Below are 57,671 nucleotides of genomic sequence, written 5' to 3'. Positions count from 1 at the left end.
CGGATTTTTCAATGAAAAGATTTACTTATCGTAACAATAAGAACCGCATATTTTCAACGGTTTCGCCATGTATACTTTAAATTGTCATTTCGTGCCATAATCGCTGAATCCGTTGAAATACTGTCATGTCAGCCGATCCGGACCATGGAAGCTGAATTTGACTTTTCATACATGAAAGTGTATAGTCGCTTATAGATAAGAGGTATTGAATTAGAAACAGGTTTTCGACCGCGTTTTCGGGATATGTGCTTTATGCATAAATAGAAAAGGGGTTTCATGGAAGTTGGCACAGTGAATGGGGATCTGAATGTATCGCTCATTGCCAATGCCGGGCTGCTGATGGAATACTGCGGAACGAAAATCATGATAGACGGAATCTACGGGAGTCAGGGGCATCCGTTCAGTAATCTGAGCGGAAATCAATGGAGCAGGATGCTCCGTGGGAAGGCTCCTTATGACGGGGTTGACTACCTGATGTTCACCCACGATCACCCGGATCATTTTTCCCGGGAGATGACGCTGCGGTATCTCAGGGAGCGGCGTGTGAAAGGGATTTTTCTCCCGTCGGAAGGCATCGTCGGGTCGGTGCTGGAACATTATCTGGAAGAGAACGGCATTTCTTGTGTTGAATTGTCGAAATTTACCAATAATGCACACTATGGAATTGAACCTGCCGTATCGGTGCAGGCACTGCGGACCAGACATCTGGACCGGAAATTCAGAAATGTGGCAAACTACTGTTATCTCATTACGTTCGGACAGAAGAATGTCCTGATCACGGCGGATGTGGATTATGTCAGCGAGAACTTTCTCCGGCTGCGTGATGTGCCGCTCCGGGGGGTATTCATCAACCCGCTGTTTTTCAACGAGATGCGGGGCGGACATTTTTTCCGGGGTACGCTGGAGGCGGAGGAATACATTATTTACCATCTCCCCTACGAAGGGGATGACCGAATGGGCATGCGGCGCATGACGGAACGGAATCTGGAGCAGTGGAACAGGGATCCCCGGAAGGGGAAAGCGACAGCACTGTCGGAGCCGGGACAGAGGATCGTCCTCTGAGGATTTTTTGTCCGGCGGGCAGGCAGGAAAACAGGTCATATCAGACATTCCGGGAAGCCGGAAGAGAGAGCTGAGACGATATACAGGAGTGATTACAGGAGGTTTGAATTATGGCGAAGGACAACGACATCCTGGAGCTGGCTGACGGCGGTACCCTCACGAGAGTGGTTGCGGTCAGACTGAGACCGGGCACAGATGTGCTGCTGGGGCTGGAAGAGGCCTGCAAGCGTGCGAACATCAGCAACGGCGTCATCCTCACGGGGATGGGCAGCCTGAACGGCGTGAAATACTGCAACCCGATTGAGCTGGAGGATTCCCCGTCCGGTTACGGATACGGCGCTCCGCTGGAACTGGTGGGTGTTATCGAACTCACCGGCATGAGCGGAATCATCTGCCACGATGCGGAGGGCAACACGAATCTGCATGTCCATGTGGATCTGAGTGATCGCCACGGCGGCGGCCACGGCGGACACCTGGTGGAAGGCACGAAGGTGCTGCTGACCACAGACGTGATCATCGCTGAGATTGGGGGCAAAGTGAACATGGGACGTGCGTTCGACAAGGAACTGGGCGTGCCAATCTTCAATCCGACGCAGATCGAGGTATAGCGCCGGAAACAGAAATCAAGGCAATTACAGGCCGGCGGGATCAATATCCGGACCGCATCAGGCGGAAGACGGAGGGCTGCATCGGGCAGCTTCGGGGTCAGTCCCGGACCGGACTGTTTGCAGATAACACTTCATGTAATTCTTTTTAAGAAAGGTGTGAAAGAATTTGGCTAAGAAAACGTATTCAAAGGAACAGGCTCTGGATTTCTACCGCACAATGGTCAGAATCAGATCCTTCGAGGAGCATGCGGCAGACTGCTTCATGAAAGGCATGCTGGCAGGCAACATTCATCTGAGTATCGGTCAGGAAGCTGCAGAAGCAGGCGCTTTCGCAGCGATTGGCAAGAATGACTATTTCTGCACCACACACAGGGGCCACGGTCACGCGATCGCCCGGGGCGCTGATCCGAAGAAGGCTATGGCCGAACTGTTCGGAAAGGCAACCGGCTACTGCAAGGGCAAGGGCGGTTCCATGCACATTACTGATATCGAAGGTCTGGGTGCGCTGGGCGCAAACGGTATCGTCGGCGCCGGTCAGGGTATCTCCGCCGGTTCTGCTTTCGCATCCAAGTATCTGAATGACGGAGCGGTCACCGTCGGCTGCTTCGGTGATTCTTCCACGAACCAGGGTATTTTCCATGAATGTCTGAACATGGCTGCCACCTGGAAGCTGCCGCTGGTATGGTTCGTGGAGAACAACAGCTACGGTGTATCCACGGATATTCACAGAGTGACGAACACCGAGACGATCTCCGAGAGAGCGAAGGCATACAATGCGCAGGGCGAAACGGTAGACGGCACCGATGTATTCGCAGTCTATGAGGCAATGCAGGAAGCCATGGAATGGGCTCGTTCCGGAAAGGGACCGTACCTGCTGGAGGCCAGAGTTTACAGATATCAGGGTCACTACTGCGGTGATCCGGCGAACTATCGTCCGAAGGAATACATGGAAGAAGCCATGAAGCATGATCCGATCGAAAAGCTGGGGAAGAAGCTGATCGAAGAATACGGCATGACCCAGGAAGAACTGGATCAGATCCATGCAGATGCGGATGCGGAAATGGATGAAGCAGTTAAGTACGCAGACGAATCCCCGTATCCGGATACTGATACGCTCTTAACGGATGTATATGCGGATGATAATGAAAGGTGTGTGGCAAGATAATGAAGAAGTTAACATACAGTAAGGCCATTCGTGAAGCGGCCATCGAGGAAATGAACCGCGACGACAAGGTATTCCTGATGGGTGAAGACGTCGGTGTCATGGGCAACACTTTCGGATGCTTCATCGGACTCCGGGACATGTTCGGTGCCCGTCGTGTCATTGATACGCCGATCTCCGAAGAGGGTTTCACCAGCATGTGCGTTGCTGCGGCGATGAGAGGACTTCGTCCGGTAGCGGAGCTGATGTATAACGATTTCATCACGGTCTGCGGCGACCCGATTTTCAACCAGGCGGCGAAGACCAGATATATGACGGGCGGACAGGTGAAGGTACCTATGGTACTTCGTCTGCCGATGGGTTCCGGCAGAAGAAACGCCGGTCACCATTCTCAGTCTCTGGAAGCGCTGTTCTGCCACTTCCCGGGCCTGAAGGTTGTGGCTCCGGGATGCCCGGCAGATGCAAAGGGTCTGCTGAAGGCGGCCATCAGAGATGATGACCCGGTCATGATCATGGAACACAAGCTGCTCTATGCGAAGAAAGGTGAAGTTCCGGAGGACGAGGATTACATCGTACCGCTGGGCAAGGCGAATGTGACCAGAGAAGGAACGGATATCACGGTCATCACATGGTCCAGAGAAGCCAGATTCGCAGAAGAAGCGGCGGACAAGCTGGCGGCAGAGGGCATCAGCACCGAGGTGCTGGACCTGCGTTCCCTGGTTCCGCTGGATTGGGACGCAATTGTGAAGTCTGTATCCAAGACACATAATGTTGTCATCGTTTCCGAAGAGACGAAGAGAGGCAGCTATGCAGGTGAGATCTCAGCCCAGATCAACGAGGATCTGTATGATGAGCTGGATGCACCGGTACTGCGTGTCTGTGCGCCGAACATCGTTTCTCCGTTCAGCCCTGTACTGGAAGACCTCAACTTCGCACAGCCGGATGATATCGTCCAGGCAGTGAAGAAGGTCCTGAACAAGTAATGAAGGAGGGTATGAAAGAATGGCAACAGAAATCTTAATGCCTCAGCTGGGCCTGACTATGGAAGAAGGAACCGTAGACGAATGGGTCAAGCACGAGGGTGACGAAGTAAAGAAGGGCGATGTCGTGCTGAAGATCACGACAGACAAGCTTTCGAATGATATCGAAGCGGAAGAAGACGGCGTTCTGCTGAAGATCGTCGCACAGGAAGGCGAAGATGTTCCGGTGAAGGGTATTCTCGGATACATCGGCCAGGCAGGGGAAACGGTGGATGCACCGGCAGCAGATGCGGCTCCAGCAGCGGCACCGGCGGCGGAAGCTGCAGCGCCTGCACCTGCGGCAGCGGCTCCTGCACCTGCGGCAGCACCAGCAGGCGGAAGAGTCCGGATTTCCCATCTGGCGAAGAAGATCGCAGAAGCGAACGGCGTGGATTACACCGGTCTCACCGGTTCCGGAACGAACGGCCGGATCGTGAAGGCGGACATCGAAGCTGCGATGGCGAAGGCGGCAGCGGCTCCAGCAGCGGCAGCAGCTCCGGCACCTGCGGCAGCACCGGCTCCGGAGACGGTGGACGGCATCGAACTGCAGGACGGCGACGAAGTGAAGAAGATGTCCGGTATGATGCGGACAATTGCGAAGAGAATGACCCAGTCTGCCCAGGAGATCCCGACGGTTACCCATGTGATGAAGGTGGACGTGACCGACATGCTGGCATTCCGCAAGAAGCTGAATGCAGAGTACGGCGCAGCCCATGGCATCAAGTTCTCCGTCAACGATCTGGTACTGAAGGCAGTGGCCAAGGCGCTGAGAGAGCATCCGGAAGCACGGGTCAGCTACGCCGGAAAGAATTACATCCAGAGAGCTCACGTGAATATCGGTATGGCTGTATCCACGGATGACGGCGGCCTGATCACACCGGTCATCAAGGATGCGGACAAGATGACGCTGACAGAGGTATCCAAGGCTTCCAAGGACCTGGCTTCCAGAGCCCGGAGCGGCGAGCTGACAGCAGAAGAATATCACGGATCCACATTCAACATCTCCAACCTGGGTATGTTCGGCGTGGAATCCTTCAGCCCGATTATTAACCAGCCGGATTCCGGTATCCTCGGTGTCTGCGCAACGGAAGACGAACTTCAGATGGATGAGGAAGGCAAGATTGAAAAGCGTCAGGTAATGCGGATCTGCTACACTCATGACCACAGAGTAATCAACGGCGCAGAGGCAGTGAAGTTCGAGAAGGCAATCAAGGATATCCTTGAGGATCCTATGTCGATTCTGCTGTAACCGAAGGAGGAATAATCAGAATGGCAACAGAAGTTAAGATGCCTCAGCTGGGCCTGACGATGGAGGAAGGTACCGTCGATGAATGGGTCAAGCATGAGGGAGATGAAGTAAAGAAGGGTGACGTCATCTGCAAGATCGCCACAGACAAACTGACCAACGATCTGGAAGCGGAGGAAGACGGCGTTCTGCTGAAAATTGTAGCAGAAGAAGGCGAAGATATTCCGGTACAGGGTGTCATCGCATATATCGGCGCACCGGGAGAGAAGATTGATGCACCGGCGGCAGCTCCAGCGGCACCGGCGGCCCCTGCGGCTCCTGCGGCAAAGAAATCCGACGTGGAAACGGTCGGCATCATCGGCGGCGGCCCGGGCGGATACACCTGTGCTGTGAGACTGGCCCAGCTGGGTGCGAAGGTTACGGTCATTGAAAAGTCGAAGATGGGCGGAACCTGCGTCAATATCGGATGCATCCCGACGAAGGTTCTGGTACACAGCGGCGATGTGGCAGCGTCCTTCAAGCAGATGGATGACATCGGTGTCGTAGGTGAGTTCAAGGGCGTGAACTGGGACAAGGTTCAGGCGAAGAGAGAATACATCGTCAACAGAATGAGCGGCGGTGTTTCGGCGCTGATGAAGGCGAACAAGGTCAAGGTCATCAAGGGCACGGCTGAGTTCGTGGACAAGAAGACGGTGAAGGTGACGAAGGAAGACGGAACCACAGAGAACATGTCTTTCGACGCAACGGTCATCGCTACCGGTTCGAAGAATTTCGCTCCGCCGATTCCGGGACTGGACACGGAAGGTGTCATTGATTCCACCGGAGCGCTGTCTCTGAAGACACAGCCGAAGTCCATGATCATTGTGGGCGGCGGCGTCATCGGTGTGGAATTCGCTACGGCATATCAGGAGATGGGCACGCAGATCACGATTCTGGAAGGTCTGCCGCGCATTCTGGGACCATGTGACGGGGAACTGGCACAGCAGCTGGAGAAGATCATGACGAAGGATCAGGGTATGGATATCCATCTGGAGTGCATGGTGCAGAAGATCGAGAAGACCGCCGGCGGCGTGAAGGTTACCGTGGATCACAAGGGTGCCACCGAAACCTATGAAGCGGAGAAAGTCCTGATTGCCATCGGCAGAAGAACGAACATCGACGGACTGAACATCGATGCGGCAGGCATCGCCAACGACAGAGGACGCATCACAGTCAATGACAGACAGGAAACCAATGTGCCGGGTATCTGGGCCATCGGTGACTGTGTTGGAAAGACGATGCTGGCCCACACGGCCATGTCCATGGGCGAGGTCGCTGCAGAGAATATCATGGGCGGCGACTCCCATTACGGCGGCGTGGAACCTTCTGCGGTATACTCCAATCCGGAATTTGCCGGCGTCGGTCTGACCGAGGAGCAGGTGAAGGAGAAGGGCATTCCGTACCATGTGGGCACATTCCCGCTGACGGCCAATGCCAAGGCGCTGATCGAAAACGGCGGCCTGGGTACCATGAAGTTCATTGTAGATGACAAGTACGGCGAAATCCTCGGATTCCACGTACTGGGTGCCAGAGCATCCGATCTGGTTGCAGAAGCAGCCATTGCCATGGATATGGAAGGAACGATCGATGATGTTATTGCGACGATCCATTCCCATCCGACGATCTATGAAGCCGTACGGGATACAGCCTGTGTGGCGGAAGACAGACCGATGAACATGCCTCCTTCAAAGAAGAAGAGAAAGTAATTCCGTCTGACAACAAGTTAATATGCAGAGTGCCCCGAGCCAGACAATGACCCGGGTACTCTGCACCAATTATCGGATTGTGATTCGTGACGATTTCATTTCTCCCGGACAGGAATATTAACATAGACTTTACTGCAATGCAGTGAAAAAGGTAGATAAAAATTCTGATTGTAGTATAATTATCTGTGTAATGTGACGAGCCGGTGAAGAAGACGTTATCAGAATATGAAGTCGTACCATCGTCACGGGTGATAATTTGGAATTTTCCGAGCGAGGCGCTGTGCGCCGTAACCGGAAAGGGGGTCAATTTCATGTACAATGCGTACAAAAAGTTCATGAAGGGCTGGGGTATGCTGGAGAAGGTCATCACAGTAATTCTGATGGTCGCAGTTACTGCCCTGACGTTCGGCAATGTACTTTCCCGGTACATCCTGCCGACCGCATAGTCTTTCACAGAAGAGGTTGTAATTAATCTCTTCGCTATCATGTCCATGATGGGCGCCGCAATGCTGGCAAGCAAGGACGGCGGACTCGTCAGTATGGCGCTGCTGAATACAGCACTTAATGACAAGGGAAAGAGAATCCTGAACCTGCTGGACGTAGTGATCGGCGTTATTTTCTTCATTCTTATCTTCCATTATGGTCTGCAGAGAACAGAGATGCTGTACACAACGAATAAGCTCACAGACGTTCTGCGTATGAAAGAATGGTACTTCACCGCAGGCGCACTGGTTTTCTCCAGTATCTGTTTCTTCCTGCATTATTTTGAATTCGCACTCGATCAGATTCATGCACTGATTCATGGTGAACCAGAGGAGGTGGACAAGTAATGGTTAATGCTGTTCTGTTTGGTTCATTCATCATCATGCTGATTCTGAATGTGCCGATTGCTGTCGCACTGGGACTTTCGGCAGCGCTGACACTGCTGTATGCGGGAGTACCGCTCTCCATTATTGCAATCAATATTTATTCCGGGCAGGCGAAGTTCCTGCTGCTGGCTATTCCGTTCTTCGTTCTGGCCGGTAATATCATGGCGAAAGCCGGTATTTCCGACAGACTGATTGAATTCGCAGATGCCTGCGTAGGACACAAGAAAGGCGGAATCGCCATCGTATCCGTCATTGTAGCATGCTTCTTCGGTGCGCTGTCCGGTTCCGGTCCGGCTACTGTTGCGGCGCTGGGCTCCATCCTGGTTCCGGCTATGGTGGACAAGGACGGATTCAAGCCGAATTTCGCCACCACACTGCTGGCGGCTGCGTCTTCCATCGCCATCGTTATTCCGCCGTCTATCGCTTTCATCGTATACTCCTCCATTACAGGAGCTGCGGTAGGAGACCTGTTCATGGCCGGTATCATCCCGGGCATCCTGATGGGTGTTGCGCTGGTTGTTCTGATCAAGATGGAATGTAAGTCGGCTCATATCGAGGCACACAGAGCGAAGTCCAGCTGGGGTGCCAGAGGCAAGTCCTTCGTGAAGGCTTTCTGGGCATTCCTGATGCCGGTCATTATCCTGGGCGGCATCTACGGCGGCATTTTCACTCCGACAGAAGCGGCAGCGGTATCCGCTGTATACGGACTCATCGTCGGTCTGTTCATCTACAGAGAGGTCAAGCCGTCCAATCTGTGGTCGATCTTCGTTGATTCCGTCACAACATCCGGTTCTGTCATGATCATCATCGGATGCGCATCCCTGTTCTCCTATGTCTGCACGACCCAGGGAATTGCGGCCTCCGCACAGGGACTGCTGGGCGCCATGCCGAACAAGTATGTGTTCCTGCTGGTGATCAACATCATCTTCCTGATTGCGGGATGCTTCGTTGATGCGAACTCTGCGATGTACATCTTCATCCCGATCATGTTCCCGGTTGCACAGGCCATGGGCATCGACCTGGTTCAATTCGGTGTCATCGCCACCGTCAACCTGGCAATCGGTCAGGTTACACCGCCGGTAGGTGTCAACCTGTTCGTGGCATCCGGACTCCGGATCCCGGGAAGACCGAATGTATCCGTAACGGAGATGGTTCGCCCGGCGCTGAAGTGCTGCGCAGTTCTGATCATCGCTCTGCTGCTGATCACATACATCCCGGCGCTGTCCATCGGTATTCTGGGTAAATAATTGACAGCCTGAAGCGGCAGGCATATAATATTAGATAATTCAGATTAATCAAGGTGCAGAAAATGATATCGCGTCAATTATAACTGGTATTTATGGAGGGGAAAAATGAAAAAGACATTGAAAGTACTTGCAGTTGTGCTTTGCCTCACAGTATCCGTTGCGATGCTCGCAGCATGCGGCGGCGGATCGACGAAGAAATCATCCGGCGGCGGAAGCTCCAAAGCCACGACACTGAAGGTTGCGTTCTCCGCTGGTGACACATCCACATGGGCTACGGCTCTGAAGAAGTTCGCTAAGGACGTTGAGAAGGACACAGACGGTAAGGTTAAGATTCAGCTTTATGCTTCCGACCAGCTGACCAACGGTGACCAGGTTGCCGGTATTCAGGCGGTTATCGACGGAACGACAGACATGTCCTTCCATTCGAACATCATCTGGTCCGGACTGGACGAGCAGTTCGCAGTTGTTTCCCTGCCGTTCCTGTTCGACAGCACAGCCTCTGCTGACAAGGCTCTTGCCGGCAAGGGCGGAGATGCTCTGAAGAGCGCTCTGGAGAAGCAGGGCGTTGTCCTCCTGGGCGTTGGTGAAAACGGTTTCAGACACGTGACGAACTCCAAGAGAGAGATCAAGACTCCGGCAGACATGAAGGGTCTGAAGATCCGTGTTGCAGGATCCACAGTACTGATGGATGCTTACAAGGCTTGGGGCGCTGACTACACGAAGGCGAACTGGTCCGAAGTTTACACAGGACTGCAGACAGGAACATATGACGGACAGGAGAACCCGCTGCCGACAGCTGATTCTTCCTCCATCCAGGAAGTACAGAAGTACTGCACATACTGGACCGGTTCCTATGACTGCCTGTTCCTCACAATGAACAAGGCGAAGTGGGACAGCTTCGACAAGGATACACAGGATATCCTCTCCAAGGATGCTGAGGCAGCCTGCACATACCAGAAGAAGCTGAACCGTTCCGAAGACAAGAAGGTTATGACTAAGTGGGAGAAGAAGGGCATCAAGTTCCACAAGACAACAGATGCTGAGATGAACCAGTTCAAGAAGCTGTCCGATCCTACATGGTCTGCTTTCGAGAAGAGACTGGTCAAGGGCGGAATGAAGCAGGCAGATGCTGACAGCCTGCTGTCCGCATTCGGCGCGAAGTAGTTCCGAGATCAGAAACACTGAATCATTTACCAACTGATTATGATGCAAGACGCGATATTTCTTGCCGCATTATAGGGATCCCCGGCTCGGGAAGCTGAGCTCACGGGCCGGGGATCCGGAAAAGAGAAAGAGAGGACCTGCGCTTAGGCGCGGGTCCTCTCTTTCTTGCGATTACTGCTGCTTCACATCCACCTCACCGAACAGGCTGAGGGAGCCGAAAATGCTCTGGAGACGTTCGTCATCCAGAATCACGATTTTCTTGTATTCCGGCCGGAGAATTTCGTCCCGGGCCAGCGCATTGATGATCCGGTTCACCGACACCCGGTTGACGCCGGTGATGGCGGCAATCTGCTCGTTGGTATGACTGATAACCGGCCCGTTCAGCATATAATTGGAATGCAGGAAATAGGCGATCCGTTTCCGGTTGTCCCGGAAATGGGAGCAGGCGATATAGTCACTCAGGGTGGTGATACGCATCACCAGATGCTGGATGATCAGATCCTTGGACAGATCTTCGGATTCGAAAATATCCCAGAATTTTTTCTTCGGCAGCAGGTACACAGTGCATTCCGTAATCGCCTGTACACTGATGATGACGGGAAACACGTCCCGCTTCAGCAGAGATTCACTGCCGATCATATTGTTTTCTCCCAGATAGAACAGCGTGAGCGCATCCCCGTCACTGTTGGTCACCACCGTTCGGGCCTGTCCGGAGGTGATGAAGCCGATGTACTGCGCCTGCTCCGCCTTCATGAAGATAAAATTGTCCTTTTCGTACGTTCGCCGGATGCCGTGGGTCTCGAAAATCTTCCGCAGCACCTGCCAGGATTCATCAATTACCATGTTCTGTCCCATTGTTCACCCCTGTCTTTTCGGTCTGTACCGGCTATCTTACCCGCTTATTATATCATGAGAATGTATAACAGACTACATTTCAGCCGCCGGACAGGCGGTGCATTTCGAGGCCAGATCCAGGAAGAAACGATGTATTTTTGTATATTTTCATAAATAACAGAATAACTGTATAATTTGTTACGAAGTGTCCGGATTTCAATGCATTAGAATAACAGACAAGGCGAGGGGCGGGAGGCTCTCGGACCCGATGAAGGAAAGGCAGGAGAGAGGATAGTATGACGGAATATATGAAAGGCTTGGTGAAAGAAGAGGCCGCTCCGGGCCCCTTCCGGTGGCGGGAAGATCTGCCGGTGCCGGCACCCGGTCCGGACGAGGTATTGATCCGGGTTCACGTGGCAGCACTCTGCGGAACGGATCTGCACATCATGGAATGGGACGAATGGACCCGGAACTGGGCGAAAGCGCCGTTTATTCCGGGGCATGAGATCTGCGGTGAGATTGTGGCCCTGGGGAGAGATGTGACGCAGCGGAAGGTGGGGGACCGGGTTTCCTGTGAATCCCATATTGCCTGCCACCACTGTGCGGCGTGCGCAAGCGGCATGGAACAAATCTGTGAGAATCTCCGGCTGTTCGGAGTGTCGCAGGACGGCGGTTTTGCGGAATATGCGAAAGTCCGCTGGGATGTGACTTATGTCATTGAAGATTCTTCCATTCCGGATGAAACGGCGGTACTGTTCGAACCGATGGGGGCCGGTGTTCACGGTGTGGAGAAAGCGGAAGTGGCCGGAAAGAATGTGCTGATCAGCGGGTGCGGACCGATCGGACTCACCGCCGTGGCCACTGCGAAAACTTTCGGAGCGCAGCAGATCATCGTCTGCGATCTGATCGATGAGAAACTGGCCATCGCAGAGAAAATGGGGGCGGATGTGACCCTGAACGCCGGCCGGGAAGATGTAGCAGAGGCTGTGCGCCGGATGACCGGCGGACGGGGGGCGGATGCGGCAATCGACATCACCGGTTCCCAGCAGGCGATCACTGCGGCGGTGAAGGCACTGCGAAGCGGCGGACGGTTCGTGGGTGTGGGCCTTCCTACCCGGGAGATCCATCTGGATCTGGCCAACGACGTTTTCTACCGGGAGGTGGAAGTCACCGGGATATCCGGGCGGCTGATCTGGAAAACCTGGGATGATTTCGCGAAAGTCATGGCCGGCCCGTATTTCCGGTCTGAATATGTTCTGGGCGGGAAATACCCGATGCGGGACATTGACAGGGCGGTGGAAGCAGTCCGGAGCGGGGTGCCGGGAAAGATGCTGCTGTACCCGGATGTGCCGCCGGCAGAAGCGTAAGGAACCACAGGAGAAGGCACCGCAGCGCAGGAAATCGAAAAACAGGAAACCGAATCGTAAGGAACCGAATAATAAACCTATGATGATATGAGGAGGATACTATGAGCTATTCCAATGAATTTCTGACGGACATCTATCAGAAACTGATGGAAACCAGAATGCTGGAAACCAGACTGGTGGAGTTGTATGCGGAGGGCAGAATTCCGGGCCATATCCACAGCGGTGTGGGGCAGGAAGCGTCCTATGTGGGTGTGCTGGCGAACAAGGGGGAAGGAGACTGGATCCGCCCGTCCCACCGTCCGCCTTCGACCGTAGTGATTGCGGGTACACCGCTAAAGGAGTTCTGGGCGGAAATCCTGGCGAAGAAGACAGGCAATGCCGGCGGGAAAGGCGGCATCCTTCATGTAGGTGACTATGATCATCACATTCTGGGCATGTCCGGCATCCTGGGATCCGATGCAGGTGTTGCGGTGGGTGCGGCCCTGACCCAGAAACTGAAGAAGACGAACGACATCGTGGTATATTTTGTCGGTGACGGAGCCTCCAACCGGGGACCTGTGGCAGAAGCCATGGCCCTGGCATCCTGCTGGGAAGTGCCGGTGCTGTTCTGCTGCGAAAACAACGGGTTCGCCATCTCCACGCCGTTCGAGTATTCCTACCGGACCCCTCATGCGCTGGCAGATAAGGCGGAAGGGTACGCCATGCCGTCGAAAACCGTGGACGGCACGGATGTGCTGGCGGTGTACGAAACGGCAAAGGAAATGTTCGACTACGTCCGTTCTACCGGAAAGCCGGCGGTGCTGGAGATGCGGGACTACCGGTTCCGGGGGCACTTCGAAGGAGATCAGTGCGCCTACCGGGATCAGGACGTAACGGCTCAGAAAATGACGGAAGAGGACGGCGTGAAGAATTTTGAGGAAAAGCTTCTGGCGGCAGGCGTTCTGACCCGGGAGGAGATGGATGCCAGGAAGGCGGCGTTCGCCGAAAAGCTGGAGGCGATTATCGCAGAAGCGGAAGCAGCGCCGGAGCCGACGCCGGAGGATATTTACGAAAACCTTTACGTATAATCGAAGCAGGAGGAAACGATGAAATATACATATGGAAATGCCATTACCGCGGCCCTGCGGGAAGAGATGCAGAGAGATGAGAATGTGCTGATCTGGGGAGAAGACGTGGCGGAATTCGGGAATATCTTCGGACTCACCCGGGGCCTGCTGGAAGAATTCGGACCGGACCGGGTCCGGAACACCCCGATTGTGGAGACAGCCATCATCGGTGCGGCCATCGGCGCCGCAGAGACCGGACTCCGGCCGGTGGCGGAGCTGATGTACTCCGACTTCACCATGCCGGCATTCACGGAAATTTTCCACCTGGTTTCCAAGTGGAGATATATGCACGGCCCGAAATACCGGCTGCCGCTGGTGATCCGGAACGCATCCGGCGCCTCCAACGGCGCAGCAGAGGAACATTCCAACACGGTGGAGTCCCTGTTCATGCATGCGCCGGGTCTGACCATCATCACCCCGTCCTGTGCCTATGATGCGAAGGGTCTGCTGAAATCAGCGATCCGCAGTGACGATCCGGTTCTGTTCTGTGAGCCGAAGCTCCTCTACCAGCAGAAGCAGGAAATCGATCAGGAGGTCTTCGAGAGTGACTATACCATTCCGATCGGTCTGGCAGATGTGAAGCGGGAAGGCACCGACGTCACGCTGATCGCCGTGGGCCTCATGGTTCCCCGGGCACTGGAGGCGGCGGAGATCCTGGCGGAAGAGGGCATCTCGGTGGAAGTGATTGACCCGCGCACCATTGCGCCGCTGGACAAAAAAACCATCTATCAGTCGATCGCCAAGACCCACCTCTGCGCCATTGTGGAGGAAAGTAACAAGACGGCGGGCATCGGCGCCGAGTATGCCGCCACATTCCAGAAGGAAATGTACGATGAGCTGGACGGACCGGTGGAGCGGATCGCCGCCCTGGATGTGCCAATGCCGTATAACATGGCGCTGGAGCGGTATGTCATCCCGGATGCGGGAAACATCTGTGAAACAATCCGGAGTATGGTGAAGTAACGGGAAGGAGAAGCGCACATGAGTGTAGAAGTAGTCATGCCGAGAGCGGGACTCACCATGGTGGAGGGGACCATCAGCGAATGGAAGGTTCCGGAGGGGGCGTCGGTCAAGAAGGGCGATGTCCTGATGGAGTATGAGAATGAAAAGAATATGATTGAATATGAGGCGCTGGACAGCGGCATCATTCACATGGTGGCGAAGGAAGGGGACACCGTGAAGGTAGGCGGGCTGATCGCATACCTCGCCCAGGATCAGACGGAGTACGAGCAGATCGCTTCTGCCGGCGCCGGTGCGTCTTCCGCAGTGGATTCAGCTCCGGCGGAGGAGCCGGCATCGAAGCCGGAAGCGGCCCCTGGGCCGGCCGCTGCCCCGGGCTCCACTTCTGCTCCGGCGAAGCGGTCCGGGAGAGTGTCTGCAACAGGCCTTGCAAAGAAGATGGCGAAAGAGGCCGGCATCGACATCCTGGACGTCACACCGACCGGAGCGGACGGCATCCGGGTCCGGGCCAGGGATGTGGAGGCCTATCTGGCGGCGCCTCGCCCTGCGGCAGGATGTGCGGATTCTGCGGAAAGCGTCATCACCGAGATTCCTTGGAAGGGCGTCCGGGCCGCCATTGCGAAGAATATGTATAATAGCGTGCAGCAGACCGCCCAGTGCACCATGGCCTGCGAAGTCAACGCCACGAAGCTGCTGACTCTCCGGGAATCCCTGAAGCAGGACCAGGAGATGCTGGGGGTGAAGATTACGGTCAACGACCTGCTGTGCAAGATGCTGGGGAAGGTCATGCTGAAGCATCCGATGGCCAACGCAACCTTTGACGGCAGCACGCTGTATGAACACAGCCACGTGGATCTGTCCGTGGCGGTGGCCACGGAAGACGGCCTCATGGTGCCGGTGGTGAAGCACATCGATACGATGACGCTGACGGAAATCAGCCGTAAGGTAAAGGATCTGGCAGAGCGGGCCAAGACGAAATCCCTCCTGCCGGATGAGTCTTCCGGTGCATCCCTGACGATCACTAACGTAGGCATGTTCCCGATTCACATGGCGACGCCGATCCTCAATCCGCCCCAGGTGCTGATCGTGGGCGTGGGACAGCCGGTGCAGAAGCCGGTGGTACAGGAAGACGGCACCATCGGTGTGGGATCCATGATGAATATTTTCGTCACCGTGGATCACCGGGTCATCGACGGTATGATGACGGGAAGGCTGCTGGCGGATATCAAGGCCTATATCGAGCATCCGGAGATGATCCTGGCGTAACAGGAAGGAGAATGAGAGCATGAAAATAGCGATTGTAGGCGGCGGCCCGGGCGGATATATCGCAGCGATCCGGGCGGCGCAGCTGGGAGCGGAAGTGACGCTGATCGAGCGGGGCCGGCTGGGAGGCACCTGCCTGAATGTGGGATGTATTCCGACGAAGTGCCTTCTGCACAGCGCAGAACTCATGGAAATGATCCTGGAGCAGGGGCCGGAAATCGGCGTGGAAGTGCCGGAAGTCAAGGTTAACTTTCCACAGATCATTGCCCACAAGAATGAAGTGTCCGACCGGCTGGTCGGCGGTGTGGCGGGACTGATGAAGGCGAACCGGGTGAAGACGGTGACGGGGGAGGCCTGCTTCACGGCGCCCCGGAAACTTACGGTTACCCGGGAAGACGGAACGAAGGAAACCGTGACGGCGGATGCGGTCATTCTGGCCACAGGTTCAGTGAATGCAGCACCGCCGATTCCGGGACTGGCGGAGAATCCGGACTGTATCGATTCCACCGGGGCCCTGTCCCTGGAGAAACTGCCGGAGACCATGGTTGTTGTGGGCGGCGGCGTCATCGGCGTGGAACTGGCCTGCGCCTATGCCGGATTCGGCACAAAGGTGAAAGTAGTGGAGGCCATGGATCACATACTGCCGATGCTGGACGGGGATCTGACCAAGGTGGGACTTGCTCATATGAAAAAGATGGGCATCGAATTTCATCTTTCCACACCGGTCCGGTCCTTCGAAAAGACGGAGAACGGTGTGCGGGTGAACTGTGAGCGGAACGGAGAGCCTGTCGCCTTTGAAGCTGAGAAAGTCCTGGTGGCCATCGGCAGAAAGCCGAACACCGGATCGCTCAATCTGGATGCTGGAGGTGTGAAGCACGAGCGGGGGGCCATTTTGGTCAACGACCGGATGGAAACCAATGTGCCCGGCGTCTACGCCATCGGCGACTGCGTGAAAGGTTACGCCCAGCTGGCGCATACGGCTTCCGCCATGGGCGAGGTGGCTGCAGAGAACATCATGGGACAGGAAGCCCACTATGACGAGCGGACCAACCCGACCTGTGTTTATATGGAGCCGGAGGCCGCATCGGTGGGGCTGACCGAGGAGCAGGCAAAGGCAAAGGGGATTGATTACAAAGTCGGAACCTTCCCGATGGCCGCCAACGGAAAAGCCCTGATCCTGAATGGCGGCGAGGGGCTGGTGAAAATCATCGCCGGAGCGAAGTACGGTGAGGTGCTGGGCATGCACATCATCGGGCCCCGGGCTACGGACCTGATTGTGGAAGGAGCCCTGGCCATCGACCTGGAGGCGACGGTGGATGAACTGGTGGAGACGATCCACTCTCATCCGACGGTCAGCGAAACCATGCGGGAAGCGGCGCTGGACGTGATGGGGCGCACCCTGAATATGCCGCCGAAACGCAGATAAGCAGCAGATACGCAGCAGATAAGCGGAATGCGATCGAATTGCGGGACGTGAAACGGAGAAACGAGAAATCCGTTTTGCGTCCGGCTTTTTTTAATACCTTGAAAGATCCCGGTAGACGGATTCTGAAAGAATCTGAAAATCGGTTGACAAATGACGATGGATGCATTATTGTACTAAGTACTTAATACAACAACACAGGGAAGACAACGAACTTCAAGAGGAGGAATGGATATGGCATGGGAATTCAAAGACGGGATTCCGATCTATCGTCAGCTGGTACGGAGGCTGGAGATCAGCATCGCAGCCGGAGAGTACCAGTCCGGAGAGAAGATGCCGTCGGTGCGGGATCTGGCAATGGAGGCCGGCGTGAATCCGAATACAATGCAGCGTGCGCTGGCGGAACTGGAAGCCGGCGGTCTGCTGCACAGCGAACGGACCGCCGGACGGTTCATCACCTGGGACGAGGATATTCTCACGAAACTCAGGCGGGATCTGGCGGCCGGATACGTGGAGGATTTGTTTCGGAATCTGGGACGGCTCGGAATGAGCACGGCAGAAATCTTTGATACCGTAAGGCGCTGGGCGGAGCAGACGGAAGCGAAGGCGGAAGCTCTGGCGTCATCGGCGGAAGCCGGCCGGCGTCCTGAGGTGGAGACGGCGGACGCAGAAAGGAGCGGGAAATGAGCCTGTTGGAATGTAAGGGATTGACAAAAATCTACAGTGGGAATAATGCTCTGAACGGTGTGGATCTGAATCTGGAGAAGGGGCAGATCGTCGGTCTCCTGGGACCGAACGGCAGCGGGAAGACGACGTTGATCAAGCTGACTGCCGGCCTTCTGGTTCCCACCGCAGGAGAGGTGCTGGTGGACGGCATGAAACCGGGACCGGAAACCAAGGCGGAAGTCGCATACCTTCCGGACCGGGATTTCCTGCCGGACTATATGAATGTCATCCAGCTCCTGAATTTCTATGAAGATTTCTTCGCAGATTTCGACCGGCCCAGGGCCCAGGAAATGCTGGCGGATCTGAATATCCCGCCGAAGCAGAAATACGGGAAAATGTCCAAGGGGACCAGGGAGAAGGTCCAGCTGATTCTGACCATGAGCCGCAGAGCCCGGGTCTATCTGCTGGATGAACCGATCGCCGGTGTAGATCCGGCGGCAAGAGATTTCATCCTGAAAACCATCATCAGTAATTATTCAGAGGATGCGCTGGTGTTGATTTCTACCCACCTGATTGCAGATATTGAGACGGTGCTGGATGATATCGTGTTTCTGCAGAATGGCCAGGTGGTGCTGCACAAGTCCGCAGATGAAATCCGGGAACAGGACGGCAAGAGCGTGGATGGATTATTCCGGGAGGTATTCAGATGTTGAGAAAATTAATGAAATATGATTTCAAGACCATGGGCCGCATTCTGGTGCCGGCATATCTGGTCATGCTGGCCCTGTCCGTACTGTTCGGATTATCCCTCGGTGGAAATCATTCTTACGGACTGGTTGGTAATATGGTAACTTCGCAGGGGTACCGCAGAACGATGGTGACTACGCTGGGCTTCATCTTCGGAGCCTCCTGCTTCGCAGGTGGCCTGATCACACTGATCATGATTATTCAGAGCTTCTACCGGAATCTGCTGGGAGCGCCGGGACATCTCATGTTCGCCCTGCCGGTGAAAGTCCGGACCCATGTGACGGCGAAGGGCATATCCGCCACGATCTGGGTGATACTGGGATGTCTGACGGGACTGCTGTCTCTGGTCCTCCTGAGCACGGCGGCCTTCGGTCCTCATTATTTTGGCCAACTCCTCATGAGATTCTGGCCCGGCATTGCGGAGCAGCTGGGCAGCCAGAAAGAAGAGGTTCTCTATGTGCTGCAGATCATCCTGGTCTTGATACTGGGGGCAGCGGCAGAAGTGATGCGGATCTATGCGTCGATTTCCATCGGCCACCTCTGGAGTAATCACCGGGTTTTCGGTGCGGTGCTGGCGTATATCGGTTTCGGTGTCATCGGCACGCTCCTGGTCAATCTGATTAATCTCAATGCGGCCCAGTTAGACATCTTCTTGAACCGGATCTTCCTGTATTCCGGTGCTTATGCGGGACACATGGCGCTCCTGTACTTTGCGCTCTTTGAACTGGTGGTTGCGGTGATCTACTGGGTCATCACTTCCGTGATTCTGTCCCGCCGTCTGAATCTGGCATAGGGGCGGCGGTCGCCCGACGTGAGTCCGGTCGCCCGACGTGAGTCCGGTCGGTTAGCGGGGCGGCGTTCGTCCCGCAGGGTGCGAAATCTCAGCTTTTTCGGATTTCGCACCTGTTTCCCGCCGTTTCAGCCGTAAATCATGGACGACATGATTTGGCATGGTGCGGAAACAGAAAAATGGCTGTTTTCGCACCCGGTGGCCGGAAGATGCAGTTCTGGGAAGGTGGTTATATTACTCATATCGATCCCCTTGCATGTGATTATTAACTTTTACTTCCATTCTCCTGGCGGATATTTTTTTCGCAGAATATCCGGTCGGGAGATGAGTTATTTTTTGTATGACCTGTCCGAGCTGTATATAATCGGACCATAGGTCCGGGTGCGGATTTTCGGTTTTCTCCAGAATCGCACCATCAGATGCAGCCGGAATAAATTACTCGAGATTATCTTTCATTTTCGCACCCTTCCGAACGCAAAAAAAGTGCGGAATCGCCCTAAATGCCCGATTCCGCACTTTCATGGCCGGATTGTATACGATTCTGGCCGGTTGTGGCGCTGGATTGTATACAATCCGGCGCCGGCCGCCGGTCATCCGACCGCCCGCCTGCCACACAATTAGTGGATCTCTTCTCCGTCGCCTACCTTCACATGCATTTTGTCTTCGAAATATTTCACCATGCCTGCCTGGTCCCAGTCGATGAAGCCGTTGTCGTTCATCCAGTCCATGATGCGCAGGGTGACATCGGTAACCGGCAGGTCGACGCCCAGATGGTGGGCGTACTGCTTCGCATTCAGAAGGTCTTTCCGGTGTACGGCGATCCGGGCGCCCGGGGTGTAATCCCGGTGGATGATTTTCGGGACTTTGTTTTCGTAGAGAGGACCGCCGCAGAAGCCGGTGCGGGTGGCTTCGAAGGTGGTCTGCAGATCGATGCCGGCTTTTGCCGCGAAGGCGTAGCCTTCCGCCATGGCGGCGAGGTAGGAACCGGCGATCGTGTTGTTGACGAGTTTTGTCGTATCACCGGATCCCGGGCCGCCGGTATACACCGGGCTGCCCATACAGGACAGGATCGGCTTCACCTTCTCGAAAATTTCTCGGTCGCCGCCGGTCATGATGGCCAGGGTGCCGGCCTCCGCCATCGGGTTGCCGCCGCTGACCGGCGAATCCAGCAGGTACATGCCGCCGGCCTTTGCCTCCTGATAAAGATCAAGAATGATATTCGGGGCTGCCGAGGAGCAGTCGATGATAATCGATCCTTTCGGACATAAGCGAATCGCCTCCTCCACGGAATGACGAATGGTCTCGTGGGTCGGCAGCATCTGCATGATGACGTTGCATTTCCGGTAGACCTGCTCCGGGTCCTGCTCCGGGAATCCCCCTGCGGCCTGGAACTGTTCCATCTTCTCCGGAACCACGTCGTAACCGTAGACTTTGAAGCCGGATTTCCGGATGACATTTTTTACCATGGGAAGTCCCATTACGCCGAAACCGAAGAAACCGATGGTTGTTTCTGTAGTCATTGTTTTGCCTCCATTTCGCATGTAAACGAACTCTTCTATATGCTCATTGTAGGAGCAATTCAGAAAAATGGGAAATACAAAAAAATTGTGCAGCCATAAACAGGGTTTATGGCTGCCCAGGTGTGTGTTCTATCTTTTCTTTCCTGTTTTCCGGAGGAGGAACTGGCGGGGAGGCTGTTCGTTTTCCGGACGGGGCCCGGCGGGGGACCAGCTAATACCCGAAGGGGGACCTGGCGTCCTATCTCACTGCCTTTCGGATCGCCTCCAGCAGGTCGCTGTATTCCGTGAAAGCAGGAACTTCCGGGTGGGCGGCGTGAATCTGGGGCGTGGTCCGGAACAGGAATCCGGCGCTGCTGGCCTCGATCATCCCCAGGTCGTTGAAGCTGTCTCCGGTGGCGATGGTGTCGAAGCCGATGGCCTGCAGGCCCTTCACTGTGGTGCGCTTGGAATCCTGCACCCGCATCCGGAAGCCGGTGATTTCCCCGTCCTCTGCCACCTCCAGGGAATTGCAGAAAATCGTGGGCCACCCCAGCTTCTGCATCAGCGGCGCAGCGAATTCGGTGAAGGTGTCACTGAGGATGATCACCTGCATCTCAGTGCGCAGGGTGTCCAGAAATTCCTTCGCACCGTCGAAGGGATCGATGGCAGCGATGGTGTTCTGCACGTCCTTCAGCTTCAGTCCGTGTTCCTTCAGTGTGTTCAGCCGGAACCGCATCAGTTTGTCATAATCCGGTTCGTCCCGGGTGGTGCGCTTCAGCGCCGGAATGCCCGTGGCCTCTGCGAACGCAATCCATATCTCCGGGACCAGAACTCCTTCCAGATCAAAACATGCGATATACATGGTATTTCCTCCTGTGTATTGTCGGGTCGGCGGTGCCTGGGCGCCGCTTTCTTTGTTTACAGCAATGAAGAGATTATACCATAGTTTCGGCATTGTGACAAAAAATAACGCAGCAGGCGGCCGACCTGCTGCGCTTCGGGTTATTCACTGATCGGTTTCGTATGCCAGATTTCCCGGGCATAATCCCGGATGCTGCGGTCCGCTGCGAAGCGGGCAGCCATGGCGATGTTCCGGATGGACATGCTGTTCCACCGGTCCCGGTCCTCGTAAGCGTCCTGGATCTCCTGATGGACCCGGCAGTAATCGTCGAAGTCCTTCAGACACATGTACGGGTCGGCAATGCTGTAGGTCGGCCGGAGCAGATAGTCCTTCAGCTTATGGAAGTCTGTGCCGGCGAAGCCTTCTCCCAGCCGGTCCACCGCCGCCTTCACTGCCGGGTTGGATTCATAGATGTCCAGGGAGCGGTAACCGGCGGCCAGGTTCTTCTGCACCTCGTCCGCCTTCTGGCCGAAGATGAAGATGGCGTCGTCTCCGACAGCCTCCCGCATCTCCACATTCGCCCCGTCCAGGGTGCCGATGGTGATGGCGCCGTTGATCATCAGCTTCATGTTGCCGGTGCCGCTGGCTTCTTTTCCGGCCAGGGAGATCTGTTCGGAAATGTCGCTGGCCGGCATCAGGCGCTCCGCCATGGAAACGCTGTAGTTTTCCAGGAAGATCACCCGCATCTTCTGACGGATCTTCGGGTCCTTTTCGATTTCCTCTCCGATCCGGCAGATCAGCTGGATGATGTTCTTCGCCAGGTAATAGTTCGGGGCGGATTTCGCCGCAAACAGGTAGGTTTCCGGACGCATATCCAGGTTCGGATTTTCCCTGAGCATGTTGTAGCGGCTGATAATACGCAGGGCGTTCAGCAGCTGCCGCTTATATTCATGCAGGCGCTTTGCCTGAGTGATGAAGAGGGAGTCCGGGTCCGGGCAGATGCCGGTTTCGGCTTTCAGACGGTCGGAGAAGGCTGCCTTGTTCTCCCGCTTGATTTCTTCCACCCGCTTCCGGACACTGCTGTCGGATGCGAATTTCGCGAATTCCTCCAGCTTCCGTGCATCCTTCCGGTAATCCGGCCCGATGGTTTCGTCCAGCAGTGAGGCCAGCTTCGGATTGGACTGGCAGAGCCAGCGCCGGTAGGCGATGCCGTTGGTGACATTGGTGAACTTATCCGGCCAGGCCAGATAAAAGTCGTGGAACAGATCGTCCTTCAGGATTTCCGAGTGCAGGGCGGAAACCCCGTTCACCCGGTGGGAGCCGATGACGGACAGGTTCGCCATCCGGACCTGATCTTCTCCCAGCGGCGCCATGTAATTGATCTTTCCGGTGTCTCCCGGGAAGAGTTTCTCCATGTCTTCCCGGAAACGGCGGTCGATTTCCCGGATGATGGCGTAGATGCGCGGCATCAGCATGCGGACCAGCTGCTGGTTCCACTTCTCCAGCGCTTCCGCCAGCACCGTGTGGTTCGTGTAGGTGACAGTGCGGGTGACCAGGTCCCAGGCCTTGTCCCACTCCATGCCGTGTTCGTCCATAAAGAGGCGCATCAGTTCCGGAACGCAGAGCGCCGGATGGGTGTCATTGATATGGATGGCCACCTTCTCCGGGAAGTTGTCCAGGGTGCCGTGCAGCCGGAGATGGTCCCGGATAATATTCTGGCAGGAGGCGGAAACCATGAAGTACTGCTGCTTCAGCCGGAGCTCCTTTCCCTCTTCAATGTTGTCCGCCGGATACAGAACCTTGGAAATCAGCTCGGCCTTGTTGGTTTCCTGCTGGGCCCGGGTGAAATCCCCGTTATTGAAGGAGTTCATGTCGAAACTCTCCCGGTTCGTGCTCCACCACAGACGCAGCTTGTCCACCGCCGGGCTGTCCGCACCGGAAATGCACATGTCGAACGGAATTGCCTCCACAATCTGCTGGTTCTCGATATTGTACTGCAGGCCCTCTTCGGTCCAGTACTCGTGATAATCGCCGTAGAAGCCGACCCGGAACGTGTCTTCGTCCCGGCGGTTCAGCCACACATGGCCTCCCGGCAGCCAGTTGTCCGGCATTTCCACCTGCCAGCCGTCCACGATCTTCTGTTTGAACAGGCCGTATTCGTACCGGATTGAAAAACCGGTGGCGTCGTACTCCTGAGAAGCCAGGGCATCCATGTAGCAGGCTGCCAGACGGCCCAGACCGCCGTTCCCCAGACCCGCATCCGGTTCCTGATCGTACAGTTCTTCCATGGAAATGCCCCGGCGCTTCATGACCCCGGCTACGATGCCGGTTTCATCCAGATTATACAGGTTGTTCTTCAGGGACTGTCCCATCAGGAATTCCATACTGATGTAGTAGATCTTCTTCTTCCCGGACTCATTCTTCTCGGCTTCCCGGCGCACCTTGTTGAAGGCCCACTTCTTCTTCAGAAGCTGGCTGTTCACGATTTCGGCAGTGGCCATGTACAGCTCCCGGGGGGATGCGTTTTCAAAGTCCGTGTGGTAGTTATTCTCCAGATGCAGCGTCAGCTCCTCCAGAAATTCCACTTCTGTGGGCAGGGTGAAGCCCTGGGGCGTATTCGGGGAGGCCGGAGCGGCAGCAGTATGTTTCGGCGCGGCCTTCTTCACAGCGCTTTTCTTTCTTTTCGTTGGCATGGTTTCTTCTCCTTCTCTTAGTGAAAACGCACCTGTTCGTACATGTCTCTGTATTGCTCGGCGGACCGGGACCAGCTGAAGTCCCGGGTCAGGTCATACCGGACCAGGTTCTGCCAGTTTTCGGTGTCGTGGAACCGGCTCACGGCGTTCATCAGTGCGTGGTAGAATCCGTCTGTATCATAGGAATCGAAGACGAATCCGTTCCCTTCTCCCAGGGTGCAGTCGGAAATGGAGTCCCGGAGACCGCCGGTGGCCCGGACCACCGGAACGGTGCCGTAGCGGCAGGCGATCATCTGGGACAGGCCGCACGGCTCGCCCTTCGACGGCATCAGCAGAATATCCCCGGCGGCATAAAGCTGGTGGGAGATCCCCTTGTTAAATTCTATGAATGCCCGGGCCCGGTCCGGATGACGGTCCGCCAGTCCCCGGAAGTAGTCCTCGTAGAAATGATATCCGGTGCCCAGAACTGCGAACTGTACATCGTTTCCGCTCAGCACATCGTCCATCACCGGGGTCATCAGGTCGATGCCCTTGGCGGTCACCAGCCGGCTGATCAGTACAATCAGAGGAACATCCCGCTGCGGGAGCCCGGCCATTTCCTGGAACGCCCGCTTACATTCTTTTTTGCCCGAAAGGTCCGCTGGGGAATAGCAGGCCGGGATGTACGGATCGTCCGCCGGGTCGTAGACGTCGGTGCTGATGCCGTTCAGAATGCCCCGGAGCTTGTAGGAACAGGCACGGATCATGCCGTCCAGACCGAAGGCACAGGCCGGATCCTTCAGCTCCTCGGCATAGGAAGGGCTGACGGTGGACACCAGGTTCGCCGTCTGAATGCCGCCCTTCATCAGGTTCACATCCCCGTTATATTCCACCAGGTGGGCCGCACCCTCCGGCAGACCCAGCACATCGGAGATCACTTCGGTGCCGTACCGGCCCTGATACTCCACGTTGTGAATCGTGAAGACCGTGGTGCAGTATTCCCGGTGATACAGTGCGTCCTGATAGACCGGCACCATGGCGGTCTGCCAGTCGTTGGCATGGATGATATCCGGATTGAATCCGGTGAACTCCATGGATTCCAGCACTGCCCGGGAGAAGAAGGCGAACCGTTCGCAGTCGTCATAATACCCGTAGAGGCCGTCCCGGCGGAAGTATTCCTCGTTGTCAATGAAGTAGACCGTCACACCCTCGTGCTGCAGACTGAAAACCCCCATATACTTCTTCCGCCAGGCCACCGGGATATCCTTGTGCCCCAGGAATTTCATGCGGCTCCGGTACTCCTGGGATACGGAACCGTAGAGGGGCAAAACCACCCGGCAGTCGATCCCCAGCCGGTTCAGTTCCTTCGGCAGGGACCCGGCCACTTCTCCCAGACCGCCGGTGCCGGCGAACGGCTGCACCTCCGGGCTGACGAACAGCACCTTCAGTTTTTCGTCCGGCGGGGCGATCTGCCCGGCGGTTTTCGTCTCCAGACGGCTGCGCTTCTCTTCGGCCAGCTTTGCGACTTCTCTGGCGGAGAGCTTGGCCGGCTCTTCCCTGGCGGAGAGCTTGGCCGGCTCTTTCCTGGCAGCGAGCTTGGCTGGCTCTTCCTTGGCAGCGAGCTTGGCCGGCTCTTTCCGGGCGGCTGCTCTCTTCTTCGCCGGTTTCTTCTCGGCGGACTTCTTCGTTGCTTTCGCCGCTGCCTTCGCAGCAGTCTTCCGGGCAGCCGGTTTCTTCTTTGCGGCTGGCTTCTTCGCCGGTTTCTTCTCCGGTTTCTTCTCCGCAGCCTTCGGTTCCGGCTTCTTCGCCGGGGTCTCTGCCGGTGCCCCGGCTTCCTCTGCTGAAGGAGCAGCTTTCGTTTTCAATGCCGGGGTCTCTGCCGGTGCTTTCGCCGCCGCGGAAGCCTTCGTCAGGGTTGATTTCTTCACTGTCATGAAATGGCCTCGCTTTCCGTTCGTTCTATCTGAAAAAAATGGTGTGTGCGATGGGGACAACCGGTATACCGGTTGCGTAATCTTGTTCTAAAAATACCGCCGGAACGATTGAAAACACACGGTTTTCGTCGAAATACCGGGGCGGATATTTAATTTAACGTATTATACCATATTCTTGAATATGGGTCTACGTTGGGATATAATATTAGAAAGATTGTTTTTGCGAATATTCAGCCATGAATGGAGAGCGACATGACAGTGAAGAAGGACATCATATCGGAACAGAAATATCTGTTCCATCAGGGAAAGAATTACAGGACATATGACCTGCTGGGCGCCCATCCTGCAGGGAAGAAACCGGAAGACGGCATTGTATTCCGGGTATGGGCCCCCCGGGCGCAGGCTGTTTCCCTGGTCTCTGACCGGAACGGCTGGGATCCGGAGGCGGAACCGATGGTGCAAATGGCGGATGACCCGACCATCTGGGAACTGACTGCGAAGGAGATGCGGGTCGGTGACTTATATAAATACGCCGTAACGGCAGATGACGGCCGGGTGATGTTCAAGGCCGATCCGTACGCCTTCGAAAGTGAGAAGGGAACAGTGGACGAAGGGCACCAGATGGCATCCCGGGTCAGTGACCTGGCGTACTTCTACCAGTGGGGGGATCAGGAATGGATCCGGAGCCGGGACGGCCGGAACCACTATGAATCTCCGATAAATATCTATGAAGTGCATCTGGGATCCTGGCGTCACCGGAAGGACGGCAGTGTCATGAGTTACCGGGAACTGGCGGGGAAGCTGATTCCGTATGTGAAGAAAATGGGTTACACACACCTGGAAGTCATGCCGCTCACCGAGTATCCGTTCGAGGGATCCTGGGGGTATCAGGTCACCGGATATTTCAGTATCACGTCCCGGTACGGCACCTCGGATGATTTCAAATATTTCGTGGACAGCTGCCACCGGGCGGGCATCGGCATTATCATGGACTGGGTGCCGGCTCATTTCCCGAAGGACGCCCACGGACTGATCGATTTCGACGGCCATCATCTGTATGAGGACAGTGAACCGAACCGGATGGAACATAAGGGATGGGGCACCCGGGCTTTCGACTTCGGCCGGCCGGAAGTCCTGAGTTTCCTCATTTCCGATGCGTTCTTCTTCTGTGATGTCTATCATATTGACGGCCTCAGGGTGGACGCAGTGGCGGCCATGCTGTATCTGGATTATGACCGGAAGGCAGGGGAATGGACGCCGAACCAAAACGGCGGAAGAGAGAATCTGGAGGCGATCCACTTCCTGCGGGAGGTCAACAGTGACGTTTTGTCCTCCTTCCCGGGGGTCATGATGATCGCCGAGGAATCCACCGCCTGGCCGATGGTGACCCGTCCGCCTGAGGACGGGGGCCTGGGATTCAATTATAAGTGGAATATGGGATGGATGAATGACACGCTGGCGTATTTCTCCAAGGATCCGATTTTCCGGGGCGGGATGCATCATAATCTGACGTTCTCCATGACCTATGCATACAGTGAGAATTTCATTCTGCCGATTTCCCACGATGAAGTGGTTCACGGCAAGTGTTCCATGCTGAGCAAGATGCCGGGAGAATATGATGATAAGTTTGCCGGCCTCCGGTCCTTCTTCGTCTATATGATGACCCATCCGGGAAAGAAGCTGATGTTCATGGGGGCGGAGTTCGGACAGTTCATTGAATGGGACGAGAAGAAGGAACTGGACTGGATGCTGCTGGACTATGAGAAGCACCGGAAGCTCCGGAATTTCGTACAGGAACTGAATCATTTCTACAAGGAGCATCCGTCCATGTGGAAGAAGGATGACGTCATGGAGGGGTTCCGCTGGATCGATGCGGATAATGCCCAGGACAACACCTTCACCTATTACCGCACGGACGGGGCGGCGCCGGATCCGGAGGTGGAACTGGTGGCGCTGAATCTGTCCGGACTGGACTTCCCGGTATATGACATCGGAGTGCCGGATGCAGAATATTACGAGGTCATGATTGACACGGACCGGACCGGCTTCGGGGGCACCGGATTCCGCCGGAAACGCCGCTATCATGTGGAGGAGGGGCCTTGCAACGGGTATGAACAGCATATCACCGTTCCGCTGCCGAAGTTCTCCGGCATTATCCTGCAGAAATGCGGGGATTCCCATAGTGCGAAGCCGAAGAGCACCGGAAAGAAGGCGAAGAAGGCGCCGGTGAAGAGGGCACAGAAGAACAACGGGAAGAAAACCCCGGCGGCGAAGAAGCCCCGGACGGCACACACAGAAAATACAATGAAGAAATAGACTTTTCAGGAGGGATGACATCATGATGAAGAAGAAATGTGTGGCGATGCTGCTCGCCGGCGGACAGGGCAGCAGACTGATGCCGCTGACCAGGGATATCGCCAAGCCGGCCGTGCCCTTCGGCGCCCGTTACCGGATCATCGATTTCCCGCTGTCCAACTGTACCAATTCCGGCATTGATACGGTGGGTGTGCTGACCCAGTACCAGCCGCTGGATCTCAACGATTACCTGGGCACCGGCGTGCCTTGGGACATGAACCTGAGAATCGGCGGTCTGCACATTCTGCCGCCGTATCAGCGGGAGGATGGATCCGACTGGTTCAAGGGGACGGCGAATGCGATCTATCAGAACATCGGGTTTATCCGGCGCTATGATCCGGACTATGTGCTGATTCTGTCCGGGGATCATATTTACAAGATGAACTACGACCGGATGCTGCAGGAGCACATTCAGAACAAGGCGGACTGCACCATTGCGGTGATTGACGTGCCGATGGAGGAGGCATCCCGCTTCGGCATTATGAATACAGATGACAAGGGGCGGATCTACGAATTCGAGGAGAAGCCGGCCCATCCGAAGAGCACCCAGGCATCCATGGGCGTGTATATTTTCAGTACGGACAAGCTGATTCAGTATCTGGAGGCCGATGAGGCGGATCCCCGTTCTTCCAACGACTTCGGGAAGGATATCATTCCGAAGATGCTGGCGGATGAGTGCCGGCTCTTTGCCTATCTGTACAAGGGATATTGGAGAGATGTGGGGACGCTGCAGTCCTACTGGGCGGCGAATATGGATGCGATCGGCATGGATCCGTCGATTCCGGAGCGGCTGGTTCTGAATGACCGGGGCTGGCGGATCTACTACCGGCATAAGTACAGTCACCCGCAGTATATCGGACGGAAGGCCGATGTCCGGCGGAGTATCGTGGGAGACGGTTGTGATTTGGACGGCCGGGTGGAACATTCGGTTTTGTTCAGTGATGTCACCATCGGCGAGGGTGCTGCGGTGAAGGACAGCATCATCATGGAAGGCGCCGTGGTGGAGCCCGGGGCCCGGGTGGAGTACGCAATCGTGGACCGGGGGGCATTCATCGGTGCGGGTGCCCGGGTCGGCGGTCCGGTGGAGGACGGAAAGCTCACGGTTCTGGCGGATCACGTTCGGATCGGGGAAGGCGCTGTGGTCGCCGCCGGCATGGAAGTGACGGAAGATATAGAGAAATAGGGAGGACAGCAGCATGGATATGGCAGGAGTAATTTTTGCGGATACTTACGACGTGGAGCTGGATCAGCTGACGGAGAAGAGAAATCTGGCTGCGGTTCCGTTTGGATCACGGTACCGGCTCATTGATTTCGCACTGTCGAATCTGGCGAATTCCGGGGTGCGGAATATCGGCATTATCACCAGTATTAATTATCAGAGTATGATGAGCCACGTCCGGGGCGGAATGGACTGGGACCTGGAGCGGAAGAGAAGCGGACTTTCGGTTCTTCCGCCGTTCGCCACCATGGGGGCCGGGGATGTGTACCACAACCGGCTGCATGCGCTGGAGGCGAATCTGAACTTTCTCCGGAACCTGGAGGAGAAATATGTGATCCTGTGCAGCTGCAATTATGTGGCGAATATCAATTACCGGAAGATGCTGGATTTTCACATCCGGACGGGGGCCAGGCTGACGATGCTCACTTCTTCCCGGCTCCGGTTCAATCAGAAAGGAGTGCGCTGCGGGTGCATGCGGGCGAATGATGACGGCCGGGTGACGGATGTGGCAGTGACGAAGGATCTGGAACCGGGATGGGATTTGTCCATGAATACATTTATCATGGAACGGGAAGATCTGGTGGAGCTGTTGTACGATGCGATCCGGACCGGAAAGGAAAGTTTCCGCCGGGATATCGCCGACAAGCTGGCGCAGACGGACCGGGTCATGGAATACCGGGCAGAGGAAGAGACGCTGCTCATCGACAGTCTGCAGGGGTATTTTCAGGCTAACCTGGCGCTGCTGGACGGGGAGACCCGCCGGGGACTCTTCGCTTCGAAGAACGGGGCGATCATTACGAAGGTTCATGACAGCTGGCCGACAAAGTACGGCGACCAGGCGAAGGTGGAAAATTCTCTCATTGCAGACGGTGCGCTGGTGGAGGGAACGGTCCGGAATTCCATTCTGTTCCGGGGTGTTCATATCGCAGAGGGTGCCACGGTGGAGAATTCCATCATATTCCAGAACGCCACGGTTTCCGAAGGTGCCAGACTGAATTATGTGCTGGCGGACAAGAACGTGTTTGTGGAACCGGACCGCATTCTGTCCGGGTACATCACCCATCCGTTCTTCCTGGAGCGGAACACCCGGATTTAGCGGAAGGCCCGGAGCGAGGAGAAGGCCGGCGTGAGGAAGGCCCGGACTGTGCGTAACGCCCGGGAATTCCGATTCACCCGGATTCTCAGTCGGTAGAAAAGCAATGCCTCAGGGCAGAAAGGAATTATGAAGTCACCAGTTTTATTTGATTCGAGAGATCCCCGGTTCCGGATGCCGGTGGGCGCCGTGCCTTCCGGCACGAAAGTCTGGTTCCGGGTACTTGTGGATGAGGCGCTGGAGCCCTCCTGCGGGAAACTGATCGTCGAATTCGACCGCAATCACAGCACGGCAGATTATCCGATGGAGAACATCGGGCGGAGTGCGGACGGATATTACCGTTTTCAGACTGCCGTTACGATTCAGGACACCGGGCTGTACTGGTACAGCTTCGTCTTCCGGACGAAGGAGGACTGGATCAGTGTGGGCCGTTCGGCAGAACAGAACCGGGCGGAAATTCAGGCGTCCCCGGAGGCCTGGCAGCAGACAGTATACCGCCGGAAGTATCCGGCGCCTTCCTGGCTGGAAGGGGGCGTGATTTACCACATTTTCGTGGACCGATTCGCCCACAGCGGGCCGTATGTGCGGGAGAACGGAAAGGTGACCCGGGAAGACTGGGGCGGCATGCCGGGCTACCGGCCGGACAGCAGCGGCAGGATTCTGAACAACGATTTCTTCGGCGGCAATCTGCAGGGGATTATCGAGAAACTGCCTTATCTTCAGGATCTGGGCGTGACCTGTCTGTATCTGAGCCCGATCTTCGAAGCGTATTCGAATCACAAGTACGATACGGCGGACTACATGCGGGTGGATCCCATGTTCGGCACGGAGAAAGATCTGAAGCAGCTGTGCCGGGAAGCCGGAAAGCGGGGCATTCGGATCATGCTGGACGGGGTGTTCTCCCATACGGGTTCTGACTCGAAGTATTTCGACCGGTACGGCACTTACGGCGGCACCGACGGCGCTTACGGTCATCCGGATTCCCCCTACCGTTCCTGGTATTACTTCCATCAGTATGAGCAGTACGAAACCTGGTGGGGCATTGACACCCTGCCCCGGATTAACAAAGAAAACCAGGACTACATCTCCTTCATCTGCGGCCCGGACGGCGTGGCCCGGCACTGGCTCCGGGACGGGGTCAGCGGCTGGCGGCTGGATGTGGCGGATGAACTGCCGAACTCCTTCCTGAAGAAGCTGGCGGAAGCGGTCAAAACCGAGAAACCGGATGCGCTGCTCATGGGAGAAGTCTGGGAGGATGCGTCCTCCAAGATCGCCTACAGCGAACGGAAGAACTACTTCGAAGGGGACAAGCTGGATTCCGTTATGAACTACCCTTTCCGCACCGGCATCATCGATTTCCTGCTGAGCGGAGACGCCCGGAAACTGGCGGAGATGGTGGAAACCATCGGGGAGCATTATCCCCCGGAGGTCATGAACTGTGTCATGAACATTCTGGGTACCCACGATACGGAGCGGATCCTGACTGTGCTGGGCGGGAAGGATCTGGGCGAAAACCCGACCCGGCAGCAGCAGGCTGCGGAAGTGATGACGCCGGAAGAACGGCGGACCGGGGTGAAGCGGCTGAAAGCGGCGGTGCTGCTGCAGATGACGCTGCCGGGGGTTCCCTGCGTGTATTACGGTGACGAAGCGGGGCTGGAGGGGTATCGGGATCCCTTCAACCGGAAGTGCTTCCCCTGGGGGGAAGAAGATGCCGAGATTGAATCCTGGTACCGGGAGATCATCCGGATCCGCCGCTCAATGCCGGTTTACCGGACGGGAAAGTACGCCACCCTGCAGACCGACGGCGGACTGTATGCTTTCGTCCGGTGGGACGGAAATGATCAGGCTGTCACGGCGGTGAACGCCGGATCCGTGGAAGAAAGTCTGCTGGTTCCGGGCATCTGGACGGACCTGCTGACCGGGGCGTCGTTTCAGGATGATGTTCTGATGGCGCCCGGGGATCTGCGGCTGCTGACCCGGCGCACTGCCCCGGAACAGAAGAAAGAAGGAGAGGATATGTCATACAGAGAGAATTATGAGAAGTGGCTGGGCAGTCCGGCGGTGGATGAAAGGACAAAAAAAGAACTGGAAGCCCTCTCGTCCGATGAGAAAGAAATCGAGGAACGGTTTACCGCCATGCTGTCCTTCGGAACGGCGGGCCTTCGGGGTATCATGCGGGCGGGACTCAACGGAATGAACGTGTACACCGTCCGCTATGCCACCCAGGGGCTGGCGAACCTGATCCTGTCCTGTGGTGAGGATGTGGGCGGCGGCGTGACGATCGCTTACGATTCCCGGAACAACAGCCCTCTGTTTGCGTCGGAAGCGGCAGGGGTGCTGGCGGCCAACGGAATTCACGTGAACCTGTTCGACGAACTCCGGCCGACTCCGGAACTGTCCTTTGCCCTGCGGGAGACCGGGTCCATCGCCGGCATCAACATCACGGCCAGCCACAATACGAAAGAGTACAACGGGTACAAGGTCTACTGGTCCGACGGGGCCCAGCTGCCGCCGGAGCATGCGGCGGAAGTTTCCGCACAGATGGAGAAACTGGACATTTTCGATGATGTGAAGACCATGGATCCGGAAGACGGGAAAGCCCGGGGTCTGATCACCATGCTGGATCGGTCCATGGACGAGAAATATCTGGAGAAAGTGCTGGAACAGAAAGTGGGCGACCGGTATGTAAAGGAAGCGGCGGAGGATCTGACGATTATTTACACACCGTTCCACGGCAGCGGCTACCGTCTGGTGCCGGAAGTGCTGCGTCGGCTGGGTATGAAACATGTGCTGACCGTGCAGGAGCAGATGGTGATCGACGGGAATTTCCCGACAGTGAAGTCCCCGAATCCGGAGTTCGTGGAGGGATTCGCCATCGCCATCGATATGGCCAGGGCGAATAACGTGGATCTGATCATCGGCACGGACCCGGACGGGGACCGGTGCGGCATCGTGGTTCGCAACGGTGAAGAGTACCAGTCCCTGAGCGGCAACCAGCTGGGCGTCCTGCTGCTGGATTACCTGATCCGGGCCCGGCGGGAGAACGGAACCCTTCCGGAGAATGCTGCGGCGGTGAAGAGCATTGTTTCCACCACCATGGCGAACCGGGTGGCGGCGGACAACGGCGTGAAACTCTTCGAGACCCTGACGGGATTCAAGTACATCGGAGAGAAGATCAAGGAATTCCTGGCCTCCGGCGACTATTCCTTCCTGTTCGGTTTCGAGGAAAGCAACGGCTACCTGGCGGGCACCTACGCCCGGGACAAAGACGCTGTGGTAGCCTCCATGCTGACCGCAGAAATGGCATGCTATTACCACACAAAGGGTATGAATCTGTATGAGGCCCTGCAGGCGCTGTACGAGCAGTACGGATGGTTCCGGGAAAAAGTCGTCTCCCACACTGTGGAAGGGTTCGACGGTCCGGAGAAGATGGCAAAGATGATGTCGGATCTCCGGCTGGACCCGCCGAAGACGTTCGGCGGTCTGAAGGTGCTTCGGGTCAGGGATTACCAGAGCGGTGAAATCCGGGATCTGACCGACGGCAGCACAGAACCGACGGGACTTCCGTCCAGCAACGTGCTCTTCTACGAACTGGAAGAGCAGTGTGCGGCGGTGATCCGGCCGTCGGGGACAGAGCCGAAGGTTAAGTTTTATGTTATGGTCCGGGGAGAAAACCGGGAGGATGCCGAGGCACGGCTGGAAGCTGTGACAGCGGACGGCACAGCGCTGCTGGGCCAGTAAGGAAAGATGAATCAAGAGGCCGCTGCGGAAACGATGAAATGAAAATCGGTTCCGCAGCGGCCTCTGTTGGTATGGTGGGTGTATGGGTTGAGTTGCGCAGGTTGAGTCGTGAAGATTGTATACAAACTGCGATTGTGAATCCATGCATTGCCGCAGACGGGCGAATTGTACACGAATCGTGGTTGTATATTGCCGCAAGGTGCGGAATGGCCATTTTCCCCGTTTCCGCACCTGAATTGGCGGATGCCAGGGTGCGAAAATCAAATTTAATCTTGAATTAAATATTCACCGGCGGTCTGAAGGTGCGGAATGGGCAGAAATGTTCATTTCCGCACTATGTGATGGCGCATCGGTATCTGGGTAATTGAATGAAAATCCAAACACCTCGGGGATGGCGTTTCTGAATCTCCGCTTTGCGGATGATTCTCTCTGTCGGGTGAATATTGACTGATATTCCTGTGTCATTATGCATCCGCAGATAATTAGCGCTGATTATTCAATTCGTGCCCGGATCGGCCGGGTGCGAAAACAGGATTTTTTGTTTTTCCGCACCTGTGAATTTCCGGCCGCCGCACAGCTGGATCGAAACCGAAGCAATTCGAGTGCGAAATCCGGAAAAACTCGAATTTCGCACCCGCCCGGCCGCTGCAGACCATGGTGTGACCGGCCGGAACCCGCCCCCGCATCTTAATGAATAGGCAATGATGCGCCGGGCGCTTCCTCTGCGTATTTTCCGCTCAGGCTGAATGCGTGGTTCATCGGACCGGAGCCCTTCCCCAGATCCAGCATGGCGCCCAGTGCGCCGGAGATATATTCTTTCGCCCGGCCCACAGAATCGTCCAGTGGGAATCCTTTCGCCAGGTTGGCGGCAATGGCGCTGGAAAGGGTGCATCCTGTTCCGTGGGTGTTCGGGTTGTGGATGCGCTTTCCCCGGAACCAGAGTATTTCACCGTCTCTGCAGAGCAGGTCGTTTGCATCGTTCAGGCTGTGGCCGCCCTTCAGAAGGGTGCAGCATCCGTACCGGCTGGAGATTTCCCGGGCGGCGGTAATCATGTCTTCTTCGGAGGTGATGGCTCTGCCCGAGAGCTGCTCCGCTTCCGGAATGTTCGGCGTGATCAGTTCCGCCAGGGGCAGGAGGTATTCGGTCAGGGATGAGATGGCATCATCGCTGATCAGTTTTGCTCCGCTGGTTGCCACCATGACGGGATCGAGCACAATATGGGAGGCCCGGTATTCCTTCAGTTTCCGGGCGATGACCCGGATCAGTTCTGCTTCGGAAACCATGCCGATTTTCACGGCGTCCGGCCGGATATCGGTGAAAACCGCATCCAGTTCTTCTGCGAGAAAGTCCGGTGTCACGTTCATGATATCGGTTACACCGGTGGTATTCTGTGCGGTCAGTGCGGTGACGGCGGTCATCCCATAGGCACCGTTCATGGTGATGGTTTTGAGATCCGCCTGAATTCCGGCGCCGCCGCTGGAATCACTGCCCGCAATGCTTAGTACTGTTTTCATATGCGTCCTCCATTCTCTTTTCTACGTAGCCGCAGTAGCCGCAAGAAAAAACGTGCGAACCGGACCGGATCGCACGAAAAGAAAATACTCCTCATCATTTCCCTGCGTTGGCATTATCCAAATCAGGTCACAGGTCAGGAACTGCGTCCACTCTCAGCCCTTTCGAGCCCCCTCTTAACCTCATTATAGTATGGGGCATTCTGATGTCAAGGTGAGGGCGGCATCAGCGTCTCCCGTATTCTTCCGTAATGGTGCGGATGGTGCGGGCCAGTTCCGGGGTGAATGCCTCCGCTTCCATCTGCCAGCGCCAGCTTCCTTTCGGAATCCCCGGGGTATTCAGCCGGGCCCGGCTGTCCAGATTCAGCCAGTCCTGCATCGGGATCACCGCCAGGCGGCATCGGCTGTTCATCGCCAGACGGATGAGCAGGTGGGCCAGGTATTCTTCCGGAATCCGGTATGTATCTCCGCCTCGGACCGTCCCCAGGGTCCGGGATACGAAATCCTGTTCCCACTCCGGCAGTTTACGGTACCAGCCCCGGGAAGTGTCGTTGTCATGGGTGCCGGTGTAGACCACGGATCGGTCGGTCTTGTAATTTTGGGGAAGATACGGATTGTCCTCGCCGGAATCGAAGGCAAACTGCAGCACTTTCATGCCGGGATATCCGGTTTCCTGTATCAGCTCGTAGACGTCATCGGTCAGGAATCCCAGGTCTTCCGCAATGAAGCGGATCTTTCCCAGTGCATTCTCGATGGTCCGGAACAGTTTCATGCCGGGGCCGGGAACCCAGCGGCCGTTCAGCGCAGAGGATGCCGCAGCGGGAATGGCGTAGTAGGAAGCCAGTCCGCGGAAATGGTCGATGCGGATCACGTCGTAGAGAACGGATGCCCGTGCCATGCGGAAAAGCCACCAGTCCAGCACCGCCTCCGTATTTCCGTCCCAGTCATAAAGCGGATTGCCCCACAGCTGCCCCTCTTCCGAAAATGCATCCGGCGGGCACCCGGCTACGGCGACAGGTTTCCGGTCCTCTCCCAGCTGGAAAATTTCCGGATGTGCCCAGCAGTCCGCACTTTCCAGCGCGACGTAGATCGGGATGTCACCGATAATTTCCACCTGCCGGTCCGACGCATATTCCCGGATCCGCTGCCATTCCTGCTGGAATTCATACTGGAGCCATTTCAGATAGAGAAGATCTTCCCGGTGAGAAGAGACAAAGGAATCCATCGTTTCCAGGTCTCGGTCCCGGAGCCCCTCCGGCCAGTCCGCCCAGGGGGATTCCCCCTGTTCTTCCTGAATCAGACGGAAGAGACAGGCGTCATCCAGCCAGTCTTCGTTCTGCAGCGTGAAATCCAGAAATCCGCCCTCCGCCGGCTGTGCTCTCCAGCGGCGGAAGGCGGTGCGGTAGAGTGTGTCCCGGACTTCGTTCGAGGCGGTGTAACAGATGGCGGCCGGGTCATCCGGGTGATTTTTTGTCCATTCCCTGCGGGCATCGTCATACGCCCCGGCCGCCTCATCCAGCTCAGCTGCAGTCAGCAGCCCGCGGGCCGCCAGATCGTCGGGGCTGATGAAGTAGTGGTTGCCGGCGAAGGCAGCATCGGACATGTAGGGGGAGTCCCCGTTGCCGGCGGGATTCAGGGGGAGGATCTGCCAGTAGCGCTGGCCCGCATCATGCAGCCGGTCGATGAAGGCGTAGGCCTCCCGGGAGAAGCATCCGGCGCCGTAACGGGAAGGGAGAGAGAAAACCGGGAGGAGAATGCCGGCGGAACGGGTTGCGTTGTTTTTTTCGATGTTGGAGTGGGTCATAGGGTGCCTTTCTCTTTTTCTTGACAGTCGTTTCCACCATTGTATCATTGAACACCCGGGGCGGGTAGAAGGAACTTCTGGGCCGGAATGGGGCGGGGCGTGCCCGGATACTTTACGGAATCCGGTTTCCTGTGATATACTATTTTAGTTTAGTAAACCGCGTCAGGCGGAGCATCAGTAATACACAAGGGGAATCGAAAGATGGAAATCAAGGATATCGAACTCAGAGCCATCCATCAGGAGCCTGAGAAATATGCGGATCGTGAAATCACCGTGCGTGGCTGGGTCAGACAGAACCGCAGTTCCAACAAGTTCGGCTTCATTGCGCTGAATGACGGATCTTTTTTCAAACCGGTACAGGTAGTTTATGAAGCGGATGCCATTGATAATTACGGGGAGATTGCGGGGCTGGCTCTGTCCTCCGCCGTCCGTGTCACGGGCACCCTGGTTCTGACACCGGAGGCGAAGCAGCCTTTCGAAGTCCATGCAAAGGAAATCGTTGTGGAGGGGCCGTCGGACCCGGATTATCCGCTGCAGAATAAGCGGCACAGCATGGAATTCCTCCGGGAAATCGCCCATCTCCGTCCGCGGAGCAACACGTTCCAGGCGGTATTCCGCGTCCGCTCTCTGGTGGCGTACGCCATCCATCAGTTCTTCCAGGAAAGAAATTTCGTCTACGTTCACACTCCGCTGATCACCGCCAGCGATGCAGAAGGAGCCGGCGAAATGTTCCAGGTTACCACTCTGGATCTGGATAATCCGCCGCGCACCGAGGACGGTGCGGTGGATTACAGCCGGGATTTCTTCGGGAAGAAAGCGAACCTCACCGTCAGCGGTCAGCTGGAAGGTGAAATCTTCGCCCATGCGTTCCGGAATATTTATACCTTCGGACCGACTTTCCGGGCGGAGGATTCCAACACCACCCGCCATGCCTCTGAATTCTGGATGATCGAACCGGAAATGGCCTTCGCTGATCTCAACGACATGATGGATGTGGCCGAAGACATGGTGAAGTACATTCTGAACTATGTCATGGAGAAGGCACCGGAGGAAATGGAGTTCTTCAACAAGTTCATCGACAAGGGGCTTCTGGATCGTCTCCACCATGTGGTGAACTCCGATTTCCAGCGGGTCACCTACACAGAGGCGGTAGAACTTCTGGAGAAAAGCGGTGCAGACTTCCAGTACCCGGTGTACTGGGGCGTGGATCTGGCGACGGAACACGAACGGTATCTCACGGAGCAGATCTTCAAAAAACCGATTTTCGTCACCGATTATCCGAAAGAAATCAAGGCCTTCTACATGAGAGCGAACGAAGACGGCAAGACCGTGGCGGCCTGCGACATGCTGGTACCGGGAATCGGCGAGATCATCGGCGGCAGCCAGAGAGAAGAACGGTACGACGTGCTGAAGGAGCGGATCCGGGAACTGGGCATGGATGAAGCGGATTACTGGTGGTACCTGGAGCTGCGTAAGTACGGCGGCGTAACCCACTCCGGTTTCGGACTGGGCTTCGAGCGCATGATCATGTATGCAACCGGCATGGGCAACATCCGGGACGTTCTTCCGTTCCCGAGAACACCGAAGAACGCCGAGTTCTAATACGCCGGACACCGCACAGATAAGGTGCGCCGGACAGCGGGGCAGAACCAGCCCTGCCGGAAAGAGGGACCCCATCCCGGAGAATGAAAATCCGGGAATGCGGTCCCTTTTTCAGTATGCGCCCGGCGGGCGCAAGCCGCCCGGAAGCCCTTCAGCTGCCCGGCGCCTGCGGACTGACTGAACATTTGGAAAACCGTTGCCCAAGGCCCGGTTTTTTGGTATAATCGAGTTGTTACGGAGAGCCCGGCCACATTAAATAGTCAGAATTATGAAACTCAGCCATCCGGAAGACATCCGTATCACCTCGTTTCATTGGGCGCCGGTCATGTCCGGCGTCCTCTAAATACAGTTACAGGAGGACCACAGATGAAGGGATATACAAGCGAGAATATCAGAAACGTTGCGTTACTTGGACATGGCGGATGCGGGAAGACAACCTTCCTGGAATCCGCATTACTGGCAACCGGTGTGACGAAGAAACTCGGCAAGGTGGAGAGTGGAAATACTGTTTCCGACTATGACAAGATGGAGGTGGAGAAGGGATTTTCCATCAATACATCCATCGTTCCGATCGAATGGAAGGATAACAAGATTAACTTCATTGACACACCGGGATATCCTGATTTCGTGGGAGAAGTGAATGCAGCGCTCAGAGCTGCCGATTCTGCGGTGATTATGATCGACGCAGGTGCGGGCATTCAGGTGGGAACCGAGCAGGCCTGGAAGATCTGCGAGCGGTATCACACCCCGCGCTTCATTGTAATCAATAAGCGGGATAAGGATGAGTTTGATTTTTATAAGACCTTCGACGAACTGAAGGAGACCTTCGGCGCCGCACTGGTGCCGCTGAGCTGGCCGCTGAGTGCGGAGATTGACGATGACCTGAAGGAAGCCATCGCCAGCTCGGATGATGAACTCATGGAGAAGTACTTCGAAGGGGAAGAATTCACCGATGATGAGATCCGCCGGGGCATGGTGAAGGGCATTTCGGAAGGTGTCATCGTTCCGGTATGCTCGTCCGCATTTAAGCTGAGCGAGGGAATCGAGGGCCTTTTGGATCTGCTGATTACATATGTGCCGACACCGCTGCAGCATGGACCGTATCAGGCATTCAACGGGAAGAACGAACCGGTGGAGAAGCTGGCTGTAACGGACGCCCCGATGTCCGCCTTTGTCTTCAAGACCATCATCGACCCGTTCGTGGGGAAGATCTCCATCATGCAGGTGGTCACCGGGAAGATCAATTCCAATACAGAAGTGTTCAACCCGCGCACCGAGAAGAACGAGAAGCTGGGCAAGCTGTTCTTCCTGAGAGGGAAGAACCAGCTGGAACTGAATTATGCGGAGGCGGGCGATATCGTTGCGGTGGCGAAACTGCAGGATACCCGTTCCGGCGACACACTCTGTGATAAGTCAGATGTGGTCTGGTACCAGCCGCTGGATTTCCCGGAGCCGTGCTATTTCATTGCCATCGAGCCGAAGGACAAGAACGACGAGGAGAAGATGGGAACCTGCCTGAAGCGGCTGATGGAGGAGGACCCTTCCTTCGTTGTGACGAGAAATGACGAGACACACCAGTCCCTTCTGGGCGGCCAGGGAGATATGCAGCTGAACATTATCCTGGCGAAGCTGAAGGACCGGTTCGGTGTGGAAGTCAACGTGGTGCCGCAGAAGATCGCTTACAGAGAAACGATCAAGGGTACTTCGGATGTACAGGGCAAACACAAGAAGCAGTCGGGCGGCGCCGGCCAGTACGGTGATGTTCACATCCGGTTCTCCCCGTCCAAGGAAGATTTCGAATTTGAAGAGGATATCTTCGGCGGAGCAATTCCGAAGAACTTCATCCCGGCGGTGGAGAAGGGGCTGCGGGAATGTCTGGACCATGGTCCGCTGGCGGGTTGCAGAGTCCAGGGCGTGAAGGCGGTTCTGTACGACGGCTCCTATCATGAAGTGGACTCCAACGAGGTTTCCTTCAAGATTGCCGCATCGCTGGCATTTAAGAAAGGAATCAAGGAAGCGAATCCTTGCCTCCTGGAACCGATCATGTACATGGAGATTTTTGCCCCGAATTCCTACACCGGTGATATCATGGGAGATATGACGAAGCGCCGGGGCCGTATCCTGGGCATGGAACCGCAGGAGAACGGGGACCAGAAACTGATTGCGGTGGCGCCGCAGGCGGAACTCTTCGACTATGCGCTGGGACTCAGGGCGATGACCCAGGGCAGAGGCCGGTTCACCATGAGATTCGAGGACTACGGCGAAGTGCCGAAGAATCTGGCGGACAAGATCATCGCAGAGCATGAGGCGGAAGAAGCGAAGAAGTAGAGAAGAAGCAGCGTAGAAACAGAAAAGACAGCAGATAAGCAGTGAATGCGAATTGCGTCAGAGCGCAGGAATTGCGTGGACGGCAGCGTCTCCGGGGAGCCCCGGGAGATGCTGCCGTCATGTGTTTTTTTTCTGCGGAGAGGGAATTGTGTGGAAATGGCGGGCGAATGTCCGGCGCAGGAAGGAGAATCATGGCTAAGAAACCGAAAACGGTCTGGGTGTGTCAGGAATGCGGATCCGAAAGTCCGAAATGGATCGGCCGGTGCAGTGTATGCGGCGCCTTCGGAACGATGGTGGAGGAGAGGATCCCGGACACCTCGGATTCGGATACCCGCAGAAGGATTTCCTCCTCCGGCGGCGGGGGCCGGCCGAGCCGGCTGAACCGGGTGGGTTCCGCGGACCGGGAGCGGATCGGCACCGGGATCGGGGAACTGGATCTGGTGCTGGGGGGCGGACTGGTACGGGGGTCGCTGACCCTGATTTCCGGTGAACCGGGAATCGGAAAGTCCACCCTGATCCTGCAGACAGCGGCGAACATCGCTGCCGGGGGGAAAAACGTTCTGTATGTGTCCGGCGAGGAGTCGGAAGAGCAGATCAAGATGCGGGCGGACCGCATCTGCCGGGAAGTGCCGGACACGCTGTTTGTCATGGCGGAGACGAATATGGAAAATATCGCCGCCGTGTGTGAAACCATGCATCCGGCATTCCTGATCATTGACTCGATCCAGACCATGTACACCGATACACTGGAGTCGGCCCCGGGCAGTGTTTCCCAGGTCCGCTCCTGCGGCAACCTGCTGATGAAGTTGGGAAAGACCGACAGTATCCCGGTGTTTATTGTGGCCCATGTGACAAAAAGCGGTGAGTTAGCCGGCCCGAAAATTGTAGAACACCTGGTGGATACCGTATTGAATTTCACCGGGGAAAGGGATCATGAGATCCGGATCCTCCGGGCTTACAAGAACCGGTTCGGCACCACGTCGGAAATCGGCGCATTTTCCATGGAGCCGGAAGGCCTTCGGGAGATTTCCGATCTCTCCGGCCGGTTCCTGGAGAACACAGAGGAGATGACGGAGGGCGCTGTGATCGGCGGGCTCTACGAGGGGAGCCGGTCGGTGCTGCTGGAGATTCAGGCGCTGACCGCCCACTCCAACGGGGGATTTCCGCGGCGTACCGCCGTGGGCATGGACCATCAGCGGCTCAGTATGATCATTGCTGTGCTGGAGAAGCGGCTGGGGGTCCGGCTCATGAATGAGGACGTTTTCGTGAATATTGTGGGCGGACTCCGGCCGGACAGTACCTCGGTGGATCTGGCGGCAGCCATTGCGGTGTGTTCTTCCCTGGAAGGAATTGTTCCCCCGGTTCGTACGGTGTGTATCGGCGAAGTGGGCCTGACCGGCGATCTCCGTTCCGTGCGCAGTGCCGAAAAAATTGCATCGGAAGCGGCGAAACTGGGGTACCGGAAGGTGATCATGCCGGCAAAAAATGCGGAGAGCATGAAAAATGTGAAGCTGCCCGGCCACTGCACGGTGGCGGGGGCCCGCAACATCCGGGATGCGCTTTCAGCGTATCGGGAATAAGGCGGAAAAGCATTGACCCACCCGGATTTCCTCATTATAATGTTTAAGTTAAGTGCAGGGAATTCATCTGCCCGGCAGGAATCGGACAGATTTTTTGCGTATTTCAGATCATATTCGGGACATCCGAACAGAAAGGAATCACTATGGCAGTCAAGTACATTTTCGTAACCGGAGGCGTTGTTTCCGGACTGGGAAAGGGCATCACGGCCGCATCACTGGGACGGCTCCTGAAAGCGCGGGGATATAAGGTGACGATGCAGAAGTTCGATCCGTATATCAATATCGACCCGGGCACCATGAACCCGGTACAGCATGGTGAGGTCTATGTCACGGATGACGGTGCGGAGACCGACCTGGACCTGGGCCACTATGAGCGTTTTATTGACGAGTCGCTGACGAAGAACTCCAACGTCACTACCGGTAAGGTATACTGGTCTGTTCTGAACAAGGAACGCCGGGGAGATTACGGCGGCGGCACCGTACAGGTTATTCCACACATCACGAATGAGATCAAGTCCCGTTTCTACCGTCAGAAGGATGTGACGGATGATTATGACGGACCGGGCCTGGACACCGAAATTGCGATCATCGAGGTGGGCGGAACGGTGGGAGACATTGAATCCCAGCCGTATCTGGAAGCGATCCGTCAGTTCCGGGCGGAAATCGGCTATGGCAATTCCATGCTGATCCATGTTACGCTGGTGCCGTATCTGGCATGCTCCAGAGAACTGAAGACGAAGCCGACCCAGGCATCCGTGAAGGATCTGCAGGGTCTGGGCATTCAGCCGGACGTCATCGTCTGCCGCATGGAGCACCCGATGACGGAGAGCATCCGGAACAAGATTGCACTGTTCTGCAACGTGCCGAAGGAAAATGTCATCGAGAACGAAGATCTGGATGTGCTTTACGAAGTTCCGATGGCCCTGGAAGAGGAGCATCTGGCCCAGGTAGCCTGCAAGTGCCTGCAGATTCCGTGTCCGGATCCGGATCTGGCGGACTGGAAGCAGATGCTGTATGACTGGAAGCACCCGGAGAAGGAAGTGACGGTAGCCCTGGTGGGCAAGTATGTGGAGCTGCACGACGCCTACCTGTCTGTGGTGGAAGCCTTGAGTGCTGCCGGCGCCTACAACCATGTTAAGGTGAATATCGACTGGGTTGATTCGGAAGATATCAGCGGATATAATGCGGCGGAACGTCTGAAGAACTGCGGCGGCGTTCTGGTGCCGGGCGGTTTCGGCACCCGAGGCCTGGCCGGAAAGATCGCAGCGGTGAAGTACGCCAGAGAAAATAATGTGCCGTTCCTGGGCATCTGCCTGGGCATGCAGATGGCGATCGTGGAGTTCGCCAGAGACGTGCTGGGATATGCGGATGCGAATACCGTGGAAGTGGATCCGGATACCGAACATCCGGTGATTCACCTGATGCCGGATCAGGAAGGCGTCACGGACATCGGCGGAACCCTCCGTCTGGGATCCTATCCGTGCGTTCTGACCCCGGGAACGAAGGTGGCGGAACTGTACGGCACCGCAAAGACGACAGAGCGGCACCGTCACAGATATGAGGTGAACAATGCTTACCGTGACGAACTGCAGGCCAATGGCATGAAGCTGGCGGGCATGTCTCCGGACGGCCGCATCGTGGAGATGATCGAACTGGAGAACCATCCGTTCTTCTGTGCGACCCAGGCACATCCGGAATTCAAGTCCCGGCCGAATCGTCCGCATCCGCTGTTCCGCGGATTCGTGGGCGCCATTGCAAGCCGGACGAAGTAAATAGAACGTCGGTCTTACCGGGAATATGAACGGAAGGGGGCCGGTGCACGAACGTTGCAATCGTTTGCGCACCGGCCCCTGTTTGTATGGACGTCAGGCAGGAGGATTGGATATAAATCGTGATTGAATATTGATGAAAAGTGCGGAATCGCCGTTTTCCCGATTCCGCACCCCCGGACGCTAATTGCTCCGGGCGTCGGGGAATTATTTTTTTGCGGACGCACGGACGAATTTTCTACTGCTCCGGGACGAAGGAGCAGTGCCGGGGATCATCGGTTTCGGCGGGTTTTTCATGAGTGGCAGGGCGAACCAGAATGTGCTGCCCTTGCCCACCGTGCTTTTTACATCGAAGTCCGCCCGGTGCATGTTCAGGATTTCCTTGACGATGGAGAGTCCCAGCCCCGTGCCCTCCGTCGGCCGGACATGGTGGGTGCTGGACTTGTAATACTTGTCCCAGACATGAGGCAGTTCTTCCGGTGCAATTCCCATGCCGTGGTCCTCCACGCTGACATAGGCTTTCCGGTTCTGGCGTTTCACGGTGACCTTGATCACCTTGTCTTCCCCGCAGTATTTCACGGCATTGGTCATGAGGTTGTTGATGACCTGTTTGATTTTCGCTTCGTCGCCGTTCACGAAGAGAGGGGTCTTCGGCATGGAGACTTCGATATGATATCCTTCCTGTTCCTCCAGGATTTCGTAATGCTCCAGAACGGAGGACACCAGCCGGTTCATGTCGAACGGCACGTTGATCAGCACCATGCGCTTTGACTGCATGCGGGACAGGGTCAGCATGTCGTTCACCAGTGTGTTCAGCCGGTCGCTCTCATCGATGATGACGGAAAGATGCTTGTTCCGCTTCTCCGGGTTGTCGCCGGACAGATCCCGGATCATTTCGGCGTAAGACTTGATCATGGTCAGCGGAGTTTTCAGGTCATGGGACACGTTGGCGATCAGGTCCTGCTGGTACTGGCCGGTTTTCTCCATTTCACTGGAGGCCATGGTCAGCGTCTCTGCCAGTTCGTCAACTTCGGAGTAGTGGCCGCCCCGGAATTTCACGTTGTAATTACCTTTGCCCATTTCCGCAGCCGCTTCCGTAATGTCCCGGATCGGCTGGCTGACCCGGCGGGAAAGCATGGCACCCATCAGCACCGCCAGAAGAATCGCAATGATTGTGATGTAGATAAGCTGGTGCCGCAGGATGGCGATGGTGGAGTTTACCGGATAGAGCGGGGAAATGATGTACATGATGTACACATCGTCCCCATTGATCCGATCCCGGGAAGTGCCGCCGGCGCCGCCGGCACTTCCGGTTCCCGGCCGGCCGGCTCCCCGGTTCTTTAAGTAGCAGGCATATTCCAGGGTTTTCGTATCATCCCGGTGAATCACCAGCCGGTTGATAGAATTGAAATGACTGGTGAGAAGCTGCTGATGCAGAATGAGCAGTTCCTGCTGGGTGCGGGTGTCCCACAGCGTCGCAGCGCGTCCCACCACATTGCCGTCGGAATTGGTGACGGGAAGATCATCCCCGTTCCGGATGTAGACGGACATATCATAATCATTGGAAATATCAGTGATGATATCGTCCAGCTTGTCCAGTGAATATCCGCTGTTCTGGTATTTCTCGGTGATCCGGTTGGCCAGACGGGCGGTTTCCTTCATCTTCATTTTTTCGTAGTAGTTGTTGACGAAGAAAATCTGCAGAACCCAGATCATGGCCAGCAGGAGTGCGGCGAACAGAATGAAGCAGGCCCACAGGCGGGTGCTGATACTGTGCCGGTCGAATTTTTTTTTCATATCTGAATGACCTCCCAGGGCCGCAGGGACTGCGGTCATCTGAAAAAAATACCGCACTGGCAGTGATCAGCCGGTGCGGCGCCCTGTGCAGGGATCTTATTCGTGGGTCTCGAACTTGTAGCCGACGCCCCGGAGCGTGACGATGAAGTCCCGGTATGGGCCCAGCGCATTTCGCAGGTTCTTGATATGGGTGTCGATGGTCCGGTCGTCCCCGAAAAAGTCGTATCCCCAGATATCAGAGAGCAGCTTGTCCCGGGAAAGTGCAATGTCCCGGTTCTCGATCAGATAGAACAGAAGCTCATATTCCTTCGGTGTCAGGTCGATGCGCTTGCCGTCCACGGTGACGGTGCGGGCCGGAATGTTGATCTCCAGCCCCTTGAACTTCATAACATCGGAATTCGCCTTTCCCCCGGAATTCCGGCGGGTCAGCACGGCGTTCACCCGGGCCATGAGTTCCTTCGGGCTGAACGGCTTCACGATATAGTCGTCGATGCCCAGCTCGAATCCGAACAGCTTGTCATATTCCTCGCCTCTGGCCGACAGCATGATGATCGGAATGTCCTTCAGTTTCCGGATTTCCTTACAGGTGGAGAAGCCGTCCAGCTTCGGCATCATAATGTCCAAAATGATCAGATCGTAATCGTTCAGCTTCACCAGACCGATGGCGGTCATGCCGTCCTCCGCCTCGGTCACTTCGTAGCCGTCGAATTCTGCATATTCCCGGATGACTTCACGGATCTTCGCTTCGTCATCCACAACGAGAAGTTGATACATATATACTCCTACACTCCCTTCGGTTTCCTGCTTCTTTATCATTCCATTCTATCATAAACCGGTCTGTTCAGAAAGAGCTGCCTTGACAAAAAATAACCGGGGAATCCGGCCGCCCGGGGAAGATCCCCGGGGAAGGGCAACCGGGTATTCTGTATTCTTGACTGATAGGAGATCGGAGTTTATACTAAAATTTAACGGTAAAACAGGTGAATCGTCCTGCATATCAGGGTATTCCCGACTTGCCGCAAGCCATCGGCGGGGCCGGTGCGAATGGGGGAAAGGAGGGAGAAAGCATGATCAGGAAACTAACCAGAGGGGCACTGACAGTGGCAGGGCTTCTGATCGGTTACAGCCTTGGAAAACTTTTATTCTTCATCATCCTGCATGTGAACCCGGTATGGCTGGAAAGCAGCCTTTCGGAGTCCGCCCAGGACTGGATCTGCGTTATCATCGCACTTTTATTCGGACTTATATTCTTCAAGGCATCACCGTATATCGAACACAGAAGTTCCGTCGTTGCGAACAATATCGGAAAGGATTTGCAGAATATTTCCACCGGGTCCATCGTATCCACGGCAGTGGGACTGATTCTGGGCCTTCTCATCGCCACGCTGCTGAAGCAGATGTTCCAGGTCATTCCGAACATTTATATTCAGTCTCTGGTCACCGTGCTGGCCTATCTGGTGCTGGGGTATATCGGCGCCGTGGTGGGCATGAAGAAGGGCGGCGACATCGTTCAGAGTCTCATGGCGTTCCGCCGGCCTGCCGCAGAGCAGACGAAGGCAGTGAAGGCGGCGAAGAAGAGCGGACAGATTCCGAAAATCCTGGATACCAGCGTGATCATCGACGGACGGATCGCCGATATCATGGGAACCGGATTTCTGGAAGGACCGATCGTCATACCGGAGTTCGTTCTGGTGGAACTGCGCCACATTGCCGATTCCGCGGATGAACTGAAGCGGGCCAGAGGCCGGCACGGTCTGGATATACTGAATCAGATCCGGGATGATTACGGGGTGGATATCTATAATACAGACAAGGAAAAATCCCTGAAAGAAGTCCCGGAAGTGGATGTGAAGCTGCTGAAGCTGGCCCAGATCATGAACGGGAAAGTTGTAACCAATGATTATAATCTGAACAAGGTGGCGGGCATCAACGGTGTCCGTGTGCTGAATATCAATGAACTGGCCAACTGCCTGAAGCCGGTGGTGCTGCCGGGGGAGAAGATGTCTCTGCGTCTTGTGAAGCAGGGAAAGGACCCGTCCCAGGCCATCGGATATCTGAGCGACGGCACGATGATCGTCGTGGAGGACGGCAGGAAGATGATCGGCCGGGAAACGGAAATCACTGTGACCAGCGTGCTGCAGACATCTGCCGGCCGGATGATTTTCGGAAGAATTCACGTGTAAGTACAGGCGGCGGGAACGAAAGTGCCCGCTGCCGGACAGGATGGAACCATGTATGCATCGAGGCATTTCTGGGTCGTGATCGCTGCAGGCGGGATCGGACGCCGGATGGGCGCTTCGGTTCCGAAGCAGCTCCTGAAACTGAATAACAGGACCATCCTGGAAAACACCGTTCAGGTCTTCCGGGACATCCCGGAGGTGGACGGTATCGTGGTGACGGCGCCGGAAGAGGCACTTCCGGCGTACCGGGCATTGTTCGGCAGGCCGGACGCCGCACCGGGTTCCGGTCCGGCGCCTGCCCCGGCGGAGACAGTACCGGGGGTGGTACCTGAACCCACCGGCTCCTCACACCGGATCCATGTGATCCCAGGTGGCGGGGAGCGTCAGGATTCCGTCCGTGCATCCCTTCGCTTTTTGTCAGCCCAGGGAGCCCGGGACGAGGACATCGTGCTGATCCATGACGGCGTCCGGCCTTACATCGGCCGGGACCTGGTCATGCGGGTCGCCGATGGGGTACTGCGGTCAGGTGCGGCTACGGCCGCTGTACCGGCCCGGTATACCATGAGAGATATCACAGAGGGCACTTTAGACAGAAGCAGACTGTTTGAAATACAGACACCCCAGGGATTCACATTTGACGTGATCTGCCGCGCCCAGCGAAAAGCCGCCGAGGACGGGTTCCTCGGCACAGACGACGCCGGGCTGGCAGAGCGGATCGGCATTCTGCCGGAGCTGGTGGAAGGCAGCAGCGGAAATGTGAAGATCACGGTGCCGGAGGATCTGAGGCGTATGGTGCGAATCGGAACAGGTTATGATGTGCACAGGCTTGTGCCGGACCGGAAACTCATTCTGGGCGGCGTGGAAATTCCGTACGAAAGGGGTCTCCTGGGGCACTCGGATGCAGATGTTCTGCTCCATGCGCTGATGGATGCGATTCTGGGCGCAGCGTGTCTGGGTGACATCGGTCACCTCTTTCCGGACAGCGATCCGGCCTACGCCGGCATCTCCAGCGGGAAGCTTCTGGAGGAAGTGGCATCTCTGATTCACAGGGAAGGTTATGAACTGGGAAATGCAGATTGTACCGTGATCTGTCAGCAGCCGAAACTGGCGGAATATATTCCGGCCATGCGGCGGAATATTGCGGCGGCGCTGGGCGCACCGGAAGGGGCGGTCAGTGTGAAAGCCACCACGACAGAGAAACTGGGATTTGAAGGACGCGGTGAGGGTATAGCCGCGGAGGCGGTCTGCATCATCCGATGATGAAGAAATGAGGAAACTAAGATGAGATTATCGAAAATGTACTTCAAGACGTTCCGTGACGATCCGGCAGAGGCGGTGATCCCGAGTCACAAGCTGATGCTCAGGGCCGGTCTGATCCGGCGGGAGGCCTCCGGCCTGTACATCTTCATGCAGCAGGGATGGAGAGCGGTCCGGAAGATCGAGGAAATCGTCCGGGAAGAAATGGATGTGAAGGGTGCCCAGGAGATCCACATGCCGGCCATCATGCCGGCAGAGCTCTGGCAGGAAACCGGCCGGTGGTATGAATACGGACCGGAACTCTGGCGCATCCAGGACAGACACGGCAGAGACTTCTGTCTGGGACCGACCCACGAGGAGACCTTCACGGCCATCGCCCGGGCGGACATCACTTCTTATAAGCAGCTGCCGGCCAACCTGTATCAGATCCAGATGAAGTACAGAGACGAGGACCGTCCGCGTTTCGGACTGCTGCGTTCCCGGGAGTTCATCATGAAGGACGCCTATTCCTTCGATGCAGACCGGGAAGGGCTGGATAAGAGCTATGACGACATGTACGATGCTTACACGAATGTCTTCACCCGCATGGGCCTGGATTTTGCCCCGGTAGAGGCGGACACGGGCGCCATCGGCGGCAACAACTCCCACGAGTTCACGGCATTCTCTGAAGTGGGCGAGAGCGACATCCTGCGCTGCCCGGCCTGCGGTTATGCTGCAACGGACGAGAAGACGCCGGGGGTGGACGATCCTGCCCAGGACGATGTGGCGATGCTTCCGCTGGAGAAGAAGGAAACGCCGGGGACGAAGACCATCGAGGCGGTTTGTGACTTCCTGGGATTAGACAAAAAACAGTCGATCAAAGCGCTCCTCTTCCAGACGCTGAATGAGGAGACACTGGAAGTGAACGGTTATGTGGCGGCGTTCGTCAGAGGCGACAGAGAAGTCAACATGATCAAGATCGTGAATGCACTGGATATTCCGGAGTTCTGTCTGGAATTCGCAGATGAATCGAAGATGGGACCGGTCACCGGCGCTGTGGGCGGCTTCACGGGACCGATGCATCTGCATGACTGCAAGATCATCGTGGACTCCGAACTGGTAGGCATGAAGAACATGTGCGCCGGTGCCTGCGAGAAGGACTGCCACTACATCAATGTCAACTATGGCAGAGATTACGAAGGAGATATCGTCACGGATATCAAGACGGCGCAGGCGGGAGACCGCTGCCCGGTATGCGGGAAGCCGCTCACGGCTACGAAGGGTATTGAAGTGGGCCAGATTTTCAAGCTGGGCACCAAGTACTCGGAATCCATGGGGGCAGTATTCGCAGACGAGAATCAGGAAACCCATCCGCTGGTCATGGGCTGCTACGGTATCGGTGTCACCAGAACCCTGGCGGCGGTTGTAGAGAAGTATCATGACGAAAACGGAATCGTCTGGCCGATGTCCGTTGCACCGTATCACTGCATCATCGTGCTGGTGAAGCCGAAGGACGAAGAGCAGAAGAAAACGGCGGAGAAACTCCACGATGCGCTGGAGAAGGCAGGCGTGGAAGTGCTGCTGGATGACCGGGACGAGCGGGTCGGCGTGAAGTTCAACGATGCGGACCTGTGCGGATACCCGATCCGGATCACGGTGGGAAAGAAGGCCGGTGAAGGTCTGGTGGAATACAAGCTCAGACGGGAAGACGAAGTACAGGAAATCACGGTGGAAGAGGCGATTGAGAAGGCGGTTTCTCTGGTGAACGCAGAGAAGGACGGCCGCTGCTTCTTCGCCGGGCGGTAGGAAGTAAATGACGGAAGGAGACATCGGCGTCCGCCGGCAGGCGGGCGCCGGTGTTTCCGGTTCGGTTTTTTTGATCGATTAGAATGAAAGGAACGTGGCATGAAGAAAGTAACGATCACGATGGAGAACGGCGGCGTCATGAAGGGCGAGCTGTATGAGGATATTGCACCGGAAACCGTGGCGAATTTCGAGAAACTGGCGAAGTCCGGCTTCTATGACGGGCTGACATTCCACCGGGTTATCCCGGGATTCATGATCCAGGGCGGCGATCCGAACGGCACGGGCACCGGCGGTCCGGGCTGGACCATCCGGGGGGAGTTCAGCGCCAACGGATTCCGGAACGATCTGAAGCACACGGAAGGGGTACTGTCCATGGCGCGGACGATGGATCCGAATTCCGCCGGTTCTCAGTTCTTCATCATGGTGGCGGATGCATCGCATCTGGACGGACAGTATGCGGCCTTCGGGAAGATCACGGAGGGCCTGGAAGTGGCGCAGGAAATTGTGGAGCAGCCGAGAGACTGGTCTGACAAGCCGCTGGAGCCGGTGGTGATGAAGACGGTCGTTGTTGAGTAACCGAACCTGATTCATAGCGAAAAGGACTGATACCGATGAAGATTTATAACACACTGACGAGAAAGAAAGAAGAGCTGGTCCCGATTGAAGAGGGAAAGATCCGGATGTATGTCTGCGGACCGACGGTCTATAACTATTTCCATATCGGAAATGCACGGCCGATTGTTGTCTTCGACACCATGCGGAAATACCTCATCTACCGGGGATATCAGGTGAAATACGTACAGAATTTCACGGACGTGGATGACAAGATCATCCGGAAAGCCAAGGAAGAAAATTCTACGGCCATGGAAGTGGCGGAGAAATACATCCGGGAGTATTTCGACGATGCCCATGCGCTGAATGTGACCGATGCGGATGTGCATCCCCGGGTTTCAGAGCATATCCGGGAGATCATCGATTTCGTACAGACCCTGATTGACAAGGGCTACGCTTATGAAGCGGACGGAGATGTCTATTTCTCCACCCGCAAGTTCCCGGAGTACGGCGAACTGTCCGGTCAGAACATTGATGACCTGGAATCCGGTGCCCGCATTGCAGTGGGGGAAGTGAAGAAGGATCCGCTGGATTTCGCACTCTGGAAAGCCCGGAAGGAAGAGAGCGAGATCGCCTGGGAATCCCCGTGGGGCATGGGCCGTCCGGGCTGGCACATCGAGTGCTCGGCCATGGCGAAGAAGCACCTGGGGGATACCATCGACATTCACGCAGGGGGCCAGGATCTCCAGTTTCCGCATCACGAGAATGAGATCGCCCAGTCCGAATGCTGCAACGGTGTGCCGTTCGCCCACTACTGGATGCACAACGCCTACATCACCCTGAACAAGGAGAAGATGTCCAAGTCGAAGGGGAACTTCTTCACCGTCCGGGATATCCGGAAGAAGTATGACGGAGAGAGCATCCGGTTCTTCCTGCTGTCCGGCCAGTACCGGAATCCGGTGGATTTCAGTGACGACCTGATGCAGCAAGCGGAGCGCAGTCTGGACAGAATGAGAAACTGCCGGGACAACCTGGTTTATCTTGCGAAGAGCGGCGTAGGCGGTGCTCTGACGGCGGAAGAGGAACGGGAACTGGCGGATCTGGACCGGTACCGTCAGAAGTTCTGCGACGTCATGGACGACGACCTGAATACGGCGGATGCCCTGACGGCAATTTTCGAACTGGTCAGTGCCATTAACAAGGCGGTGGAGAACGGTGCAACGAAGGCCTTCGCAGAGGCGGCGCTGAAGCCGCTGACAGAGCTCACCGGCATTATGGGACTGCTGCAGGATCAGCCGGCGGATGACGCCGTTGACCCGGCGGTGCAGAAACTGGTGGATGAGCGGCAGGAAGCCCGGAAGGCGAAGAACTTCGCCCGGGCGGATGAGATCCGTGACCAGCTGAAGGCCATGGGAATCACACTGAAGGATACGCCTCAGGGTGTACAGATCATCCGGGATTAGTTTCCGGACCTGGGGGCGCAGGGCGCCCCTGCCCGGAATGTGCAGGAGCAGAATGAAAACATTAGATCCGAAATCGGCAGACACGACGGCACTCGCCTATATGGGGGATGCCGTCTATGAAGTTTATATACGAAAATTCGTGGTGGACATGGGCCTGGTGCACGCGCAGGAGATGAACCGGGAAGCCGTTTCGTTCGTCCGTGCAGAGGCGCAGGCCCGGGCAGCGAAGCAATTTCTGGCGGGGGACTTCCTGACGGAGGAAGAACGGGCGCTGCTGAAGCGGGCCCGCAACCGCACGAACACCTCCCACGCCCGGGGATCCGGATACTACGAGTATAAGCTGGCGACGGGGCTGGAGGCCCTGATCGGCTGGCTCTATCTGAAAGGGGACCGGGAACGGACAGAAGCGGTGTGCGCAGAAGCGATGCGCATCACCCGGGAGGCCCGGGACGGGGCCGGAAAGGAGCAGCATGAGTAAGGCAGATCAGTTGTTCGTCACAATGTGTGAGGACATTCTGGACCACGGTTTTTCCACAGAAGGACAGAAGGTCCGGCCTCACTGGGAAGACGGCACGCCGGCATATACCATCAAGAATTTCGGCGTCGTCAACCGCTATGATCTCTCCGAAGAGTTTCCGGCGCTGACGCTGCGCCGCACGGCGGTGAAGACGGCAGTGGAGGAGATGCTCTGGATCTGGCAGCGGAAGTCCAACAATATCCGGGACCTGAATGCGCATATCTGGGATGCCTGGGCGGATGAGAACGGTTCCATCGGGAAGGCATACGGCTACCAGATGGGGGTGAAGTACCGGTTCCCGCAGGGGGAAATGGATCAGGTGGATAACGTGATCTGGCAGCTGAAGAATCAGCCATATTCCCGCCGGATTCTGACGAACATCTACAATTTCCGGGACCTGGCTGAGATGGGGCTGGAGCCCTGTGCATACAGCGTCACATTCAATGTGACGGGGGACCGGCTGAATGCCATTCTGAACCAGCGCTCCCAGGATATTCTGGCGGCGAATAACTGGAACGTGGTGCAGTATGCGGTGCTGGTTTACATGATGGCCCAGGTCACCGGGTTCAGACCGGGAGAACTGGTGCATGTCATCGCCGATGCCCATATCTACGACCGGCACGTGGACATCATCCGGGAACTGATTCGGCGGCCTCAGTATCCGGCGCCGAAATTCCGGCTCAACCCGGAGGTGAAGGATTTCTACGATTTCACGCCGGACGATGTGATTCTGGAGGACTATCAGCACGGTCCCCAGGTGAAGAATATCCCGGTGGCGGTCTGATTTCGCCGGGACCGACAGAACGTTAAGGGCCCGGGAACGGAGCCCGGTCAGGAGGAAACAATGAATCTGATTCTGGCGGCAGACGAAAACTGGGGGATCGGCAAAGACGGGGATCTTCTGGTGCGTCTCCCGGGGGACATGGAATTTTTCAAGGAGAAGACCCGGGGAAATGTGGTGGTCATGGGGCGGGCGACACTGGAAAGTCTGCCGAAGAAACGAGGACTTGCGAAGCGCGTGAACATCGTGCTGACCACCAGACCGGATTTCACCGCAGAGCGGTGTGAGATCGTCCATTCCCACGAGGAACTTTTCCACAGGCTGGAGGCATTCGACAGCAGCAGCGTCTTCGTGATCGGCGGCGCCCGGGTCTACCGGGAACTGCTTCCCTATGTGGACACCTGCTATATCACGAAAATCAGGAAATCCTTCGATGCGGATCGGCATTTCGTGGACCTGGATGCGGACAGCCGGTTCGCCGTGACATGGATGAGTGAGGAAAAGGAGGAAAACGGTGTAGCATACCGTTTCTACAAGTATGAGAGAGTCAGGAAAGAACAGTAACCGGCGAAGCGGCGGGGGAAGAACCGGCGCAGGCAGCCGGAGCGGTGCAAGTAACCGGAGCAGCCGGAGGAGCGGGGGAAAGAACCCGGGAAACGGGAGAAGTGGCCGGGTGCGCCAGGGCCGGAGCTCTGCACAGTCCCGGGAGGCTTGGGAGCCCAAGGGGTTCAGAAAACAGCAGGAGGACCGGGCGGAACGTTCCGATCTTCTGATCGGCAGGAATCCGGTGACCGAGGCACTGAAGAGCGGCCGCAGCATGGAAAAGATTATTCTCCAGAAGGGCGGCGGCGGATCGCTGGGTATGATCGCACGGATGGCGAAGGACCGGGGTATTGTGGTGGAGGAGACGGAGAAAGCGGCGCTGGACCGTCTTGCGGCCGGCGGAGCCCATCAGGGCGCAGCGGCGGTTGTGTCTGCCCACAGCTATGCGGAGCTGGAGGATGTGCTGAAGACGGCGGCGGACCGGGGGGAAGACCCGCTCCTGGTTGTGCTGGACGGCATTGAAGATCCCCACAACCTGGGGGCGATCATGCGGACGGCGGAGTGTGCCGGTGCCCACGGCGTGATTATTCCGAAACGGAGAGCGGCAGGGCTCACTGAAACAGTGGCAAAGTCTTCCGCCGGAGCGATCGAGTATATGCCGGTGATCCGGGTCACGAATATCGCCATGACTCTGGAGAAGCTGAAGGAACAGGGGATCTGGGTTTACGCCTGCGACATGGACGGTGCTCTGTACACAGAGCAGTCCCTGACCGGCCCGGCGGCTATCGTTGTGGGGGCGGAAGGCGCCGGCGTCAGCCGGCTGGTACGGGAGAAGTGTGACGGCATTGTGTCCATCCCCATGAGAGGGAAGATCAACTCACTGAACGCCAGCAATGCGGCGGCGATTCTGCTGTACGAGATCCGGCGGCAGCGGGACGCCCGGTAATCCGGGAAGTTTGGCGGGGCGTAAAAAAAACCGTCCCCGTCAAACTTCAGGAATTCGTTGACAGCATTGAGAAAGTGTAGTAGTATATGCTTATTGTACGACGGGAGTACGCCAGTACGTCAGTACGTCGGGCTGTTGTAGCTCAGCAGGTAGAGCACTTCCTTGGTAAGGAAGAGGTTCGGCGGTTCGAGCCCGCTCAACAGCTCCAATTTTTTTGTTTGGTGAGTATATTTTAATAAGGAGAAATTCGAAATGGCTAAGCAGAAATTTGAAAGAACGAAACCGCATATCAACATCGGTACAATCGGCCACGTTGACCACGGTAAGACAACACTGACTGCTGCTATCACTACAGTTCTGCACGAGAGATACGGACTGGGTGCTGACGTAGCATTCGATCAGATCGATAAGGCTCCGGAAGAGAAGGAAAGAGGTATCACCATTTCCTCCGCTCACGTAGAGTATGAAACACCGAACAGACACTACGCACACGTAGACTGCCCGGGGCACGCTGACTACGTTAAGAACATGATCACCGGTGCTGCGCAGATGGACGGTGCAATCCTGGTTGTTGCTGCAACAGACGGACCGATGCCGCAGACGAGAGAGCACATCCTGCTGGC

At 56.3% G+C, this 57,671-nt stretch carries 44 protein-coding genes, 1 tRNA gene and 1 pseudogene; 37 read left to right on the top strand and 9 right to left on the bottom strand.

What is annotated here, in order from left to right; genetic code table 11:
- The first annotated feature begins 276 nt into the window (after positions 1-276).
- The 10 genes and pseudogenes from BLQ24_RS05215 to BLQ24_RS05175 all read left to right on the top strand — a co-directional run bounded on the left by BLQ24_RS05215 (position 277) and on the right by BLQ24_RS05175 (position 10,122).
- Positions 277-1,062, top strand: coding sequence for an MBL fold metallo-hydrolase (locus tag BLQ24_RS05215; protein WP_090163398.1), 786 nt, complete (start codon positions 277-279; stop codon positions 1,060-1,062).
- 110 nt (positions 1,063-1,172) lie between these two features.
- Positions 1,173-1,670, top strand: a complete 498-nt coding sequence (locus BLQ24_RS05210; protein ID WP_090163396.1) for a PPC domain-containing DNA-binding protein — start codon at positions 1,173-1,175, stop codon at positions 1,668-1,670.
- Positions 1,671-1,836: 166 nt separating this feature from the next.
- Positions 1,837-2,835: a thiamine pyrophosphate-dependent dehydrogenase E1 component subunit alpha gene (locus tag BLQ24_RS05205; RefSeq protein ID WP_090163394.1), complete on the top strand. Its 999-nt coding sequence runs from the start codon at positions 1,837-1,839 to the stop codon at positions 2,833-2,835.
- The gene (locus tag BLQ24_RS05200; protein ID WP_090163392.1) at positions 2,835-3,815 is read left to right on the top strand and encodes an alpha-ketoacid dehydrogenase subunit beta; all 981 of its coding nucleotides are present in this window, start codon (positions 2,835-2,837) and stop codon (positions 3,813-3,815) included. The genes BLQ24_RS05205 and BLQ24_RS05200 overlap by 1 nt, the downstream gene beginning before the upstream one ends.
- A 19-nt stretch (positions 3,816-3,834) precedes the next feature.
- Positions 3,835-5,100, top strand: a complete 1,266-nt coding sequence (locus BLQ24_RS05195) for a dihydrolipoamide acetyltransferase family protein (RefSeq protein WP_090163390.1) — start codon at positions 3,835-3,837, stop codon at positions 5,098-5,100.
- 20 nt (positions 5,101-5,120) lie between these two features.
- Positions 5,121-6,842 (top strand): dihydrolipoyl dehydrogenase, encoded by a 1,722-nt coding sequence (gene lpdA / locus BLQ24_RS05190; protein ID WP_090163388.1) that lies wholly within the window; start codon positions 5,121-5,123, stop codon positions 6,840-6,842.
- 311 nt (positions 6,843-7,153) lie between these two features.
- Positions 7,154-7,288 (top strand): hypothetical protein, encoded by a 135-nt coding sequence (locus BLQ24_RS10435; protein ID WP_272867337.1) that lies wholly within the window; start codon positions 7,154-7,156, stop codon positions 7,286-7,288.
- A 15-nt stretch (positions 7,289-7,303) separates the two neighbouring features.
- Positions 7,304-7,672: pseudogene (locus tag BLQ24_RS05185) on the top strand (TRAP transporter small permease); the annotation flags it as partial.
- Positions 7,672-8,958, top strand: coding sequence for a TRAP transporter large permease (locus tag BLQ24_RS05180; RefSeq protein WP_090163384.1), 1,287 nt, complete (start codon positions 7,672-7,674; stop codon positions 8,956-8,958). The pseudogene BLQ24_RS05185 and the gene BLQ24_RS05180, both read left to right, overlap by 1 nt.
- A 105-nt stretch (positions 8,959-9,063) precedes the next feature.
- The gene (locus BLQ24_RS05175) at positions 9,064-10,122 is read left to right on the top strand and encodes a DctP family TRAP transporter solute-binding subunit (protein ID WP_090163373.1); all 1,059 of its coding nucleotides are present in this window, start codon (positions 9,064-9,066) and stop codon (positions 10,120-10,122) included.
- A 171-nt stretch (positions 10,123-10,293) separates the two neighbouring features.
- On the opposite strand, the gene BLQ24_RS05170 is transcribed toward BLQ24_RS05175, so the two are convergent.
- A complete protein-coding gene (locus BLQ24_RS05170; protein ID WP_090163371.1) occupies positions 10,294-10,977 on the bottom strand; it encodes a Crp/Fnr family transcriptional regulator in 684 nt (227 codons plus the stop codon).
- A 275-nt stretch (positions 10,978-11,252) separates the two neighbouring features.
- Between BLQ24_RS05170 and BLQ24_RS05165 the strand changes: the two genes are divergently transcribed.
- The 8 genes from BLQ24_RS05165 to BLQ24_RS05130 all read left to right on the top strand — a co-directional run bounded on the left by BLQ24_RS05165 (position 11,253) and on the right by BLQ24_RS05130 (position 19,281).
- Positions 11,253-12,323, top strand: a complete 1,071-nt coding sequence (locus tag BLQ24_RS05165) for a zinc-binding dehydrogenase (protein WP_090163369.1) — start codon at positions 11,253-11,255, stop codon at positions 12,321-12,323.
- Between the two features lie 101 nt (positions 12,324-12,424).
- Positions 12,425-13,390, top strand: coding sequence for a thiamine pyrophosphate-dependent dehydrogenase E1 component subunit alpha (locus BLQ24_RS05160; RefSeq protein ID WP_090163367.1), 966 nt, complete (start codon positions 12,425-12,427; stop codon positions 13,388-13,390).
- A gap of 18 nt (positions 13,391-13,408) precedes the next feature.
- A complete protein-coding gene (locus BLQ24_RS05155) occupies positions 13,409-14,392 on the top strand; it encodes an alpha-ketoacid dehydrogenase subunit beta (protein ID WP_090163365.1) in 984 nt (327 codons plus the stop codon).
- Between the two features lie 18 nt (positions 14,393-14,410).
- Positions 14,411-15,655, top strand: a complete 1,245-nt coding sequence (locus tag BLQ24_RS05150; RefSeq protein ID WP_090163363.1) for a dihydrolipoamide acetyltransferase family protein — start codon at positions 14,411-14,413, stop codon at positions 15,653-15,655.
- A 19-nt stretch (positions 15,656-15,674) separates the two neighbouring features.
- Positions 15,675-17,078, top strand: coding sequence for a dihydrolipoyl dehydrogenase (gene lpdA / locus BLQ24_RS05145; protein ID WP_090163361.1), 1,404 nt, complete (start codon positions 15,675-15,677; stop codon positions 17,076-17,078).
- A 231-nt stretch (positions 17,079-17,309) separates the two neighbouring features.
- Positions 17,310-17,762 (top strand): GntR family transcriptional regulator, encoded by a 453-nt coding sequence (locus BLQ24_RS05140; RefSeq protein WP_090163359.1) that lies wholly within the window; start codon positions 17,310-17,312, stop codon positions 17,760-17,762.
- A complete protein-coding gene (locus tag BLQ24_RS05135) occupies positions 17,759-18,454 on the top strand; it encodes an ABC transporter ATP-binding protein (RefSeq protein WP_090163357.1) in 696 nt (231 codons plus the stop codon). Before BLQ24_RS05140 ends, BLQ24_RS05135 begins: the two co-directional genes overlap by 4 nt.
- Positions 18,448-19,281 carry a hypothetical protein gene (locus BLQ24_RS05130; RefSeq protein ID WP_143004255.1) on the top strand — a complete coding sequence of 278 codons (834 nt, stop codon included), beginning with the start codon at positions 18,448-18,450 and terminating at the stop codon, positions 19,279-19,281. The genes BLQ24_RS05135 and BLQ24_RS05130 overlap by 7 nt, the downstream gene beginning before the upstream one ends.
- Before the next feature lie 614 nt (positions 19,282-19,895).
- Here the strand turns inward: BLQ24_RS05130 and BLQ24_RS05125 are convergent.
- The 4 genes from BLQ24_RS05125 to BLQ24_RS05110 form a co-directional block, all read right to left on the bottom strand.
- On the bottom strand, positions 19,896-20,798 hold the full coding sequence (locus BLQ24_RS05125) for an NAD(P)-dependent oxidoreductase (protein ID WP_090163353.1): 903 nt from the start codon (positions 20,796-20,798) through the stop codon (positions 19,896-19,898).
- A gap of 238 nt (positions 20,799-21,036) precedes the next feature.
- On the bottom strand, positions 21,037-21,639 hold the full coding sequence (gene thrH, locus BLQ24_RS05120; protein WP_090163351.1) for a bifunctional phosphoserine phosphatase/homoserine phosphotransferase ThrH: 603 nt from the start codon (positions 21,637-21,639) through the stop codon (positions 21,037-21,039).
- Between the two features lie 140 nt (positions 21,640-21,779).
- Positions 21,780-24,311, bottom strand: coding sequence for a glycogen/starch/alpha-glucan phosphorylase (locus tag BLQ24_RS05115; RefSeq protein ID WP_090163349.1), 2,532 nt, complete (start codon positions 24,309-24,311; stop codon positions 21,780-21,782).
- Between the two features lie 17 nt (positions 24,312-24,328).
- Entirely contained in the window at positions 24,329-26,224 is a 1,896-nt protein-coding gene (locus tag BLQ24_RS05110; RefSeq protein ID WP_242869593.1) for a glycogen synthase, read from the bottom strand.
- Between the two features lie 252 nt (positions 26,225-26,476).
- Between BLQ24_RS05110 and glgB the strand changes: the two genes are divergently transcribed.
- From glgB to BLQ24_RS10480, 4 genes are all read left to right on the top strand, one after another.
- Complete coding sequence (gene glgB / locus BLQ24_RS05105) at positions 26,477-28,540, top strand: 1,4-alpha-glucan branching protein GlgB (RefSeq protein ID WP_090163406.1); 2,064 nt, start codon at positions 26,477-26,479, stop codon at positions 28,538-28,540.
- A gap of 22 nt (positions 28,541-28,562) precedes the next feature.
- Positions 28,563-29,762, top strand: a complete 1,200-nt coding sequence (locus tag BLQ24_RS05100) for a glucose-1-phosphate adenylyltransferase (protein ID WP_473234636.1) — start codon at positions 28,563-28,565, stop codon at positions 29,760-29,762.
- Between the two features lie 19 nt (positions 29,763-29,781).
- Positions 29,782-30,894: a glucose-1-phosphate adenylyltransferase subunit GlgD gene (gene glgD / locus BLQ24_RS05095; protein ID WP_173328005.1), complete on the top strand. Its 1,113-nt coding sequence runs from the start codon at positions 29,782-29,784 to the stop codon at positions 30,892-30,894.
- 126 nt (positions 30,895-31,020) lie between these two features.
- Positions 31,021-34,632, top strand: coding sequence for an alpha-amylase family glycosyl hydrolase (locus BLQ24_RS10480; protein ID WP_090163345.1), 3,612 nt, complete (start codon positions 31,021-31,023; stop codon positions 34,630-34,632).
- A gap of 687 nt (positions 34,633-35,319) precedes the next feature.
- On the opposite strand, the gene thiD is transcribed toward BLQ24_RS10480, so the two are convergent.
- The gene (gene thiD / locus BLQ24_RS05075) at positions 35,320-36,147 is read right to left on the bottom strand and encodes a bifunctional hydroxymethylpyrimidine kinase/phosphomethylpyrimidine kinase (RefSeq protein ID WP_090163339.1); all 828 of its coding nucleotides are present in this window, start codon (positions 36,145-36,147) and stop codon (positions 35,320-35,322) included.
- Between the two features lie 223 nt (positions 36,148-36,370).
- A complete protein-coding gene (malQ, locus tag BLQ24_RS05070) occupies positions 36,371-37,948 on the bottom strand; it encodes a 4-alpha-glucanotransferase (RefSeq protein ID WP_176755864.1) in 1,578 nt (525 codons plus the stop codon).
- A 207-nt stretch (positions 37,949-38,155) separates the two neighbouring features.
- On the opposite strand from malQ, the gene asnS reads away from it, so the two are divergent.
- The 4 genes from asnS (at position 38,156) to BLQ24_RS05050 (ending at position 45,230) form a co-directional block, all read left to right on the top strand.
- Positions 38,156-39,550 carry an asparagine--tRNA ligase gene (gene asnS / locus BLQ24_RS05065; protein ID WP_090163401.1) on the top strand — a complete coding sequence of 465 codons (1,395 nt, stop codon included), beginning with the start codon at positions 38,156-38,158 and terminating at the stop codon, positions 39,548-39,550.
- Between the two features lie 366 nt (positions 39,551-39,916).
- A complete protein-coding gene (locus tag BLQ24_RS05060) occupies positions 39,917-41,878 on the top strand; it encodes an elongation factor G (protein WP_090163335.1) in 1,962 nt (653 codons plus the stop codon).
- 191 nt (positions 41,879-42,069) lie between these two features.
- Positions 42,070-43,458 (top strand): DNA repair protein RadA, encoded by a 1,389-nt coding sequence (gene radA / locus BLQ24_RS05055; RefSeq protein WP_090163334.1) that lies wholly within the window; start codon positions 42,070-42,072, stop codon positions 43,456-43,458.
- Positions 43,459-43,601: 143 nt separating this feature from the next.
- Positions 43,602-45,230, top strand: coding sequence for a CTP synthase (locus BLQ24_RS05050; RefSeq protein WP_090163330.1), 1,629 nt, complete (start codon positions 43,602-43,604; stop codon positions 45,228-45,230).
- A 204-nt stretch (positions 45,231-45,434) separates the two neighbouring features.
- Here BLQ24_RS05050 and BLQ24_RS05045 read toward each other — a convergent pair whose 3' ends face one another.
- Positions 45,435-47,024 (bottom strand): sensor histidine kinase, encoded by a 1,590-nt coding sequence (locus BLQ24_RS05045; protein ID WP_163439629.1) that lies wholly within the window; start codon positions 47,022-47,024, stop codon positions 45,435-45,437.
- Between the two features lie 96 nt (positions 47,025-47,120).
- Entirely contained in the window at positions 47,121-47,798 is a 678-nt protein-coding gene (locus BLQ24_RS05040) for a response regulator transcription factor (RefSeq protein ID WP_090163325.1), read from the bottom strand.
- A 293-nt stretch (positions 47,799-48,091) separates the two neighbouring features.
- Here BLQ24_RS05040 and BLQ24_RS05035 point away from each other — a divergent pair, with 293 nt between their 5' ends.
- From BLQ24_RS05035 to BLQ24_RS04985, 11 genes are all read left to right on the top strand, one after another.
- Entirely contained in the window at positions 48,092-49,207 is a 1,116-nt protein-coding gene (locus BLQ24_RS05035; RefSeq protein ID WP_090163323.1) for a PIN/TRAM domain-containing protein, read from the top strand.
- Positions 49,208-49,255: 48 nt separating this feature from the next.
- Positions 49,256-50,464 (top strand): 2-C-methyl-D-erythritol 2,4-cyclodiphosphate synthase, encoded by a 1,209-nt coding sequence (gene ispF, locus BLQ24_RS05030; RefSeq protein ID WP_090163321.1) that lies wholly within the window; start codon positions 49,256-49,258, stop codon positions 50,462-50,464.
- 21 nt (positions 50,465-50,485) lie between these two features.
- Positions 50,486-52,246 carry a proline--tRNA ligase gene (locus tag BLQ24_RS05025; protein ID WP_090163319.1) on the top strand — a complete coding sequence of 587 codons (1,761 nt, stop codon included), beginning with the start codon at positions 50,486-50,488 and terminating at the stop codon, positions 52,244-52,246.
- A 99-nt stretch (positions 52,247-52,345) separates the two neighbouring features.
- Positions 52,346-52,822 (top strand): peptidylprolyl isomerase, encoded by a 477-nt coding sequence (locus BLQ24_RS05020; RefSeq protein WP_090163317.1) that lies wholly within the window; start codon positions 52,346-52,348, stop codon positions 52,820-52,822.
- A gap of 35 nt (positions 52,823-52,857) precedes the next feature.
- Positions 52,858-54,261, top strand: coding sequence for a cysteine--tRNA ligase (cysS, locus tag BLQ24_RS05015; RefSeq protein ID WP_090163315.1), 1,404 nt, complete (start codon positions 52,858-52,860; stop codon positions 54,259-54,261).
- 52 nt (positions 54,262-54,313) lie between these two features.
- Complete coding sequence (locus BLQ24_RS05010) at positions 54,314-54,739, top strand: Mini-ribonuclease 3 (RefSeq protein ID WP_090470865.1); 426 nt, start codon at positions 54,314-54,316, stop codon at positions 54,737-54,739.
- Positions 54,732-55,562, top strand: a complete 831-nt coding sequence (gene thyA / locus BLQ24_RS05005; RefSeq protein WP_090163311.1) for a thymidylate synthase — start codon at positions 54,732-54,734, stop codon at positions 55,560-55,562. The genes BLQ24_RS05010 and thyA overlap by 8 nt, the downstream gene beginning before the upstream one ends.
- Positions 55,563-55,622: 60 nt before the next feature.
- On the top strand, positions 55,623-56,123 hold the full coding sequence (locus BLQ24_RS05000; RefSeq protein ID WP_090163309.1) for a dihydrofolate reductase: 501 nt from the start codon (positions 55,623-55,625) through the stop codon (positions 56,121-56,123).
- On the top strand, positions 56,098-57,048 hold the full coding sequence (gene rlmB / locus BLQ24_RS04995) for a 23S rRNA (guanosine(2251)-2'-O)-methyltransferase RlmB (protein ID WP_090163307.1): 951 nt from the start codon (positions 56,098-56,100) through the stop codon (positions 57,046-57,048). Before BLQ24_RS05000 ends, rlmB begins: the two co-directional genes overlap by 26 nt.
- Positions 57,049-57,179: 131 nt before the next feature.
- Positions 57,180-57,256: transfer RNA gene (locus BLQ24_RS04990), tRNA-Thr, on the top strand.
- A gap of 44 nt (positions 57,257-57,300) precedes the next feature.
- On the top strand, positions 57,301-57,671 hold a 371-nt coding region (locus BLQ24_RS04985; protein WP_176755863.1), incomplete at its 3' end, for a GTP-binding protein.

The sequence above is a fragment of the Eubacterium pyruvativorans genome (genome assembly GCF_900102225.1).
Taxonomy (GTDB): Bacteria; Bacillota; Clostridia; order Peptostreptococcales; family Anaerovoracaceae; genus Aminicella; species Aminicella pyruvativorans.
This window is presented reverse-complemented; position numbering and strand designations above follow the sequence as displayed.

What these genes read in the sequence shown, in the direction of transcription:
- BLQ24_RS05215 (WP_090163398.1), top strand. Translation starts at nt 277, where the DNA reads ATGGAAGTTGGCACAGTGAATGGGGATCTGAATGTATCGCTCATTGCC.
- BLQ24_RS05210 (WP_090163396.1), top strand. Translation starts at nt 1,173, where the DNA reads ATGGCGAAGGACAACGACATCCTGGAGCTGGCTGACGGCGGTACCCTC.
- BLQ24_RS05200 (WP_090163392.1), top strand. Translation starts at nt 2,835, where the DNA reads ATGAAGAAGTTAACATACAGTAAGGCCATTCGTGAAGCGGCCATCGAG.
- BLQ24_RS05195 (WP_090163390.1), top strand. Translation starts at nt 3,835, where the DNA reads ATGGCAACAGAAATCTTAATGCCTCAGCTGGGCCTGACTATGGAAGAA.
- lpdA (WP_090163388.1), top strand. Translation starts at nt 5,121, where the DNA reads ATGGCAACAGAAGTTAAGATGCCTCAGCTGGGCCTGACGATGGAGGAA.
- BLQ24_RS10435 (WP_272867337.1), top strand. Translation starts at nt 7,154, where the DNA reads ATGTACAATGCGTACAAAAAGTTCATGAAGGGCTGGGGTATGCTGGAG.
- BLQ24_RS05180 (WP_090163384.1), top strand. Translation starts at nt 7,672, where the DNA reads ATGGTTAATGCTGTTCTGTTTGGTTCATTCATCATCATGCTGATTCTG.
- BLQ24_RS05175 (WP_090163373.1), top strand. Translation starts at nt 9,064, where the DNA reads ATGAAAAAGACATTGAAAGTACTTGCAGTTGTGCTTTGCCTCACAGTA.
- BLQ24_RS05170 (WP_090163371.1), bottom strand. Translation starts at nt 10,977, where the DNA reads ATGGGACAGAACATGGTAATTGATGAATCCTGGCAGGTGCTGCGGAAG.
- BLQ24_RS05165 (WP_090163369.1), top strand. Translation starts at nt 11,253, where the DNA reads ATGACGGAATATATGAAAGGCTTGGTGAAAGAAGAGGCCGCTCCGGGC.
- BLQ24_RS05160 (WP_090163367.1), top strand. Translation starts at nt 12,425, where the DNA reads ATGAGCTATTCCAATGAATTTCTGACGGACATCTATCAGAAACTGATG.
- BLQ24_RS05155 (WP_090163365.1), top strand. Translation starts at nt 13,409, where the DNA reads ATGAAATATACATATGGAAATGCCATTACCGCGGCCCTGCGGGAAGAG.
- BLQ24_RS05150 (WP_090163363.1), top strand. Translation starts at nt 14,411, where the DNA reads ATGAGTGTAGAAGTAGTCATGCCGAGAGCGGGACTCACCATGGTGGAG.
- lpdA (WP_090163361.1), top strand. Translation starts at nt 15,675, where the DNA reads ATGAAAATAGCGATTGTAGGCGGCGGCCCGGGCGGATATATCGCAGCG.
- BLQ24_RS05140 (WP_090163359.1), top strand. Translation starts at nt 17,310, where the DNA reads ATGGCATGGGAATTCAAAGACGGGATTCCGATCTATCGTCAGCTGGTA.
- BLQ24_RS05135 (WP_090163357.1), top strand. Translation starts at nt 17,759, where the DNA reads ATGAGCCTGTTGGAATGTAAGGGATTGACAAAAATCTACAGTGGGAAT.
- BLQ24_RS05130 (WP_143004255.1), top strand. Translation starts at nt 18,448, where the DNA reads ATGTTGAGAAAATTAATGAAATATGATTTCAAGACCATGGGCCGCATT.
- BLQ24_RS05125 (WP_090163353.1), bottom strand. Translation starts at nt 20,798, where the DNA reads ATGACTACAGAAACAACCATCGGTTTCTTCGGTTTCGGCGTAATGGGA.
- thrH (WP_090163351.1), bottom strand. Translation starts at nt 21,639, where the DNA reads ATGTATATCGCATGTTTTGATCTGGAAGGAGTTCTGGTCCCGGAGATA.
- BLQ24_RS05115 (WP_090163349.1), bottom strand. Translation starts at nt 24,311, where the DNA reads ATGCCAACGAAAAGAAAGAAAAGCGCTGTGAAGAAGGCCGCGCCGAAA.
- BLQ24_RS05110 (WP_242869593.1), bottom strand. Translation starts at nt 26,224, where the DNA reads ATGACAGTGAAGAAATCAACCCTGACGAAGGCTTCCGCGGCGGCGAAA.
- glgB (WP_090163406.1), top strand. Translation starts at nt 26,477, where the DNA reads ATGACAGTGAAGAAGGACATCATATCGGAACAGAAATATCTGTTCCAT.
- BLQ24_RS05100 (WP_473234636.1), top strand. Translation starts at nt 28,563, where the DNA reads ATGATGAAGAAGAAATGTGTGGCGATGCTGCTCGCCGGCGGACAGGGC.
- glgD (WP_173328005.1), top strand. Translation starts at nt 29,782, where the DNA reads ATGGCAGGAGTAATTTTTGCGGATACTTACGACGTGGAGCTGGATCAG.
- BLQ24_RS10480 (WP_090163345.1), top strand. Translation starts at nt 31,021, where the DNA reads ATGAAGTCACCAGTTTTATTTGATTCGAGAGATCCCCGGTTCCGGATG.
- thiD (WP_090163339.1), bottom strand. Translation starts at nt 36,147, where the DNA reads ATGAAAACAGTACTAAGCATTGCGGGCAGTGATTCCAGCGGCGGCGCC.
- malQ (WP_176755864.1), bottom strand. Translation starts at nt 37,948, where the DNA reads ATGACCCACTCCAACATCGAAAAAAACAACGCAACCCGTTCCGCCGGC.
- BLQ24_RS05060 (WP_090163335.1), top strand. Translation starts at nt 39,917, where the DNA reads ATGAAGGGATATACAAGCGAGAATATCAGAAACGTTGCGTTACTTGGA.
- radA (WP_090163334.1), top strand. Translation starts at nt 42,070, where the DNA reads ATGGCTAAGAAACCGAAAACGGTCTGGGTGTGTCAGGAATGCGGATCC.
- BLQ24_RS05050 (WP_090163330.1), top strand. Translation starts at nt 43,602, where the DNA reads ATGGCAGTCAAGTACATTTTCGTAACCGGAGGCGTTGTTTCCGGACTG.
- BLQ24_RS05045 (WP_163439629.1), bottom strand. Translation starts at nt 47,024, where the DNA reads ATGAAAAAAAAATTCGACCGGCACAGTATCAGCACCCGCCTGTGGGCC.
- BLQ24_RS05040 (WP_090163325.1), bottom strand. Translation starts at nt 47,798, where the DNA reads ATGTATCAACTTCTCGTTGTGGATGACGAAGCGAAGATCCGTGAAGTC.
- BLQ24_RS05035 (WP_090163323.1), top strand. Translation starts at nt 48,092, where the DNA reads ATGATCAGGAAACTAACCAGAGGGGCACTGACAGTGGCAGGGCTTCTG.
- ispF (WP_090163321.1), top strand. Translation starts at nt 49,256, where the DNA reads ATGTATGCATCGAGGCATTTCTGGGTCGTGATCGCTGCAGGCGGGATC.
- BLQ24_RS05025 (WP_090163319.1), top strand. Translation starts at nt 50,486, where the DNA reads ATGAGATTATCGAAAATGTACTTCAAGACGTTCCGTGACGATCCGGCA.
- BLQ24_RS05020 (WP_090163317.1), top strand. Translation starts at nt 52,346, where the DNA reads ATGAAGAAAGTAACGATCACGATGGAGAACGGCGGCGTCATGAAGGGC.
- cysS (WP_090163315.1), top strand. Translation starts at nt 52,858, where the DNA reads ATGAAGATTTATAACACACTGACGAGAAAGAAAGAAGAGCTGGTCCCG.
- BLQ24_RS05010 (WP_090470865.1), top strand. Translation starts at nt 54,314, where the DNA reads ATGAAAACATTAGATCCGAAATCGGCAGACACGACGGCACTCGCCTAT.
- thyA (WP_090163311.1), top strand. Translation starts at nt 54,732, where the DNA reads ATGAGTAAGGCAGATCAGTTGTTCGTCACAATGTGTGAGGACATTCTG.
- BLQ24_RS05000 (WP_090163309.1), top strand. Translation starts at nt 55,623, where the DNA reads ATGAATCTGATTCTGGCGGCAGACGAAAACTGGGGGATCGGCAAAGAC.
- rlmB (WP_090163307.1), top strand. Translation starts at nt 56,098, where the DNA reads ATGAGAGAGTCAGGAAAGAACAGTAACCGGCGAAGCGGCGGGGGAAGA.